The following is a 57,671-nucleotide window of genomic DNA, read 5'->3' as shown; positions in this document are numbered from 1 at the left end:
AGAACAATGTGCCATTGCCATGCAGGTTCGCGCTAAAGAAACCAAGCTAAATTTCACTCAAACGGAACTGTTAGCACTAACCGGCGATATGAATAAGCTGCTTGATGGATTACAAGGTTTTCCGATGAAGTATTTTCGTAAACCGATTAGTGGACTGACATTTGAGTTTGCCAACCAACACAATAACGGCACTATCATTATGGCAACCATTGACGGTGTAGAATCGACAGTGGATCAGAAATACACACTGACACAGGCCAAAATCAATCAACTGCAACATCTTTCATTTAATCAGCAACCCACTGTCGTCAGTCCATTCGTCATGAAATAATGTCGGACTGTCATTCGAGCTAGATAAGTTCTACTCGAATAATTAGGCTAAACGTTTTTGTAAAACCAATTGATGTAATAATAAAGGCGTTGATATCAACGCCTTTAGTTTATCTGTTAACAGGTGAATGCCATTATTATGGCGTAAACGTCGCGACTACATCGATTCGATTACTGATATCTAAATCAATATGACCATTATTACTGATATCAACAAAATCAAAAGCAGGTAAATCTGCATCAGCAATATCACCCGTGTTCACAACATCTGAATTTCGTTGCAATGAAACAAAATCAAACTGCTCGCGGTCAACACCTTGCGATGGTGCGGTATTTTGCATTGCGGTAAAAATAGTTTCAATGCGACCAGGATATTGTTTATCCCAAAGCTGTAACATATCTTTAATCGCACCTCGTTTTAAATTTTCTTGCGAGCCACATAAGTTGCAAGGAATGATAGGAAACGATTTCAATGTCGAATATTCTTCAATGTCTTTTTCACGGCAATAGGCCAACGGACGAATAACCATATTGGCACCGTCATCAGATAACAGTTTAGGTGGCATAGATTTTTGTTTGCCGGCATAAAACATATTTAAAAATAAGGTTTCAATAATGTCGTCACGGTGATGACCTAGTGCAATTTTTGTTGCCCCTATGTGTTGGGCGAAACCATAAAGCGTACCACGACGCAAACGAGAACACAGTGAACATGTCGTTTTGCCTTCAGGTATCTTTTCTTTGACAATAGAATAGGTATCTTTTTCAAGAATATGGTAAGCGACACCTAACTCATCTAAGTATGCTGGCAACACATGTTCAGGAAAGCCAGGTTGTTTTTGATCTAAGTTAACAGCGACAATTTCAAATTTAATTGGCGCGCGTCGTTGAAGATTTAATAAAATATCCAGCATAGTGTAGCTGTCTTTGCCACCGGAAAGGCAACACATAACGCGATCACCATCTTCGATCATATTATAATCCGCAATCGCTGAACCGACTTCATGTCGTAAACGTTTTTGCAGCTTATTTATACGAGTTATATAATTTTCAGAGATTGTATCAACTTCAGACATAAAAAATGCGCCCAGTAACTAAGTGTTTCAGGGCGCGTATTATTCCAGCATTCGAGGTCAGGGTAAAGAAGTTAACCTCTTCTAATGGAGACTAATCTTCTAAAGGTGATTTATATCCATCAGGTTTAATCGCCAACAAATCACAATTAATACTGTCGATGACATGTTCAGCCGTATTACCAATTAATGTAGCAGAAAAACCTGTGCGGCCAACTGTACCAAGTACAACTAATTCAGCATCTAATTTGGTCGAGATTTCAGGAATAACATCTTCAGGTAATCCTTCTTCAACATGGCAGTTTTCTAATGGAATATTATAAGCTTGAGCTAAATACTGTACTCGTTGCTCATGCTGCATCCGCACAGTATTGTTATACACACTGGCATCAAAGTCGGGGAGTTCGATAGCGAGATTTACTGGCGTACCAGGATACCCATTAACTAAGTGCACACTTGCAGAGAATTTTTTGGCTAAATCGAGAGCGTGATTAATGATTTTACCGTTAAGAGTTTGATGATCTTCATCTTCGGTAGCAACGTTGACCGCACAGACAATTTTGCCTGCAACTGGCCAATCATGTTCTTTGACTAACAACACCGGGACAGGAGACTTACGCATTAAATGCCAATCTGTAGGGGTAAAAATGACCGCTTTTAATTTATGATGTTCATGTGTGCTTTTAACAATCAAATCATAATGACCTTTTATCGCATGATTTATTACACTTTCGAAAGGGCGGTTATGCCAAACAACTTCAGTATTAATATTAATATTATGCTTATCAAAACCACTAATGGCGTTTTCTAACCAGGCAACACGCTGATCGATGACACCTTGTCGCATAGCTTCACGTTCTTGGCTAGATAAAATAGAGGTCATTTCATATGAGAAATCAAAAATAGATAAAAATGCAGTTATCTCTGCCTGACTTTTTGACGCTAACTCAACAGCACGTGCCAATGCGGGTTGATGATCCGTTGTAGGATTAATCACCACTAATATCTTTTTATAATCCTTCATATAACCTCCAAGCTGTTATGTTTTTATTGATATTATCTATTGATAGTATTACCGTTTACTAATATTTAAACATTGAGATAGATCATACTAATTTAATTTAAGTGGCGATGCGAGCATTTCCAGCAAGGCTACTTAACGCGGAATGATCAATAATAGAAATGTACTTACCTTTGACTTCAATTAAGCCTGACTTTTGGAACCGGCCCAATAAACGGCTAATCGTTTCAACCGTTAACCCCAAATAATTACCGATATCACCGCGAGTCATCGAAAGTCTAAATTCATGGGGCGAGAACCCCCGTTTACCGAAGCGATTAGCAAGATTATTGATAAATGCGGCCAAACGTTCTTCGGCATTTTTCTTGGAAAGCAGGAGGATCATTTCTTGATCACTCATAATTTCATTACTCATCAATCGCATAATTTGCTGGCGCAGTTTAGGCATAGATCCAGATAAATCATCTAAGGTATCGTAGGGGATTTCACAGACCATTGAGGTTTCTAAGGCTTGGGCAAAACTCTGGTGACGTTGGGCATGAATACCATCAAAACCAATGACGTCACCCGCAAGATGAAAACCAGTAATTTGTTCATCACCTTGTTCTGTAATGGTATAGCTTTTAATCGTACCGGAACGGATCGCATACAATGACTTAAGTACGTCACCGGATTTGAAGATAAGATCACCTTTTTGAATGGGTTTTTTACGTTCAATAATATTATCGAGTTTATCAAGCTCTTCATTATTTAACGTAAAGGGTATACACAGGGCTTCCATACTGCAATCGTGGCAATGAATGGCGCAACCGCTAGTAGATGGACGAGTTTTAATGAAATCTGAAGGCATACCCATTCTCAATTTATGAAGACATCACCATGTTATACCATTCCGCATTAATAAGGTACTCCTCAACATGAGAGTTGCACTTGCTAAATGAAGTGAATGGACGGTGTAATAGTTACACGTTTACGGTTAAGCAAAAGTCCAATATAACTTACCTCTTTTGAACGCTCCTTAGACGCTAGTGCATATTGTAACAACTTAGTGAATAAATGCTTTAAATATTTAACATTTTGCTAATACCTATTGATTATAAAGGGTATTTATAGCTTAACGACAATATGTAACTCAGTTATCGTTACCAACTAGTTTAGTTGATTAAAAGCAATATAAAGAGTCTGCAATCCAAATAATACTAATAAGCCGCCGCTGAATAATCTCACTGCACGTTTTTGTACCCATTGAGCCAAGGTTTTTGCCGCTAATCCTGCAGCAAATAAAGCAGGTAGCGTACCCAAACCAAAAGCCAACATAATCAAGCCGCCTTGTAATGCGCTACCTGACGCGACGGACCAAGTTAACGTACTGTACACCAGACCGCAAGGTAACCAGCCCCAAACCATGCCGGCTAGCACTGCTTGCATTGGATGAGTAATCGGCATTATTTTACGTGTAAGCGGCTGTATATAACGCCAAAGGAGTTTACCTACTTTTTCAATGTGCACAATACCAAACCATATCTGAGCGATATACAGCCCAGTGAGTATCATCATGGTCCCAGCGATAATGCGCAGAACAATTAAATAGTTATCGGCATCGAATAAATGGCCTAAAGCAGACACGCTACCACCGACGATGGCTCCTGCAACGGTATAGCTAAAAATTCGGCCCAGATTATAACTAAATAGAAACGTTAGTTGTGTCGCTAAGCGGTTCTGGCCATGGGTGGGTATATTTGCAGAAAAAGCCCCAATCAACCCGCCACACATTCCAAAGCAATGGGCTGCGCCCATTAAACCAACAATAAACGCGCCACCGAGGTTATATTCAATCACGGTTTTGACTCTGGTTTATCATCGAGAGTATCCGAACCAACGAGTTCAGCACTGGTAGAATTGGTAGGATGACTATTAGTGCTGTCGTTAACGTTAGTATTGGCTTTTATATCGTCTTCATCAAATAAAATGGATACACTTTGTCTATCTAAATCATCAAATTGCTCAGACTTTACCGCCCAAAAGAAGATAGACACTGCAATTAATACAAATAGCATCGCAATGGGGATTAAGACGTAAATGATACTCATAATTTTATCCTAAGAAGCCGTAAACTGTTGCTCACCACGATCAGTGAACTCACGGACATGCCAATAGCTGCAATATATGGGGCAACATGCCCAGTCACTGCTAATGGCAAAATTACCATGTTATAAGCAAAAGCCCATAACAAATTTTGATGAATAATTCGCTGTGCTTGCTTAGCAACATAAATGGCATCATTAAAGCGTGATAAGTGATCGCCCAGTAAAATTAAGTCGGCACTGTTTTTGGCTATAGCGCTACCGCTGCCCATAGCTACCGACAAATTTGCTCCGGCTAATACTGGCGCGTCATTAATACCGTCGCCAAACATGGCCACATTGGCTTTTTGTTGTAATCGATTAACTAATGCTAACTTACCTTGAGGTGATAAACCTGAATGCACATCTGAAATACCTATTTTGTTTGCTAAAAACTCAACATGACCCGAACTATCACCACTGGCTATACTCAGTTTTATATTGGCCGCTTTTAACGCATTGACAGTTGCTAAACTGTCGATACGTAACTGGTCTAGCATCTCAATTTTTGCAACCAATTTATTATCGATAGACAGAAAAATCCACTGACTTTCTAATGCTTGTGGCGACACTTGATTGCAGTCTGGGGTAACAAATTGTGCCGTTCCAATACAGACTTGTTGTTGATTAATACAGGCTCGAATACCTAATCCAATATGATGGTCAACATGTTCAACAATGTGCTTGTTATCATAAAAGGGCTTAAATGCTAACGCGATAGGATGTAAAGAACCTTGTTCGGTGGCTGCCGCTAACGATAACACTTGCTCTGATGAATATTGTCCAAAGGTTTGCACTTCACCAATGGATAAATAGCCGCATGTTAAGGTTCCGGTCTTATCAAACACCACATGATCGATTTTAGTGAGTTTTTCAAAAATCCCAGTCTTTCTCGGAATAACACCCAACTTAGTAAAAATAGCCGTGGCGCAAGTCACTGCTGTCGGCGTAGCAAGGGCGAGGGCGCAGGGACACGTCGCCACTAATACCGACAAGGTAATCCAAAAGGCATCATCGGGAGAAATCGATAACCAAACCAAATAGGTTATTGCTGCTATCGATAATATTGATGCGGAAAAGTAACGCGCTAAACGGTCGGCCACTAAAGCGATGGCCGGTTTGTTGTTTGACGCAAGCTCTTGCAGGCGAATAATTTCAGCTACCAGTTGATCTTGTCCTAGCGCAGTGACGCGAACTTGAAGAGGTTGTTCGATATTAATCGTTCCCGCATAAACTTTATCAGCAAGGTGTTTGCTTATTGGCATTTGTTCACCGGTAAGCATGGCCTCATTGACACTTGATTGCCCTAAAACCACCTCGGCGTCTGCCGCAATGACTTCACCCGGTTTTACCAAGATAATATCGCCAATGATTAATTGTTTAGCGGCAATTTCAGTGGCATCACCATTACGCAGTAAATGCGCAGTGAGCGGCACAAGCTTATGAAGATTACTTGAACTGACCGATGCTTTTTGCCGAGCGGATTGTTCAAAATAACGGCCCAGCAATAAGAAAAAGGTAAACATAGACACAGATTCAAAATACACTTCGCCATTGCCCTGAATCGTCGCCACACAACTGGCAACATAAGCGCCTAAAATAGCGATAGAGACCGATACATCCATATTAAGCTTGCCACTTAATAGGCTGCGAAGTGCACTGAAATAAAACGGTTGCGCAGAATACAGCACCACAGGTGCGGCAAACATTAAACTGACCCAACGAAAATAATCACGGAACTCAACATCTAAGCCGGTGAAATATCCCGTGTATAAGGCGAGGGCAAACATCATCACCTGCATGGTGGCAAACCCTGCGAGCCCTAGACGGAGTAAGAATTTACGGCTGTCCACTTTTGATTGTTTTTCTTGTTCATCAACCTGATAAGGTGCAGCTTGGTAGCCAACTTTACTGATGATCTGCAGAATTTCGCTGAGTTGAATAATATGACTGTCCCAACTGACTAACGCCCGTTGAGTCGTAGAATTGACTAACACATTAGTAATACCGGCAACGGGCTTAAGTTTGTGTTCAATTAGCCACGCACAAGCTGCGCAAGTAATACCGTCAATTGACAGGGATGTTGAATCAATAGCGCCTTGCTTATGGACAAAATCTTGCTGTACTTCAGGTAAATCATAAGCACTATATTGGGATAATTGTTCAGGCACCAGTGCTGTTTGACGCTGACCTGGTTCACTTCTAAATTGATAATAGCTGCTTAAGCCTGCATCCATAATGGCTTGCGAAACCGCTTGGCAACCAGGGCAACACATAGGTTGTTGTTGCCCTTGAATTAATGTGGTGTATTGTTCACCTGTGGTGACAGGCTCATTACAATGAAAACAAGATGTCATCTCTTTATATCAACTTCATTAAACATATAATCATTCAAATACGTAGTGGGTGTGGTATTAATTTAGCCAATATTCAACATCATCTTTAATATCAATGCGTTGTTGTATACGCCATTTACCATCAAATCCTTCTATACGCACTTCCCATGGGCCTGTGATCGCATCTGATAACGGTATGTGATAAACGTAATTAGCATCGGCTGTGGCGTTTAAATTGAAATCATTTTCTTCTATCGTAGGATGATAAAACCGCACTTTGAGCGCGGCGCGGTATTGCGGACCGCCGTGTTGAGTGATTTGTAATTCTTTATCCGCGACCGTAACCAAAAACTTCATCCCAATTTGTTGGGCGTATTTTATCTTACGCAAATCCATGTTTATGGCTTTGCCTTTTTTATAATAATCTTCGGCAACCAGAGAGTCAGAATTATCCAAAGCAATCTTTAAGGTCGTTAAACTAGCAATAACCGCACACATAGGTAACACGATTAAAAACCAAGGCCAAAATTGCTTATACCAAGGGAGTTCTGTAGACATGATACATCCTAAAATGGTGGAAATGATTCTGGGGTATTTTACCCCGTAATGGCTTAATAATCACTTAAAAAAAAGGCCTCGATTATGTCGAGGCCTTGTTGTTACTTATATGTAACTATTTGTTTGATAGACTATAAACATAAGCAGTAATGACATGGACTTTCTCTTCACCAAGAATGTCTTTCCATGCTGGCATAACACCTGCACGGCCATTAATGATAGATTCAGCAATCACACCACGGCTGCCGCCGTATAACCAAATATTATCAGTCAGATTAGGTGAACCCATGAACTTGTTGCCTTTTGCATCCATGCCATGGCATGCAAAACAACCTTTCATAAATGAACCTTGGCCTTGAGCTGCTAGCGCTTCATCATGTTCACGCCCAGACAGTTTTACCACGTATTCAGCTAGACCTTTAATCTCGCTGTCTTCGATAGGTAAACCACCTTTAGGCGGCATCATACCGTTACGACCGTTCATCAGAGTGGTCTTTATCGTGGCAAGTTCACCACCATATAACCAATCACCGTCGGTAAGGTTAGGGAAGCCCTTAGAACCGCGAGCGTCAGAACCATGGCACTGTGCACAGTTTTGTAAAAACAAACGACCGCCCACTTTTAATGCTTCAGGATCTTTCACTAACTCTTCTAACGGTGTCGCTAAATAAGCATCAAAAATCGGACCGTATTTTTCATCAGCATGAGCGACTTCGCGGTCATACTGAGATAAACGGTTTTCATCTTTTGCTGCTTCAAGGGCCGCAGCTGAGTCTGCTTTAAGTCCTTTATCAGTACCAATGCTTTGATTAGAACTTGTCCAACCAAACAGACCTTTATAGTTACCTAGGCCTGGATACAGAGCTAAATAGATCACACCGAATACGATGGTTAAATAGAACATATACGCCCACCACTTAGGTAGTGGGTTGTTCAGTTCTTCAATACCATCAAAACTGTGGCCCATTGATTCGCCTTCTTCTACACCGGTGTAATTTTTATTAACCACCTTAAGAAGAATAAAACAACCAGCAATGACCACAATCGTCAGTACAGTAATCCAAATGCTCCAGAAGTTACTCATAATCATGACTTCTGATCTCCCGAATCTTTTGACATCTTCGCAAGTTCATCTTCTGTGAATACTAAGTTAGCTGCTTCATCAAACTTTGACTTGCTGTGCTTACTGTATGCCCACAAAAAAATACCCACAAAGGTCACCATAACAACTATGGTCAAAATGCCTTGAAAAGTACCGTAATCCATAATTGCCTCCTATTTGAGTGCGTGACCCAAAGATTGCAAATAAGCGATTAGCGCCTGCATTTCAGTCTTACCTTCAACTGCTTTTTGAGCGCCAGCAACTTCTTCGTCAGTGTAAAGATCATTACCTTTATAACCGCCTTTATGCAGGTTACGTAGAATAGTCATCTTGTCACCAGTCAATACGCCGTCGAGCTTGTTTTCGGCTAACCAAGGAAAACCAGGCATATTCGACTGTGGCACAACGTCACGAGGGTTAAGTAAATGTACTTCATGCCACATATCACTGTAACGTCCACCTACACGTGCTAAATCGGGACCAGTACGCTTAGATCCCCATTGGAATGGGTGATCCCAGACAGACTCGCCAGCAACAGAATAGTGACCATAACGTTCTGTTTCAGCACGTAAAGGGCGGATCATTTGGCTGTGGCAGTTGTAACAACCTTCACGAACATAAATGTCACGACCTTCAATCTGTAACGCAGTATACGGAATTAGACCCTCAACTGGTTCAGTGGTGTCTTTTTGAAATATCAGCGGGGTAATCTGCACTAAACCACCAAAACTAATGGCGATGACCGTGAAGATAGCAAGCAGACCGACATTCTTTTCAATTAATTCATGATTAAATTTCATCGAATCTGCTCCTTAAGCTTCTGCAATAGCAGGTAATGAATCTTTAGACGCTCTAACGGTACGAATAACGTTATAGGCCATAATGAACATACCGGTTAAGAAGAAACAACCACCAATAAAGCGTACAAAATAGAATGGGTACGAGGCTTCTAAACTCTCAACGAAACTGTAAGTCAGTGTTCCATCAGCGTTGACTGCGCGCCACATCAGACCCTGCATAACGCCCGAAATCCACATACTAACGATATACAAGACAGTACCGATAGTGGCTAACCAGAAATGTACGTTAATGAGCTTCATGCTGTACATACGGCCGTGGCCAAATAACACTGGAATTAAGTGGTATAAAGAACCAATAGACACCATTGCCACCCAGCCTAGCGCGCCAGAGTGAACGTGACCAATAGTCCAGTCGGTATAATGAGATAGCGCATTGACCGTTTTAATTGCCATCATTGGGCCTTCGAAGGTAGACATACCGTAGAAAGACAATGAAACCACTAAGAAACGTAATACTGGGTCTGTACGAAGCTTATGCCACGCACCAGACAAGGTCATAATACCGTTAATCATACCGCCCCAAGATGGCGCAAATAAAATTAATGACATTACCATGCCTAATGACTGAGTCCAGTCAGGAAGGGCAGTGTAATGTAAGTGGTGAGGACCGGCCCAAATGTATAACGCGATCAATGCCCAAAAATGAACAATTGATAAACGGTAAGAATAAACTGGGCGACCAGCTTGCTTAGGCACGAAGTAATACATCATCCCCAAGAAACCAGCAGTAAGTAAGAAGCCTACCGCATTATGACCATACCACCACTGAACCATCGCATCGACTGCACCAGAGTACAGAGAGTAAGACTTAAATAAGCTTACGGGTACCGCCATTGAGTTGACAATGTGAAGTACTGCAACAGTAATGATAAAGGCACCAAAGAACCAGTTCGCCACATAAATGTGGGATGTCGTTCGTTTAGCGATTGTGCCGAAGAAAACAATTGCATAGCTAACCCAGATAATCGTAATTGCGATATCAATAGGCCATTCTAATTCTGCATACTCTTTACCTTGGGTAAACCCCATTGGTAGAGTGATTGCAGCTGCAATAATAACGGCTTGCCAACCCCAGAAGGTAAATGCGGCTAATTTAGGCGCAAATAGACGGACTTGACAAGTGCGTTGCACAACATAGTAGGATGTAGCGAAAAGAGCTGATGTTCCGAATGCGAAAATCACCGCATTGGTATGTAATGGTCGTAAACGACTATACGTTAACCAAGGTGTTTCGAAGTTCAGTTGTGGCCAGATTAACTGAGCCGCAATCAATACACCTACTGACATACCAACGATTCCCCACAAAACTGTGGTTAGTGCGAATTGGCGGACAATGGTGTAGTTGTAATCAGCGCCTGTAGACTGGGAATGGTTCATCATAATGCTTCCACGGCTTATTACTTATACTTTTAATATTAGTAAAGCGAGCTTTACCTGTTAGATTAACAACTGGTCATAAATTGAGCCATTTAAGACTGTTTTTAATGCCATTTGTCAAGGTGTTACCTCATGACGTCTCTTTCTATCACGAAGCGGAGTAATGATACTTGAGCTACGTCAAAAAAGATACTTCACAACCGGAATCAAAATTGATCTAGATCAATCTATGAAAGATAATGTTACTAACTCAACCATGAAGGTTAAAAAAACATGCATAAATTTATCCAAATTATCATTTTCAATTTTTTCTTAATGTTTTTAATAGCCTGTGACAGACCACAAACGCAAGAACAACAAGATTTACCAATTGATGAAACGTTATGTGAATTTTCAGAGGGAGAATGTTACCAAGAAGTAGCAGGCTTGCAAGTCGGTTTACTGATCGACCCCGTCGATACTCCCAGTGAAAAACCATTAATAGTTACGTTAAAGAGTAGTCAAGCGATCACTAATGTTTCTATGAGAATAGAAGGGCGCGATATGTTCATGGGTGTCATACCTGTTACATTGTCCGAAATACAGAACAATTTCTATCAAGGTTCATTGATTTTTGGTTCCTGTAGCAGTAATTATATGGTCTGGACAGTGATGGTATCCTTTGACTACCAACAACAACCACGCACATTAATGTATGACTTTTTAGCGGATAACGATAAATAATTATTGCTTAGTCAAGGTTATCAAATACCAACAATGATGCATTACAGGCTAGGGCACAGGTTATAGGGAATCAATATTTGCATACCTATAGCCTTAAATATCCAAGCCGGTCCACCATATGCAGAGTGTTTTCTATCAAATCATCATAAACCGAAGCTAAATAGCACTCCAAGTGTAAACAATGTCTTACTGCACAAACTCATGTAGGGCATCAAACAGCCGGTTCATTTCCTTATAAATCATGATCCATAACACAGAAGCGGTGTTCTTCACTAATAACTAATTGATAATCATTCTCATTAATGTATTATCAAGTAACACCACTTAATTGAATGAAATGAATAGGGCATAGCTAAAAGAGAAGAGGGTTGGGTATCAATGCAAGTCATCCATCCGCTGCGAGTATAGCGATAAATGTCAATCTACATGGGGAAAAAGGAGCACACATGAACAGAGTCAATGTGTCTATCGATACAGAAAAAGTTGCCCAGTTAATCAAAGCAGGTCATTTATGCGCTGCAGAATTACAGTGCTTAGACCGAACCAGTAAACAAACTATTTGGCAATTATGCCTGTGGAGCTGTCAAAAACGGTTTACTTGTCATAATAATCAATGCCAACAACCGTCGTGTAAGCCATCAAACGCGATTGAGCATTGTATGCAGCAGTTAATCACAGACGAAGATATTGCAGAGTCCACATATTCGTATATTGAAAACTCGTATCCAAAAATGACCACGATTGATGCCGATAAATAACATTATCGGCATCAGCCAAAAAATAGTACAATAAGGCAATATAATCAATAACCTATATTTGTTCATATGGCCAATAAACTACTTGAAGAACTGCCACCGGTATTGCCACTATTTGACGCTGCAGAATTTGTATTACAAGGTAATGCCTACATAAACCAATACATTACCAAAATATCTATTAATAAAGTGGCTGATGCTGGGCTCATTATTGAGCACTGTGCGGATTGGTTGTTTGAACAAAAGCACTCTGAAAACAACTACAAAGCCTACCGCAGCGAATTAACCACGTATCTGCATTGGTGTTTTGACGTCGTCGCATTATCGCCAATCGCGGTGACGCGCAAAGACATTGCCAAGTACGTCGATTACTGCCAATCGCCACCACAGGCACTTATAGGTTACTTCAATGTGGCACAATTCAAACTCGACAAAGCCACTGGTGAGCGAGCGCCAAACTCACAATGGCGGCCATTTGTTGGTAAAAAACAACTCGGGAAATGTCTGCCATATCAACTAAGTGATAATGCACTCAAGACTAAAATTGCTATATTATCATCATTTTATGGGTACTTAATTAGTGAAGAATACACCGAGCGTAACCCAGCGCAATTATGGTTAAAGCACAGTCGATTTGCCATAACGCGTAAGTTCACCATCAATGAAGACAACAACCATCATGCATTCACCGAGTTGCAATGGTCCTATGTTATCAGTACTGTCAGCCAACTAGCCAAGGCCCAGCCAGAGCAACATCAGCGCAGTTTGTTGCTAATAACACTAATATATAGCTGCTATTTACGCATATCAGAAATCAGTGCTCGTGCAGGTTATGCACCTATAATGAGCCAATTCAGACAAGATCCACATTCTGGCATCTGGTATTTCCACGTACCATTTTCTAAAAGCGGTAAAGCCCGAAATATTGCCATTTCAAAAGTATTACTCGCTGGATTAGTGGATTATCGACGTTTTCTGCACCTCAGTGATTTACCCAGCATCAACGATCAACATCCTATATTCGTGCGCCACAAAGCCGCAGCTCATGGACGAGAATCAGGCGTCATCAACGCCAATCTTGGTATTAGACAAATACGCGACGAAATAGACAAGCTGATTACCTTAGCCGCAGATAATGCAGCCAAAGATGGTTTCGAGCATGACAGTCAACTGATGCGAACACTCAGTGCTCATAATATTCGCCATACCGGGATCACGCACGATATCAATATCAACCGTCGACCATTATCACATGTCCAGGCCGACGCCGGCCATGAGAGCATCGACACCACATCACAGTATTTGCACACCACACAAACTGAACGACACCAAAGTGCATTCAACAAACCATTAAGTCATCTTGCTGAGATTGAATAATCGACTGGCATTACTAAACAAAACCAAAAGCATGCAATCTCAGCACGATACTAAATAGCCAATTTGGTTAAAATAAACGCTTAAGGCCGTATATAAACATTTTACGGTTTAATGCAATGATGATGACCAAGCCTCAAATGCGCAGTCTCGAACAGCGTATTTAACAAAGGCACATGTATGCGTACAATGTATATTATGTTAAATAGAGTATATGTGTATTGTTACTTAATACCTGTATGCGTGTGCTTTCTCATTTCAAATGGTTTTTGTCTCACTTCGTGGATCTGGCCTTTTAGTATTTATAATCAAATAGTTATATTGAAGCCAACGATTTGACCGCACAACTTTGGTGCAAAAAATACATCAGAGCGCTTTTTATGTCAGTTTTAACCACCTGACTTTTTAAAATCCTGTGGTATGTTTTTTTGATGTATTTTTCTCAGTTGGTGATATTGATAACTGACGTGTGGTATTCCTTTAACAAAGCCTACAAATGCATACCAGCCCTCCTGCTAATCACTCTTTATTCGTTCTGATTTGAGACTGATTGAAGACAATTGCCATGATTATAAAGCGCCAATAACTGTTTCAAACTGTTGTTCACCATCTAGTTGAATTTGTATTAAATATTCTGGCTTAGCGCCAATCGTCCACATTCCTTGTTTAAGGATCATATTATTTCCTTTAATTCCATATGTTTATCCGTGAAAAACACGCTTTATGCGCAGGCAATCTTGATTGCCATAATGTCTCCCAACTTGCATAAGGACTCTTTGGCTACTGATGAAAATTCTGAACCAGGTGATAATAACTCCTTTAATTTTTTAAGCTCTTCCTCTGCTTTGGTCCTTGCGGCCACACTGCCATTCTCATTAGCCGTTTTAAGTTCTCTTTGATAACTATAAAATAATGCCCGACAGGTTTGCCAAGTGTCGCTTCTTCTCGAGTTTAGAACCCTCTCATTAAGAAAATACTTGTCAATGGTAAAGTTAACTCGGTTTAAATCTACTTCCCCAATGTCATCTTGAGCTAATGGAGCACCATCATCATTAAAACTCAATAGCAATACATCTGATTCCTTAAGAGGATCAAGAAACAAAGGTGTTTCATCTTGCCAGGCTTGGTCATGAAAGGAAGCTCTAAAGCGCTCATCTATGATTGGGAAAAATGTGCTTTTCTTTCTATTAGGACGGCTTTTACAAAGACGGTAATTAGAAAGTTCGAAAGCGAGCCAATAATATCCAGGATGTGTCGGATGTCTCAAACCATCATGGAACTTGGTCGCCTTTTTGGGTCTAAAGTGCTCTACTTCTTGATAGTCACCACCAAACTTTGTTTCTGTATACCAGCACTTATCATGGTTTAGTGAAGACAACCACTCTACAAGTGCCACGTCACGCCAGTGTGCCTTATACTTGTCAATAAGTTGGTGCTTCTCCTCTAAAGAAGGCGTAGCTAAGATTTCATCTCTTATTTCTTCAGCTCTAGTTACCCATGCTTGAATATTCGCTGGTAACACATCAGGTACGTTGACTTTAATCATTGCCCGCCTCTTCATCTATCACTTTTTGAAGAAGCTCATCAGATAATGTTTGTAACACTTTATAGTCATCAGCTGATAGTTCAGGCCTTCTAAACTTCGGATTACGGCTAATAGCTTTTGCGAAGTTTGAAAAGTAAGGGTTAGGATGTGCTTGAGAAAAGCCGATAGCATCCAACTCGCTATTAATTCTCAATAATGATTCAGAAACGTCTTCCCCAGCCCTCTGTGAAGATAGCAGTCTATTTCTAAGATCTATCTTATGCTGGATCTCTTTATCAAGACTTGTTCGAATACCATACAAATCAGATTGTATTATTGCTTCAACACCTAAATTAATTGGATCTTCATCAGGTATATTTGAGCGTTTCCCTTCATCATTCTCAGTTAAGACACGAATTTGGGCAGCTCGCAGAGATGTAAGCATCAATGGATCGTGAGTAGTTAAAATTATTTGGCTAGAATCCCACGCTGACTTACTCGAACCATCAATCTTGTGGTCAAGAATACTTTTTATTTGATCAAAATAATCTAACTTCCAGCGAGGGTTTAAATGAGTATCGGGTTCATCTAAAAGAAATAAGGACTCATCATCTCTAGTAAACTTCATTAATCCAAGCACCGTCATCAGTTGACGCTCACCTTCAGATAATTTATCGAATGTTAATTCTTGACCATTTTTAAGTGTGACCGTTACAGTTACATTCTCAAGAATATCAGCTATATAGGTGCTCTCAATATTCTTGAAAAAAGATGCAGTATCTGGGTATTCGGAAGCTAATGACTTTAAAGTTGTTTCATTTTGAATAAACATATAAAGACGTTCTTGTTGCTCAGAACGGCCTCTAAAATCAATGTTCTTCCTTTCTTTATTATCTATTGGAGCTATTGAGTGGTTCCATAGATTATTCAAAAAACCTTGTACCACACCTCTTGAATACCAAAAACGAGAATCCCCCTCAGCCAGCATAATATCGTTAGGTTTATTTTTAAACCAATATGGTTTCTTCAAGCAAAATAAAACTGATTCCAATTTCTCAATATCAAGTTTATCTAATAATTTCTTACAAGAAGGGTCATCATCAACTAAGAAAGCTAATAATACAAAAAAACTGTGAACATCTCGGCAATAAAAAAAACGACGCAATAATGTGTCATCACCTTCGGTAAGACGCTTATAAAAATGAGTTTGATGTTTTACAAATAACTCTTCTACTCGCCAATTTGTACCAGAGTAATATGCAAACACATTTAAGGGTAAATATTCATTTGCATTATTCTTAAGAAAAGTAAAACTTTTCTTTGTCCCGTCAACATTGACTAAGCTATTCGCAGAGTTGTCTACATCATATCTAACCTCAAGTTCATGGCCTCGACACTCATATATCAAGGCGTAAGAGAAGTTTGTATTATCTGCCCCGCCTAGATCTAGCATCCTAAAAATTGAGATAATAGCTTCAATTAAGTTTGACTTACCGACTCCATTTTGCCCAATGATTGTCGTTATAGGCGAATCAGCATCAAAGGTCGTTTTAAAATCAACAAAGCCTTTGTAATTATCTAATGTTAGTTCCTTTAACTTCATGATATACCTTTACAAAAATTCTGCTTTCGAGGGCAAATCTATAAAACCTAAATCTATCTCAGTTTTTAATTGTTTATAAAATTGCGGTAATTCTAATCCTGATTTTGACCAAACACTCTTCGCATCAGTGTCATCTAATGTCGAAATTATTTTGGCAAGAATAGCATCCGGTTGGCCATTAAACTTAGAAGTAGTTGTGAGATTTGTTCTAATTTCCATAGGTACTTTTTCCCGTATCCCTTTTTTGTTATCAGTAACTTTTCCAGTTACCTGTTCTAAGATTGCGTCGGTGAGGTGGAGTTGGGTGGTTTTGGCATCAGTTAAACGAGCTTTGAGTTGGTCGCACAGCGCCATTAGCTCATCGACTTTAGCGACGATGCGGTATTGTTCGTTCAATGGCGGTAATGGAACCCTCATTCCTCGAATTACATTCAAATGAAGGTGTTTAACAGCTACACCTCGAATATGTTCATCGGTCATTTGATGACATGCATTTTGAAGAGCCAGCCGAAAATAACCAGGAATTAATAGTGTTTGACTAAATTTGATTAAGGCTAGCGATTCGAAAAGGCTAAAGTCATCATTATCATCAACAATTACAACAGTCCCAATCGATCCACTTTTTGAAACAAGTAAGTCACCAAGTTCAGGCTTACACCTAGTGATTAACTGAATATGTTCATCATGAGAAATGAATTTACAGTCGGAAAAACTTAATTTTCCGGTTGAAATGTCCTTTGCTGAAACAAACCTGATGCCACTATCTGTATATGTTGGGGTCTTATGGGTTCCATCTGTAACCACAAATGCAATATCACCTATTCTGGGTTCAGTCCAAGTACTCGGGATTTGCTGATTAGACTTTGAGTTAAACTCTTTGAATACTACTTGTCGATTCTTTAACGTGCCATTCGCGATTAGCATTTCTTTTTCGGAGGCTATTTTTTTTACAAGTTCAGACGATGGTTCATCACTTAGCTCTTGAGGAACAAGCTTGCCCAACACAGCGAATTGCAGGATGGTTTGTTTTAGTATGTCAATGCTAGCGCTGGTGGTGAATAGCGTGTCGAAGTGTTCGGCTATGCGTAGCCAGGCCTTTTCAAAACTCTTTGCCAAAGATGGCTCAGGGCTGCTTGCATCACTATTGTCAAAAGCTGGTTCTAGGCTGTCAGCTAAAGTGTTGCTCGCATTCGTCGTAGCTTGCTGGGCTGTATTAGGCAGTAGCAGTGCATTGAGCAAGGTTTCGACTAAGGTTTGGTGTGCCGAAATACTGGCTTCGGTTTGCGTTTCAAGGGCATCACATAAGCTCATCAACTCATCGACTTTAGCAACGATTCGATGTTGCTCTTCGAGTGGGGGTAAAGGTATTAATAACTCACTAAATTTCGCTAAAGAAATGCCACCAATAATGCCTGTCATTGCTTTACTAAACTGTGCATAAAAAGCTGGTGTCAGGTAATTGGATAGTATGAACTTCGGATCAATTTCATCATACGCATATAACGCAAATAACTTATTACCAAAACAAACATCCTGGGTAGCTAAACCGCACTTTTTACCAGCACTTCCCCCCTCCGCACATATCAATACGCTCTCTTTTTTAGCCACTTTAAATTTTGGTTCATCAAATGGGATTAACACTCCATTTTCATAGTCAAGATCGTTAAAACCATAATTGACATCTTTAGTTGCTATGAAAGGCAATCCATTTTTGAGCCCAGTATATTTCGTTTCTTTTAACTTAGCATTTATGCTATTTCCATTAAATATTTCACCTATAAAGCCAAGTCTGGAAAAATCCCAGCCTTGTGGCAATTCAAATGGCTTTTCCTCTTCAGCAATCTCTGGCAAAGGCTTTTGTTTTTTAAGCTTACCTTCTTTCACCAATTGGGCTTTTTCAGCAGCTATACGTTCAAGTAATACTGACGCTGGCTCATCATTTGGATCTTGCGGCACTAACTTACCGCGCACGGCGAGCTCTAAAATCAGTTCACGTAGCTTTTTAATGCCGTATAACGAAAACTTGCTCGATGTGCCACGGCCTGCTGACGACTTTTGCTCAATGGCCGAGGTCCAAATATCAATGTGGTCTGTTATTAATTGCTCAGAGCTAAGGCTTTCTGCGTTTACGTTTGCTTTCAACTCAAGAGATTTAGCCATTACTTATCACCTACACGCTTTGTTGAAGATGATGGTGCGAGTGCGGCGGCGAGAATGTCTTTTAACTGATCGCGTATCGCTTGAATATCCGCTTGTTGCTTGGCGTAATCAGACAATAATTCTTGCGGTTCATGGCTGATAACCTCGCCGACATGGGGATTTTTAATGTCGAGGTTGTAGTTACGGGCAATGATGTCATCGATTGACACTTTCCAGGCTTGCTCGTTTTCAATCCGCGCTGCAAAACCATCAGCTTCGTTGCCCCACCAAGCAAGTTCAGTTTCGAACTCTTCAAACTTCATTGGTTTAGTTTTGTTGTAGTTTTTAACCCCTGCTGGGTAGGGATGCTCGTAAAACCACACGTCTTTGGTCGGCGTGCCTTTGGTGAAAAACAGGATGTTGGTTTTAATGCCAGTATATGGGTTAAACACCCCATTAGGTAAACGCACTATGGTGTGCAGATTACATTCATCCATTAACATCTTTTTGATTTTGGTTTTTACGCCTTCGCCAAACAATGTGCCGTCTGGCAATACCACTGCGGCGCGCCCTTTCGTTGCCAGCACCTCAATAATTAATTGCAGGAATAAGTCGGCGGTTTCACGGGTTTGAAACTCGCTGGGGAAGTTCTTTTCAATACCGTCTTCTTCGGTGCCGCCAAAGGGAGGATTGGTGATGATGACATCAATTTCTTCATCCCAACTTGAAAGCGGCTTGTTCAGCGTATTGCCGTGTTTGATTTGTACCGGTACTTCAATACCGTGTAGCATCATGTTAGTGGTACAGAGTAAATGCGGCAGCTGCTTTTTTTCAACGCCATGGATTTGCTGTTGCAAGGTTTGGTGGTCATCACTGGTTTTAACATAGTTGGCTTTAACATGGTCAAATGCGCACGCTAAAAAGCCGCCTGTGCCGCAGGCGGGATCCATGATGGATTCGCCAAGTTGTGGGTTAGCTACCGCAACAATAAACTTAGTAATCGCTCTCGGGGTGTAAAATTCGCCTGCATTACCCGCACTTTGTAAGTCTTTTAAAATTTGCTCGTACAAGTCACCAAACAGATGGCGCTCGTTTGAGTCGGTAAAATCAATTTCGTTAAGCTTGTTGATCACCTGGCGCAGTAGCGTGCCGTTTTTCATGTAGTTAAATGCATCTGAAAAAGCCGCTTTTACCACAAAACCACGTGGGTTTTTATCGATTGGTGCGATTAAGTTTTTAAGCTGAGGAAATAGCTCATCATTAACAAACTCAAGCAGTTCGTCGCCTGTAATGCCTTCGTTGTCAGCTGCCCAGTTGCGCCATAAAAACTCAGCAGGAATTGGTTCGCGATAATCGTCCAGTTCAAGCTCTAACTCTTCTTCTTGTGCATCAAACACTTTAAGAAAGAGTAACCAAGACATTTGCCCTAATCGCTGAGCATCACCGTCAACGCCAGCATCTTTACGCATAATATCTTGGATGGATTTAATTGCTGAACTGATAGACATAAACTGATTCTCAAAACAAAAATATTGCGTTGATAGTAGCAAAATCATTATGTTAATACACTGATATAAATCCTTAATTATCTAGAATGCCAAACAAAATACTGTTTGCTGAACCTGATAAGTCTAATATTAGAATTTAAATGGTTAATATTTATCTAACTCTGTTGAAATTGGTTATGCAAAATGTGTTTATTTATGGTTAAATATGTTTTATTACAACTAATTAGCAAGGATGAATATTAGTGGTGTCCCATGATTATTGAATGTCCCCATTGCAGCGAAGATAATAAAATTGAATATGCTGAAAATATACGCTGTAAAAAATGCGAGAAAGATTACAAAGGTTATGAGTTTTCCAAACGAAAAATGATAACAGGAACTGCCCTCGCGCTTTTAACCTATATTGGTGTTCATACCTATCGCGACGAGTCGAAAGGCTACGGTGATCGTTACCCGATTGCTGTTGAATATGCTTTGTTGGACAGCTGTATTAATGGAAGTAAAAATTCTATTTCTCAAAACCGTTATCTGAGCAAGCGTGATGTTTGTTTATGTGCTCTTAAAGGAGCGCAAGAAGATTATCCCTACTCTGATTATAAAGATGATGTGAAAGGATTCGTTCCTGTTTTTCGTCAGTATGTTAACAGCTGTCGATAATTTCATACGTAAAAAGCGGTCACCTTCAGGGACCGCTTTAGCCAAATTTAACATTAAATCGTTTTATTTACTCTTTGGAACGTTACCTCGTCCATTACCAGAAGGTTTACCCGTCGTGCTTGGGTAATTGGGATTGTTACTTGGACGTGGTGTTGCTGGTGCTTTTGAGGTTGGTGTTGATTTACTCAAGGTAGTCTCCTTATTTGCCTGACTTTTGGTTAGTTTCTGAGGCGCGCTGCGCTCGGGGTGCAAAAGTACCTTTTTCGATTTTGCCACCATTTTTAATTGCTTCAGAAGACTGAATACGAGCAGCGGCTTCTGGTGTCATTGGAGTTTTACTTTTAGTCATGTTTAATTCCTTTTTACTGATTAATTTAATTAGTGTCTTCGCTAAGACAGGCACAGAATGACATAGAGGGTGGGGACTTATGGGGACAGAAATAAAACAGAAACAAATAAAAGAGTTACTGCAAAAGCTAAACCTTAGTATTAACAATTTTGCAGGCTTAGTTTATGAAGCTCTTTATGATGACAATAATGATGAAGCAGAGAAAAAGCTTGCAGAGAACATTAAGAAACAGTTACAGCGAAAAACAACCAAAGAGGAAGTGTTAGATTCATACCTTGATATATTGGTTGAACTACCCAGTTATCAAGGCCTCAACCTTGATAAAGTTCGCAGCCAATATGTTGGTCATAGCTGCTTAAATGATGACATTACAATGAGTCTCAGGTCGCTATCAGCTGAACTAGACAACTAGCTTAACAACTATTCTAACGACCAATTTTACTAGCTAGTCGGTGGACAACATCCTTTTGTAATTTCTACTAGGCTGATTGCTGATGTATTTGATAAATCTGCGCTTCTAGGTCACTAATGGCCTGCTCGTATTCTTGCTTGCCGCCAAAGCCTTTTTTTACGATTTCACTCAAATTACCGTACTCGGTAAATGGTGCGATTTTGAGCACTTGCATGTTTTCAATTTCTTGCACGCCGACATCGGCATATTTTACCAGTAAATTTTGCAGTACCGCTTGTGCAGTATCGGAATATTTAGTGAAGTAATTGCGCTTTTGCACGTTATTTACCCGTTCGGCACGCGTGAGTGGCGGCTGGTCGTAAACCACATGGCAAATCATATCAAAGGGGTCCATGTCTTTGCCGACTTCATCTTCTAGTGCCGACCAAATAATACCTTCGAGCGCGAGCTCATCGATAATGGCTTGTTTACGATCGGACTCGTTCCAACGCTTAACAAATTCATCCAGTGAGCTGAATTGTTTCGCCATGGTTTTGCGGGTGTAATCTTTAAATGATTCGGTGACTAACTTGCCGTCACAGTCGTAATACTGCACTCGCTCAGCCACTTTGCTGACGGTGACGCCAGACACGCGATACTTGTTTATTTTACGGGTTTCGCCATCGTCCCACTCATCATCCCATTTATCATTACCTAGGCCATCACCTTGAGGATCATTGATGGTGTCAGTTTGATTGGTATCATCTTCATCATCTGGATGTTCGCCTTGAATATCCGTACCATCAACACCAGTAAATTCTTCAGCATCAATATCAATATTCTCATCTTCGATATCTTCGGGGGTTACTTTGATGATTTTTTCTGGTGTACCGTCAAAGCGTTCATCGGCAAACAGTTCTGTGGCTTTTTTAAAATCTAAAATGGTAAACCAAAGTTTACCGTATCTGTCGTCAATACGGGTGCCGCGGCCAATAATCTGTTTAAACTTGGTCATCGACTGAATGTTTTGATCTAACACCACTAACTTACAGGTTTTGGCGTCTACGCCTGTGGACATCAACTCTGATGTGGTGGCGATTACCGGATAGGCTTTCTTAGGATTGATGAAATTATCTAGCTGGGCTTTACCCAGTTCATCATCACCGGTGATTTTCATCACATACTTTTCATTCTTGGCCATTTGCTCTGGGTTTAGATTGGCAATAGCACGGCGCATGCGATCTGCGTGGTCTATATCGTTACAAAACACGATAGTTTTGGCCATCGGGTCGGTGCGTTTTAGGTAGTTGGTAATAGTTTCGGCCACTAATTGGGTGCGCTCATCAATGACCATAGTGCGGTCGAAGTCTTTTTGATTATAAATTCTGTCTTCAATCACTTCACCGTTGTTATCGATCTGGCCTTTTGTGGGCCGCCAACCTTGTAAATCGACATCAATATCGACTCGCACGACTTTATAAGGTGCTAAAAAACCATCTTCAATGCCTTCTTTGAGTGAGTAGGTATAAGCAGGCTCGCCAAAGTAGTCGGAGTTTGATACTTGGTCTGTCTCTTTAGGGGTGGCGGTAAGACCAACTTGGGCGGCGCTGCTGAAATATTCTAAAATTTCACGCCAGGCGCTGTCTTCTGAAGCGCTACCGCGATGGCACTCGTCGATAATGATTAGGTCGAAAAAGTCTGGGTCGACTTGTTTAAAGGCTTTTTGGCTTTCTTCTGGGCCTGTTAATGCTTGGTATAAGGCTAAATGAATTTCAAATGCAGGATCAACCGTGCGCCCAGTGATTTTGGTCATAGAAGTGCCAAAGGGCTGAAAATCATTAATGCGGGTTTGGTCTACCAAAATGTTGCGGTCGGCTAAAAACAAGATGCGTTTCTTGGCGCGAGACTTCCATAAACGCCAGATGATTTGAAATGCGGTGTAGGTTTTACCCGTACCGGTCGCCATCACGAGTAGCACTCGGTTTTTACCCGATGAAATGGCTTCAATGGTTTTATTAATGGCTTGCAGTTGATAATAACGAGGGTGCTTACCCGTGCCATCATCATGATATTCTTGATTGATAATGGGTAACTGGGTTTGGGTATAACCTTTCCACACGCAGTACTTAGTCCAAAGTTGTTGTGGTGATGGAAAGTCTTCTAAGCGGATCTCTGATTCAAGTTGGTTTTCTTCAGGTGTTCCTAACTTGGTTTTATCATGGAAGATAAAGCCATCGCCATTTGAAGCAAAGATGAAGGGAACATCAAGCAAGCGCGCATAATCTAGCCCTTGCTGCATGCCTTTTCCCACTTCGTGCTTATTGGCTTTAGCTTCGATAACAGCAAGCGGCATACTGGGTTTGTGATACAGCACAATATCAGCCGACTTAACCGTTTTACGCACACCCAATTGACCACGCACAATGACTTTACCGTCACGCAATTTCACTTCTTGGCGAATTTGGGTCATATCATCCCACCCAGCACTTTTGATAGCTGGCATGATGTATTTATAGATGATATCAGTTTCGGTAAGCTTGGCTTTATTGATACTCATACGAGATCTAGATCCTTCTAGCGCGATTGAAAACGGCAATAACGTTGATTTTGCCACAAAAGCTTTCATTTACCAATAATTACATACAGATACATAAAAAATTGTAAATAAATCACCCATTTTTTTGCAGTAACATCACCCCTTTCTATTTGAGTTGCGATCACCTTTTATCATTTTCACAACGAGCAAATTCAACAGAATGATTTAACCAATGAGCACTCGATGGTCAATCCATCAGTAATATGGTCGATTTAATACAGCAGAAAAGCTTGATATCAATCAAGCCTAAAGTGATGTTATGGGGTTTAAAGTTAGCGTTTAGGAAAACAACCAACGCTGCAGTTGGATGCGCCTTGTCGTCGTTTTCGGTCCAAATGTTCGCAATATTCTGTTAATGCAGGCAAAGCCCCTACCGCACCTTTGAATAATACCCCAAACTCTGTGGTGATTTTTAACCAGTTCTCGGTGGGAATGTTTAGTCTATTAAGAATAGCTTGGCTGCTTGAACTAATGGCACCGCGCTTATCTTCTCGAATGATATGTCCTGTATCTTCAACAAGCATTATGTAGTCTTTGACACTGAACATTAAACCATTAGGCATGTTTACTCGCTCACTCCCCACAAAAGACAATAATTCTGCTGGTTGTTCACCTTTTATCGCTGAGTTAATGCGGCGTTGAATGCTGGTATAATCTGACGTTTCTGGTGTGCTGGCCATTTTGGCGCGGATAGGCCTTTCTATTAATAAATAATGGTCAACATAAGCCATACAAGCTAAGACTGCGGCTTCATCTAATAATGCTTGGCTATTTATAAAAGAAAAGGTAAACCGCCCTTCCCACAAATTCATCGGGAATGGATTTGAACAGCTTTAGCTGGCCCAAAGGGTGAGCGCCATGGATGGCGGCGAATAAAATCTGCCAGTGCACTTATCTTCTTTATTGGCCATTCGATCAATCGGCTCACTCAAGGAGCGCATAAACCAACTGATATCAACCAAGCGTTGTCGGTATTGGGTTATACAATCATTCACTGTTTTACGTTCAAATGCGTTTAGGTCTTCACCTTTAACAAACTTCTGCGTCAGTAATGTCCCTTTAAAGCCTTTGTGCCATTGCATAATCACGTCTATATCTGACCAGTGTTTCACTTTATCTGCATCGACTTTAACGACTACATGCAAGTGATTGCTCCCTGCTTATTAACAAGAATGCATAGACACATATATCAATGGCAAAGATGGTCGCCAGATCAAGAATACGGATATCAACCCACTCGCGCCGATGTTCAAAATTCTCGCCTGTTGAATTGTCGATGCCACACAGAAAGGCTTTACGCACCACACGCACGCGAGCAACAGTGACAACTTTCTATATACAGGGAGAAGGCGTGGCATCCCAACTAACAATGGTTTGTCTTGGTCTGGCCATCTTCAATTACCATTTTGAAAGGGTAAATAAAGCGTAAATTATTGTTTTTTTATTTAGCCAACTATCTTGGGTGGCGATGTTATTTGGCGGATTATCTTAATAATTCTTCAATGGAAACGTTTTTGAGCAAGACAGCCACCAATAAAATCAAAGAATTATCTTAACGAACTACTCTAATTGTCTAAAAAACGTTCGCGATCTCGCCCTGCTAGCCAAAGTTACCACGACACCCATATTTATGGTCACAAATAACGATAAAATAACTATGGGTGTCATCATTACTATTCTAATTATTTTTCTAGTTGCTGTTCTCGTTGCTGTTATCATAGTGGCTTTTTTTAACCATTCCGGTATCTTTGCCACTGTCTATGTCAGTTATTCTATGTCAGTTATTGAATGATAATTCTTGGATCCGAACCATTATCGCAGCCTTGCATCACCACTTGATAATCAAAAGATTGGCCAACGGTTAACGATTCTTTCACCTTGCACTTACGCTTGTTTTTTTTAAAATTTTTGCCACAATTGTCTTTTAAAGGTGAATCACCAGAAAATTTAAGTTTAAAGTCTGAATCAACTTCATTGTCTAATTTCCAAGTAATAAAATCCCCTTTCTTTGTGCATATACAGCCAGCTTCACTAGCACATTGATCGGCATCACAGCCACTGCCACCGTTTACCGAAGCTGATACGGCACATTCATTAACGGTTAACGCTATCTGTTTGTCAGCCCCAAACGAATTCCCAGACAGCATAATTGCAATACCGAAAATAATAGTGACTAAGCTTTTTAAGTAGTTTCTTGTATAATTCATGACCAATTTCATATTAATTTTCCTTCTTTTTCTAGAGTACTAGTTGAATAAATAGATATAAATTGAATATCTCGAGCAAGTATTTTTCTTGGATAACCTAGTGTCAATGCAGTATTAATCAGTGTTTGTGCCAATGATTTTTGACCACAATTAAGCGCTACAATTGCGGTGTCGTAATAAATATAAGGATCGTTACTTTGTGACGTCCGTAGTGTTTCAATACTGTTTAGGGCACTATCACATTGTAATAATTCGGATTGGTAACGTGCTAATGATGCTTGCATGGTTTCTTGATTGGGATTTACTTTTAATTGTTCTTTGGCAAGACCAAGCGCTTTAGTATATGACAATCTTGCATTTTTTATATCTCCAGAAAATTTTTGCGCATCGGCTAAATTCCCCCATAGCGTAGGATCAAACGGCGTTAATTTGGTGGCCAGTAAATAATTTTTAGTCGCGAGGGTAAATTGCTTTTGGAAAAAAAATGCCGTGCCTAAATTTGAATAAGTAATGGCATTTGGGCTAATGCTTAATGAATGTTGCCATGCATCACTCGCCTTATCTAACTCATCATTAAGATAGTATGAAGAACCTAAATTACTAAATCCTTTTTCAAAATCTGGCTTCAATAAAGTGACTTTGGTATATTGTTCACTCGCCTGTGCAAAATGACCAATACTAAATAAAAAGTGACCATATATTTGATAATTTTTCCAATATCCTGGCTCAAGTTGAATCGCCTTAGCAAAGAGTAAATCAGCTTGCTTTATATCACCTTGGGTATGCTTATTTTGAGCGATACCTGTTATCGCGGGTAAGTTTTTATCGTTTAACGTCAATGCTTGTTGATAAAACTGGTCAGAAATAGCGTATTGTCCGCTAATGCGATTTAAGTTTCCTAATGCGATGTAAGCTTCTTCTTTTAATTGTGAAACTTGGGTTAAGGCGCTACAGATCCTCTTTGCCGATTGAAATGACGCTACATTTTTTGAAAGTGCATATTGTTCAAGATAGGTTTGGCACAAGCCTGCATTGGCTAAAGAAAAGTTTGAATCTAATTCAAGCGCATTTAAAAAATGAATTTCAGCCGCTGCGGTTGTTTCCAGCGTAGGGATATTAGCCAGTTGGCCACGTCCTTGAATATAACTGTCGTAAGCTTTAAAATCGTCCGTGCTTATTAATGTTTCAACATTTGTAGTAGAAGATTTTGCAATAAGATCCAATGCATTAAATACTTTACGATAAAGCTCCTTTTGTACATGCAATAAATTATCCGGTGCACCTTTAATTAACGATGCCCAAACTTGAAGAGCCGTTTCGGTATCGGTAATGTTAAGCATAACTATTATTTCTTCATTATTTGCAACGACTTGTCCATCTAGTAAATATTTAGCCCCTAACTTTTCGGCATATTGTTTAATTGTGCTACTAACAGCTACCTCATTAATAGCCCGTTGAGATACCAAATTAAAATTCTTTTGATTTGATAAAGCGTTAATTACTTCACCTTGAAAAGTGGCTTTAAAATAATCGGGTACATTGGAGTGGCTATCAAATTTAAACGGAATGACAGCTAATAAATCATGTTGAAGAGTAACAGAAGGTGGTAAGCGGCTGTTGTTAGTCAAACCATTTTGTTCTAATTCTATAGAATCAATTAGATGCATAGATAAGAAGCCAACAAATGAAGACAATAAACCAATAAATATAAAATCAAAGAGCAGTTGTTTATAAAATAATTTTTTGCGTGGGCTGTTGTTATTTATATAAAATAGATTTTTCTTTATTTTTATTTCTTGTAACCAAGTATAAAGTAAGATGAGAGGAAATCCGATAACCAATAAGAGAACAACAATTTTCAGACCCCATTCAGGCACATTAAATATAGGAAATACCAGTGCAATAATTTGAATAATAACCCAAGTACTAATAGAAAATGCTACTGTTACTTTAAATAATCGCGAATTTTTCAATAATGCGACGGATAAATGCCAATTGTCATTGCTCAATTGAGGTGCAGGCACTTCATTCGAAGGCCATAAATTGGGATAAAGCACTTTATCATCGACACTTTTTACGGCGGCAATTAAACGATACCCTCTACGGTTTAGTGTTTGAATAAACTCAGGAGATTCTTTATGGTCATCCAATACATGTCTTAATTCACTAATGACATGTGATAAATTTCCCCGTTTGGTTACTTTTTCTCCCCAACCTATTTTCAACAATTGCTCAGTTGACAGTAATTTATTTTGATTACTGGCCATAAACAACAGAATTTCTAAGGCTTTAGGAGAGATATGACGTCGTTTGCCATTAAATATGGCGACATTATCATTAGGTATGATGACAATATCTCCGAGCATGAATCCTTTTAAAAGTTCAGCATTAATAGCGGCGTTATCACTTGCGCGTCTCTCTCCATATTCCATAAAAAAGGGCCTTATTCCTTATCTTACTCACGTCGCTAAGTGGGTGGAATACCATTCTTTTAGTTTGAGCTACATAGCTCTAACAGCAGAAGTCATCAATAACATTAGGTTGAATTTACCTAAATATCAAATGAGTGAATTGAACATGATTGATGATAATGTGCTTAACATCAAATTAGGTTCAAGCGGTAGGTCGTCTATTAAATGATGTATCACTTTGAATTGTTATGAATAAAAGGTCACTTCAAACAGCTCGTTTTCTCGAACTGTTATTTACACTATAAAGAGTCATATCTCAGGTGTTCGGGTTTGTTCAACACTTGGGATAAGGACGCCATAGTCGTTTGTTAGTGGCTAACTTTGTTTACGCCAACCGAATGCAAGTAACCAAACCATCAATACGAGTTCTCCTAGCGCAAAGAGAATTAACCAGCCCCAATCGACATCTGGAGCAAAGTATTTGTCTAAATACATACCAATATAAGACATGCCGGCTAGCCCCACTGGAATACTAAGCCAGCTTGGAGTAACGGTAGAACGCCATAACAAAATACTGAGCATACCTAGGTGAACCCCAAACAACATCAGCGCCATCGACTCCATCGACTTAGCCGCTGACAGGTGGGCAAAAACCATCGTTTGGATATCTGATTCGCTGAATAAATTTGATATCGACAGACTCACAGCCAAGTCGTAGGCTAGAATACTCGAAGATAGACCAACGAAAGCAAGCGCAGTGTAAATAAGCCGAGACCACGCAACCAACTGTGAAAGCGCTCTTTGATCTTTACGCAAATACCAAAATAAAGCCCATGCGACAATAATATCCATCACATAAGTAACAAATAACAAGAATGTGCCAATTAGAAATGGAGTTCCATTGGATTGCAAGCCATTGACTGTTGCAGCGATATCACCTTTGACAACGCTTTGCGACATGAAATAGAAATTTGCTATGGGTGCTGCGAAAACCATTACCAACAGACCTAGCCCAGCGATTATGGCTGAGTTTCTTTGCGTTAGACCATTAGAAAAATCCTGTGCAGAATCATTGTCCATCAAGTTAATCCTTTAATTCATTGATAAGAGGTGCCATATCGGCTTCTAAAAATACATAGCCAGCCATTTTTTGAAGTAACAACATAACCCTTTCCTATTTGAGTCGCGATCACCTTGTATATTTTGCTCTACTGCCAATTCAACGGAACCATCATGGCTAAATTAAATCATTCAAATTGGTTGAGGTCTTCCCTTTTGACAAATTTATTAGTTAACAATGTGCCTTTAAAGCTTTTATGCCACTGCATAAGCACGTCTTTATCTGACCATTGTTTAGCCTTATCTGCATCAACTTTTATCACCACATGCAAATGGTCGCTCCCTGCTTATTAATAAGAATGCATAAGTGCAGATATCAATCGCAAAGATGGTAGCCAATTCAAGAATACGTAAATCAACCCACTCTCGGCGATGCTCAAAATTTTCGCCTGTTGAGTTATCAATGCCGCACAGAAAAGCCTTACGCACTTCACGCGAGCAACAATGATAACTTTCTATATACAGTGAGAAGGTGTGTCATCTAAGCTAATGATTGTTTATCTGGGTATGGCCAACTTCAATTACCATTTTGAAAGGGTAAATAAAGCGTAGATTATTGTTTGTTATTTAGCCAACCATCTTGGATGGCCATGTTAATTTATGTCTGAACAATATGATGGGGCTATAGCTCAGCTAGGTGAGCGCTTCGCTGGCAGCGAAGAGGTCTGCGGTTCGATCCCGCATAGCTCCACCAATTTAAAATATAGAACTTAGTATTTAGCTAATGGCTAATGGCTAAATACTTCCGACTAACAACTCCCCATCCAAGCATCACTACAATATAAATAAAACCATTAAATAATAGCAATCATTGAACTTATTTAATAAGCTTAATTTTTAAGCAATCAAATTGACTTATAAGGCTTACTCATGAACACATTTTCACTGCCACGCTCCCTACTTATTGTTTCATTATTATTGCTTCTTTCTGCTTGTAACGATGCAGCCATAACACAGGTTGCAGCTCCGGCACCACATGTTGTTGTTGAGATAATAAAAGAGATCGATATTGTGCCAGAAATGGCTTTTATAGGTAGAACAGAAGCAACTGAAGATGTATCGCTCCGTGCGCAAGTTGAAGGTGTTTTATTAAAGCGTCATTTTACTGGTGGTGATGATGTAGAAGCAGGTGATCTTTTATTCGAAATTGACGCTACCCCTTATAATACAGAAGTAAATCAACAAAAAGCATCTTTAAAACATGCGCAGTCAGCTTACAAAATTGCTAAAAACCGTTGGCAACGTGGTCAAAAATTAATTAACACGGGGGCAATTTCAGAGTTGGACATAGATGAATTAACAGCCAGTATGAATCAAACAGAGTCAGATGTAGCGATTAAACAAGCCTATCTCGATAATGCTTTATTAAACCTTTCTTATACAAAAATAATGGCACCTATTTCAGGCCGAATTAGTCGCTCAAAAGTGAGCACTGGGGACTTAATCACTGCAAATAATTTAGAGTTAGCGACATTAGTACAACTCGACCCTATTTGGGTTAACTTTCAAATTCCTGAAAAAACATTAACTAAAGCGCGTAAAGAGTTTACCGATGGACTCACTGTAGACACAGATGACTTGACGGCGACAATTAACTTGTCAGATACACTGGACTACCCTCATACAGGGAAAATTGACTTCATTGATAACCGTATTGATCAAAGCACAGGTACATTAGCTATTAGAGCGATATTTATTAACCCCAAGGCATCCTTATTACCAGGGCAATATACTAAATTGTCACTCGCAATGCCCCACGAAGAAAAAATTGTTGTGATTTCACAATCAGCCGTACAAGAAGAGCAACAAGGACGTTTTGTATTAGTGGTTAACGAAGAAAACAAAATTGAAAAACGCATGGTTAAACTAGGTGCTCGTTATGATGTTCGTTGGGAAGTGATAAATGGGTTAAAACTCGGTGAAAAAATAGTCGTTGAAGGGTTACAAAAAGTGCGTGTCGGTATTGTAGTTGAAACAACAGAGCAGACTGAAACTCCTTTCGCTTCAAAAAATGAAAAATAGGTTACCACTATGATCAGTACATTCTTTATTCATCGACCTAAATTTGCTTTTGTTATTTCAATTGTATTAACGCTTGCAGGTTTATTATCTATTCCCGTTTTATCTGTCGCCGAATTCCCTGAAATTGCACCTCCACAGGTGAGTGTTACGACAAGTTACCGGGGCGCAAGTGCTGAAACAGTAAAATCTACCGTTGCTCAAGCAATCGAGTCATCAGTAAACGGTGTAGAGGATATGTTATACATGTCTTCAAGTAGTGCAAATGATGGTAGTTATTCACTTAGTATTACCTTTGCTGTAGGAACTGATGCTGATATGGCTCAGGTGAACGTGCAAAACCGTGTTACCTCAGTGATGGCAAAACTGCCTGCAGAAGTGCAACAATCAGGCGTGTCTGTAAAGAAAAAATCACCGAATATGTTATTAGTGGTTAATTTAAACTCACCTAATGAAACCTTCGACTCTCTGTTTTTAAGCAATTATGCCAATATCAATATTAAAGATTCTTTAGCCCGTCAGCCAGGCGTATCAGAAGTACAAATTATTGGTGCGATGGATTATGCAATGCGTATCTGGCTTGATCCGAATAAAATGTCTACCTTAAATGTCACCACAGAAGATGTGATTGCATCTATACGAGAACAAAATATTCAAGTCGCAGCAGGTCGTGTTGGTGCGTCCCCCTCCTCTAAAGATCAAAGTTTTCAATATACTTTGCAAACTAAAGGTCGCTTCCAAACTGCTGAAGAATTTTCAGAGATTATGATCCGTGCGAATCCTGACGGTTCGAAAGTTTATTTAAATGCAGTTGCTCGCATAGAATTAGGCTCAAGTAGCTACGATGCTGAAGGTAAGTTTAATAATAAACCCTCGGCCATTATTGCCGTATATCAATCTCCGGGGGCAAACGCGTTAGAGGTAGCAGAATCAATCAAAAAAGATCTTGAACGTTTATCTGTTAGCTTCCCAACGGATATTGAAAGTGTCATCGCTTATGATACGACCGAAGCCGTTAGCGCTTCTATTGGTGAAGTGATTGAAACATTATTAGTTGCGGTTGCGCTTGTTATTTTAATTGTATTCCTGTTTTTGCAAGATGTACGTTCAACTCTTATTCCCGCGATTGCAATTCCAGTTTCATTGATCGGTACCTTTGCCTTTATGCTTGCCATTGGCATGAGTATTAATACCATCTCACTGTTCGCTCTGGTGCTCGCAATTGGTATTGTGGTAGATGATGCAATCGTAGTGATAGAAAATGTAACGCGCTTAATGGAAGATGAAGGATTATCCCCCATAGATGCCACTGAAAAAGCAATGAAAGAGGTGACTGGGCCCATCATTGCGACAACATTAGTATTATTAGCTGTTTTTGCCCCAACAGCAGTAATGCCAGGTATTACAGGGCAAATGTATGCTCAATTCTCTATTACTATCTGTATTTCAGTGCTTATCTCGTCAGTCAATGCATTGACCTTAAGCCCTGCATTAGCGGCAACATTATTACGCAAACCCAAAAAACATACAAAAGGCTTTCATTTTCAGTTTAACAAGTTCTTTAATAAATTAACCGAACGCTATACTGCGATAGTCAGTCTATTAGTACGCCGATTATTACTCGTCGGCATCGGCTTTGTGATACTAATGGGTGCATTATTCGTACTTGCCGGTAATACGCCTTCAGGCTTTATCCCCATCGAAGATAAAAAATCATTTATGGTAGATATTCAGCTACCTGATGGTGCTTCACTTAACCGTACAGAAGATGTTATAGATGAATTAGTGACGATTGCGAGCGATGAGCCAGGTGTAGCTGATGTTATTCATGTGAGTGGTTTTAGTATTTTAACGGGCTCAGTTGCATCTAATGGTGGTTTGCTCATTATTACCCTTGAAGATTGGGATGAACGTAGTGATAAAAGCATGCATCAGAATCAAATCATCGCACGCTTACAAGGGAAATTTAATACATTACCTTCTGCAAAAGTAATGGCCTTTGCCCTGCCCTCTGTCCCTGGTTTAGGTGCTACCAGTGGGCTTTCATTTGTATTGCAAGATACGCAAGGAAGAACTCCAGAACAATTATCACAAGTGATGGGATCCTTTATATTAAATCTCAATAGTTTACCTGAAGTTGCCTTTTCATTTAGTAACTTTCGATCTAATGTGCCTCAGATGTATCTGGATATTAACCGTAAAAAGGCAAAAGATTTAGGCATCGAATTGAGCGTTATCTTTAATACCTTACAAACCCAACTGGGTGGCTATTATGTGAATGATTTTAATCGCTTTGGTAAAGTGTTTAGTGTCATGGTGCAAGCGGATAATGAGTTCAGAGACAGCGAAACAGATATTAATAGCTACTATGTGCGCACAAAAAACAATGAGATGGTGCCACTCAGCACGTTAGTTGAAATAACACCGATTCTTGGACCCGAATCCGTTAAACAGTACAATTTATTTAGCTCAACAGATATCAATATTTTCCCCACACAAGGATACAGTACCGGTGAAGCGATAGCGGCAGTCGAACGTGCTGTGAATACATTACCCTCTGGTTACAGTTATGAATGGACTGGACAAACGTTCCAAGAGCTACAAGCGGGAAATTTAGCGCCATATATTTTTGCTTTAGCTTTTGTATTTACGTATCTATTCCTAGTCGCACAATATGAGAGTTGGACCATTCCATTAGCGGTAATGCTTTCTGTTCCCCTCGCTATGTTAGGTGCTTTTATTTACCTTAACATTATGGGTTATGAGCTTAATTTGTATGCTCAAATCGGTTTAGTGTTATTAATTGGTCTCGCCAGTAAGAGTGCTATCTTGATAGTAGAGTTTGCTAAAGAATTACAAGAAGGTGGCAAGCCAACGCTGGAAGCCGCTGTTGAAGCGGGTCGTTTGCGTTTCCGTGCTGTACTGATGACTGGGCTATCTTTTGTATTAGGTGTTGTACCACTTGTTCTTGCAACAGGCGCAGGTGCTGAAAGCCGAAAATCATTAGGTTATGCTGTATTAGGGGGCATGGTTGCATCAGTAATACTCGCAACCATACTGGTACCTATCTTCTACGCGATGATGCAAAAGATGCGTGAATCATTTAAAGCGCCAAAAGATAAAACTGCACGGATAGAAGATGATAAATAAAAGTGCGATAAAAGCTGAGAGGCTGAATGCGGAGGATAAGTAGAATAAACGTCATTTTTCATTAGATCTGAAATATACTTTAGTTGATAATTTCAACTTTTTCTTCATATTTGTTTTGTATTTACTTAACTTTCATCTTAATGAAGCTACGAAAGTCAGACATTTCTCCCATGTACTCACCGGTTTCATAAAATGTGAGGTAAAGGGCAACTGCGGCCCACTGTTGGGCAAACCAGCTCTGAATATTGCTTTTGTTTATGATTAACTTATGTTTATTCAAATAGACTTGCCTGAGGAGGTGCTCTACTTACCGTAAGAATGATTTTGACAATTTCGTCATTTTTTTATTCAGATGACTTAGTCTCTTTGTTATCACTGCTGGATCTTCAATGCTTAATTATCTTAACCACACCGCCATATTGATGACAGGTTTCAATATCTATCCCATAGCAAATACATGCCACCCATTTTTTGAAGTAACAACATAACCCCTTTCTATTTGAGTTGCGATCACCTTGTATAATTTTCTCTACGAGCAATTCAACGGAACAATCATAGGTGGCTAAATTAAATCCTATTAGTTATACATATTAGTGTGCATGCCTATCTTTTCCCTCTGGTTTCAAGGCTGGAAATTTATGCGTTGCAAATACGGCATGACAACTAGCGCACGACTCATTCATTTCAGAAAAATAAAAATTTATTAGTTCTGGCTTTTTACTTTGTGCGGCATGTTCAAGCATTCCTGCTAAATAATGAAACCGCTGATCTTTTTCAATAAATTCAGGTGGCAATACTGAATGTAGTTCTTTTACTTGGCTTTCTGTTAGGCTTTGTTTCAATATATAACTATTCTTTATTTTCTGTGCCGTAGTTTCTATTTCGCTCCAGTTTCCAGAAATGTATGCAGGGATGATAGACATCATTCCACCCTGTAATGCTTTCATTTCTTCAGATAATAGTTTGCGCAAATCAGGAGAAAGCGCCTCCACACCAGAAGCCTTTTCGTGTTCTTCATGCTTATGTACATCTTCTGCATAACTCATTGTTGGTAATAGGATAGCCAAGAGTGCGATGCTAATAAAAGTTTTCATATAAGTCTCTGTTTAAGTTGATTGTATAGACACCTTAATAACAGGCTGGGTGGCTGAATTAGATCCCCTAAATCCCTCGCGACTTTCGTTTCGCTCGGGTCTCGGGGTTTTTCGCCGAATGAGTGTAATTGAGCTATTTAGTTCTATTGGCTTCAAAACGGCTATTTTTCAACAAAAGCTCTCTCAACAACGTAGTCTCCTTGCACTCCCTTTTTAGGACTTTCCTTAAAGCCTTTTTCATCAAGCATGGTACAAGTGTCTTCTAACATGGAAGGACTACCGCACAACATTATTCGATCAAATTCAGGGTCGAGCTCGGCTATCCCAATATCTGTATATAATTTCCCCGAATTAATTAAATCAGTAATTCGTCCTTGATTTTTATAGGGTTCACGAGTGACACACGGATAGTAGATGAGTTGTTCAGTTATCATCTCACCAAGATATTCATGATTAGGAAGATCTGTTGTTAATATGTCATGGTATGCCAATTCATTGGTATACCTTACGCCATGGAACAAAATAATTTTTTCAAAACGTTCATAGGTTTCAGGATCTTTAATAATACTTAAAAACGGGGCTAGCCCTGTACCAGTACCAATCAAGAGTAAATTTCTACCGTCTTTTAAATCATCAATAACCAGTGTTCCTGTTGGCTTACTACCAATAATAACTTCATCTCCAATAGCTAAATGTTGTAATTTTGATGTAAAAGCACCCCCCTCGACTTTAATACTGAAAAACTCTAAGTAATCTTCATGGTTTGCGCTAGCAAGACTATAGGCTCGCAGGATTGGTTTAGCCTCTTTCTGCGCTAAGCCAATGATGACATATTCCCCATTTCTAAATCGAAGGCCTTGACTACGCGTTGTCTTGAAAGAAAATAATGTATCGTTCCAATGAACGACATCTGTGACTTTTTCGGGGTTGAATTTTCTATTCATGTTTTTCCTGTACATTTTAATAATTAATTTACCTGTGGGATACAGGTATACATGGCAGATTGAAAGTACGAATGGCCCTCTGCCGCTGCGTAAAACCAAGCTCTTTGGGGATGACACAACTCTGTTGAAAAACACCGGCAGGGAAAAGATCTCATTTAACCGCAAAATGGTGCTTATTTGAATCCAGTATTACCCTAGAGAATGCTGTGGACTGCTGTTCAATAAAGCACCCAGCGTCTAAGTTGGTAGTCCTTCTTTTTTGACGTTTATTTCCCTATGGCGTACAAGGATTTTGGCGGCTATAGTGAAAAACGCCTTACCCACACGGCTTTTTTTTTACCTTATATAAGACCTTACGCTTTATTACCTAATATGGTTTAAAATACGGGCTAAGTAATATGACTAACATGATATCCATTTATCATTCCTAGTTATTTGTTATTTAAAGTTTGCTTTAGCTATACTTCTTGGCTAAGTGTAAAATCTTTTTGACCATGGCGCGTAAACCATTACCACGCTGCGCACTTAAGTGACTGAATAAATCAATTTCGGTGAAGAACGCTTCGATATCAACACCGGTAATATCCTGAGGTGTTCTTTTATTAAATACACTAAGAACAATAGCCGCTAATCCTTTAACAATTTGAGCTTCACTGTCGACAGCCATCAAAAGGATGTTATTTATTTCATCGTATTCGCATACTAGCCATACCTGACTTTGGCAACCGACGATAAAATTCTCATCGGTTCTAAACGCTACTGGCATGCTGGGAAGTTCCTTACCAAGGTCGATGATATAATGGTAACGTTCTTCCCAGTCATCAAAAAAATGTAGGGCCTCTTTGATGTCTTCAGATTTGATTTCACTACCAAAAGGGCTTTCTGGTAAACCGATAATAGACAGTGTGCTCATCAAAATAACCCCATTTCTAATTGCGCCTCTTCCGTCATCATTTCTCGACTCCAAGGCGGGTCAAGAACAAGGTCCACTAAGACAGTATTGACATTAGGCACTAGCCCAACTTTGTATTTGAGATCCTCGATCAATACCGGTCCCATGCCGCAGCCTGGCGCGGTTAACGTCATGGTAATCACTACGGTGTTGGCTTCTATCTTACAATGGTATATCAAACCCAAATCAACAATGCTTACAGGTATTTCTGGATCGTAAACAGCAGATAACGCCTTCCATACATTACTTTCAAGCACCGTTTGATTGCCTGACTTTTCATCTGAGAGTTCAAATTCTAAGACGATGGGTTTAAACCCAAGTGCATCGCCATCGGTACCATCGATGCGAGCCATATTGCCGTTAACCAAAACGGTATAGGCTCCTCCTAAAGATTGGGTCAGAGTGACAAAAGTATCTTTTTTTATTGTAATAGAGGTTCCGACTGGTACTAATCGTGCTGGACAGTCTCTATTCACTACAATTATCTTTTTTTCCATAATATTATTCAGTATTCGTCAATGTTTTTGAATGGATCATTAAACTGAAAAGCTTTCTCCACAACCGCACTCAGCTGAACTTTTTGGGTTGTTGAACTTAATGACTTTGTTCAATCCCTCCGTGACACAATCAATTTCAGTCCCGTTTACATAAGGTAAGGCTTCTTGGGTGACGTACAGTTTGAGCTTATCGTTGATAACAATAAACCCCTCTTCAGTAATGGGATTGTCAATAAAATCCAACACATATCTAAAACCATTGCAGCCACTTTTTTTCACTGAAAAACACAGACCAAAAGCGTTTTTATTAAGGATTTCTTTCTCCAGGTAACTACGAGCATTGTCACTTAAGGTAACACTGGTTTTATTTGGTTCAAATTTCATTACTGTCATAATAAGATTCCCTTGTTATCGTCATTATTTAGTTATAAGAAGGTTTTAACTTTAGTCAACGCTGCAAATAACATGGCCACTTCTTCTTCTGTGTTATAGAGAGAAAATGAAGCGCGTACCGTGCCTGAAATACCCAGCTCATTCATCAATGGCATAGTGCAATGATGTCCTGTTCGAACAGCTACGCCTTGTTGGTTGAGTAAAGTCCCCACATCACTTGGATGCGAATCCCCCATGAGAAAAGAGAAAATAGCCGTTTTATTTTCTGCCGTACCATAGAGGTGAATATCATCCATACTCTGTGCTAACGCTAAGCAATAATTCATTAATCGCTTTTCGTGTAACATGGCCCCGACTCGATCAATGCTATTAAGGTAATCTATTGCCGCTGCAAGTCCGACAGCCCCCGCTATATTTGGTGTACCCGCTTCAAATTTATAGGGCAACTCATTCCATGTAGCCTGTTCAAAAGTCACCGATTTAATCATCTCGCCCCCCATTTGAAATGGGGGGAGTTGTTCAAGACGATCCTCTTTCCCGTACAATACGCCTATACCCGTTGGACCAAATAACTTATGCCCTGAGAAGGCATAAAAATCGCAATCGAGTTGCTGCACATCGACAGGACAATGAGCAACGGCTTGGGCACCGTCTATCACAGTAATCGCATTGACTTGCTTAGCAAACCTCACGATTTCTTTTACCTGATTAATCGTGCCGAGTGCGTTGGAAACATGCGTCATGGCAACAATGGCGGTTTTTTTGTTAAGTAATTTTTTAAAAGTTGAAAAAATTAGCTCGCCTTTCTCATTAATTGGCACAACCATTAGTTTTGCACCGCTTCGTAGTGCCGCTATTTGCCAAGGTACAATGTTGGCATGGTGCTCCATTGCTGAAATAAGAATTTCATCACCCGGCTTCAAATGACTTTGTGCTAATCCACTTGCGATCATGTTAATCGCTTCGGTGGTCCCTTTTGTCCAAATTATTTCGTGACTGTGCTTGGCATTAATAAAGCCTTGTACGCTACTGCGTGCTTTCTCGAAAAGCTCAGTGGCATCATCGCTCAAGGTATGGGCACCTCGATGTACATTCGCGTTGCTATTACTATAAAATTGATTTGTAGCATCAATAACAATTTGTGGTTTTTGAGTTGTAGCGGCATTATCCAAATAAATTAACGGTCGACCTTTAATACTCTTATTTAATAAAGGAAAATCCTGACGGATCTTTACAATATCAAAGGTGTTATCTTCCACAACTGCCGATAAAGGAGACATTGGTTATTTCCCCCCGGGGTACTGTAATGATAAAAATAAGCTAGAAAAACGTTGTGTAATAAACGCTTGTACACTCGTTTCTGGAACCTTATCGACTATCTCAGCAATAAAGGCTAGGCTCAACAGTCGTTTCGCTTCGCTCCTTGAAATGCCTCTAGATTGTAAATAAAACAGCGCATCACTATCAATTTGACCTACCGTGGCACCATGTGAACATCTCACATCATCAGCATAGATCTCTAATTCAGGTTTAGTATTAATCGTTGCAAAATCTGACAGTAATAAATTTTTATTGCTTAGCTTGGCTACCGTTTTTTGAGCGTCTGGATGAATATGAATACGGCCATTGAACACGGCATTGGCTTCGTTATCGGCTAAACCTCGAAATATCTCGTTGCTGGTACAATTTGGTGCCATATGTTCCATGCAAGTATGGTTATCAATAGTTTGTTGGTTGCGACCGTAAAAACTGCCTCGAATATCCGCACTAGCATACTCCCCTACTAAAGCCACGGTAAGATCATTACGCTTTAGTTTAGAGGCTAGGCTAATTTGATACTGTTGATAAAGGCTATTACGACCTTGTTTAACGCGCTGACTACATAGACTAGTCACGCTCTCATCAAGTTGGATCCGGCTATGAGTAATATCTGCGTTGTCATTAACAAAGCATTCAATCACAGTATTAACCATTCCTGTATGTGTGACAGGGGTGTCCTCATGCTCGATTATTGTCGCTTTACTGCCCGTTTCAGCAATAATCAATACCCGCATCATATGCGTTTTTGGCTGTTCGCCTATCAATAAATTTACAATATAAAAAGACTTATCAACAAGGCAATGCTCAGGAATATGTATAAGCAAACCGTCTTCAAGTTGCTCGCTGTTTAGGCTTGAAAAATAGTCATGGTAATGGCTATGACTACTGTCTAGGTGATCAACAATGATTTGCTGCTGAGCTGTGCTAGCCTCGGAGAATAAAACACTATATGGGTTGCTATCATGTTGCGATAACTCACCCACGAATACTCCATTAACAAACACTAACCGATACGCATCAAAATCACTTATCAAAGACTGTGAAAGTACGTTATTGATCTCATGGGTATCTCTGATGTCATTGATACTTTTTGGATCGAACTCCCCTGTACTGTGTATGTCTGTTGGGTCACTCGCTAACAGTTGTTCAAGCTTCAGATATTTCCAATCTTCGGTTTTCTGCGTCGGGATTTGTAGATAGGTTAAGCGCTCGCTTGCCGCTGCACGGATGGGTTGTAACCAGGCATTTTTCTGGTGAATTGGAATGTTGGAAACACCCGTTGCTATTTGTGTTTGATTATTCATTGTTAAACCTCAATTGGATTAACGGGTTGCTCAGTTCCATTCTCTAACCAACCGTAGCCCTTTTGTTCTAATTCCAACGCCAACTCACTTCCGCCAGATTTAACGATCTGTCCCTCGGACAATACATGGACAAAGTCAGGCTGAACGTAATCTAATAATCGTTGGTAGTGAGTGATCACAATAAAGGAGCGATCGGGACTGCGTAAGGTATTGATACCATCAGCTACCACTTTGAGTGCATCGATATCTAAGCCTGAGTCGGTCTCATCAAGTATGCATAGCGTAGGCTCTAACATTAGCATCTGCATAATTTCATTGCGTTTTTTCTCTCCACCCGAAAAACCTTCATTGACTCCACGCTTAAGAAAAACAGTACTTAGGTCAACGAGCTTGCATTTTTCACGCGCCAGCTTCATAAACTCAACCGCACTTAGCAGTGGCTTGTTTTGATGTGTATAGAGGCATTCAAGGGATGTTTTTAAAAATTCGAGATTGCTGACTCCTGGGATTTCAACCGGATATTGAAAAGCAAGAAAAATACCTTCGCGGGCACGCTCTTCAGGCTTAAGTGCTAATAAATCTTTGCCTTCAAGCATCGCTGTTCCATCTGTCACTTCATAGCCATCACGACCTACTAGGACATTGGATAATGTACTCTTTCCGCTGCCATTAGGCCCCATAATTGCATGGACTTCACCCGGTTTAATCTCGATATTTAATCCTTTAAGGATCTCTTTGCCATCAACTTTGGCTTTTAAATTTATAATTTTTAGCATCTGTAACCTTTATCTATTTAAGTAACGTCTTTATTAACGTGATACAACGCCTGTTGTCAGGGTTGACCTACCTAGCGCGTTATCCAACCGAGCCTTCTAGGCTAACCTCTAACAGTTTTCCGGCTTCAACAGCAAACTCCATTGGCAGCTCTTTGAAAACGGATTTACAGAAGCCATTAACAATCATTGATACTGCTTTTTCAGGGTCGATACCGCGTTGCTGACACAGAAATAACTGATCGTCACTGACTTTTGAAGTCGTTGCTTCATGTTCAACTATCGCACTGGGATTTTTGCTGACAATATAAGGGAATGTATGAGCTGCACATTTATCACCAATTAACAGTGAATCACATTGGGTGAAATTACGTGCGCCATCTGCTTTGGGCGACATATGGACTAATCCACGATATGAGTTTGAGCCTTTGCCCGCTGAAATACCCTTTGAGATAATGGTGCTGCGAGTATTACGACCAAGATGGATCATCTTGGTTCCCGTATCAGCTTGTTGCGCGTGACGAGTTAAGGCAACGGAATAAAATTCACCGACACTATTATCACCCAGTAATATCACACTGGGGTACTTCCATGTAATGGCTGAACCCGTTTCTACCTGAGTCCAAGATATTTTCGCATCTGTGTGGCAGACACCCCGTTTGGTCACAAAATTATAGATCCCGCCTTTACCGTTTACATCGCCTGGATACCAGTTCTGAACGGTTGAATATTTGATTTGTGCGCCTTTTAACGCAACTAACTCAACGACGGCGCCATGAAGTTGGTTTTCATCTCGCGATGGGGCAGTACAGCCTTCAAGATAGCTAACATAGCTGCCCTCATCAGCAATAATTAAGGTACGCTCAAACTGGCCGGTATTCATTTCATTGATCCGAAAATAGGTCGACAACTCCATCGGACATCTAACTCCTTTTGGAATATAAACAAACGAGCCGTCACTAAATACTGCACAGTTTAATGCCGAATAAAAGTTATCGCTAATGGGCACAACAGAGCCCAAATATTTTTTAATTAATTCAGGATGTTCGATAATAGCTTCTGAAAGTGAACAGAAAATAACCCCAGATTCAGCCAGCTTTTCTTTAAAGGTGGTAATAATAGACACACTATCAAACACGATATCAACGGCAACACCAGCCAGTGCCGCTTGCTCATGCAATGGGATACCTAATTTTTCATAGGTACGCAACAATTCAGGGTCGACCTCATCCAAGCTTTTTGGTGCATCGTCTTGACTTTTCGGACTTGAATAGTAAGAAATAGCGTCGAAGTCAATTTCAGGATAATTGACCTGCGCCCATTCTGGGCGTTCCATCTTTAGCCATTGTTGATAGGCATTTAACCGCCATTCCAACATAAATGCGGGTTCATTTTTTTTGGCCGATATTTTCCTAATGACATTTTCATCTAATCCAGGATCAAACGTTTGCATTTCAATATCGGTTATAAAACCTGCGTCGTAACCGGAATTAATACGATCATCAATAACACTGCTATCGCTCATAGTGATCCACTCTCTTTTTATAGGTTTGCCAAGTAAATAGTGCCGAGTCACATACCAGATACCAGATACTAAACATCTTCATTTGGCACGGATCTTTCGCTAGCGGTCACATAGCCACTTTTATGTTCTAGATTGTATTCAAAGAGACTCTAGCACCATTAAGAATACTAAATTAGTAATGTTATTAATTTATATGACACGCAGTAACAATACAATACCAAATTAGTATTTATTATGCCTTTTTTGAAGATAAGGAACCCTACTTGATAGCATTACAATGAGAAGCGGTTTGATATATAGAGTAGAAGTAATGAGGTTTTTTTTGACTTTATGTTAGACAAGAATTTCCTGGCCCGTTAAATTTACTGAGCGAGGTATGGCATAAAAAATAATATCATTGGCGTAGACTATATATTATGATTATCACTGATTAAGACTATTATTTTCTTGCGGGAGTCTTTTATGATAAGAATTAGCCGCATGGCCGATTATGCGTTGTTGGTGGTATTCAAAATGTGTGGTCGCGAGGAGTTAATCACTCTAGATAACTTGTGCGAGTTAACTGCTTTGCCTCTGCCGACCTTGCGTAAATTGATGCGAGCGCTTACCCATAGCAAATTAGTGGAATCTGTTAGGGGGCCTCACGGTGGTTATAAACTTAGTAGTCAACCCGATCAAATATCAATTGCAGAAGTCATTGAAGCTATCGATGGACCGATTGCATTAACGGAATGTGTTAAGTTAGATGGCGGTGATTGTGAAATCGTAGACACATGTGGATTGAAAGGAAATTGGAATATCGTTAATCGTTTAATTTCAAATGCTTTGCATAACGTAAAACTTGATGCAATGGGAAAAGCGCCAATGGATGTCAAACGTCTGAAGTCAGCACTCATAACGATATCAGAGTGAACGCCCCCCAAAAAACTAGCAACGCTAGCCGATAGATAGCGCTTCGCTAGGACGTTACATCACCTGCCTGAGTGCCTAGCTGATCTCGCAAATGATTAGATAGGCAAACAGGATTAGGAATAAACGGTATTGCCTTGCTATTAAATTACACATAAACGAGGCATCATTACTGATGCTATTGAGACATTCATTAAAATATCAGCTTTTAGTGAATGAAGTAAATGCGTGTTTACTTCAATTAGTGCTGATTTCTAGGGGATGGCTGCAAAACCCCTATCAGGATAACTGAGCCAATTATCATCAAGACATTTATTTTCGTTTTGCAATCAATAGCGCCGCCAAAATCAATAGTGATCCGATGGCAAGCCTGACAAGTTCTTCTGGTGTTCCTCCCTTAGCTTCACCAAAAATAAACAAGGAGGCAAACATAGCCAGTGGCACTACCGCATTGTTAAAGACGCCTAATACTCCGACACTTGTTTGGGTTGCGCCTTTATTCCAAAGGAAGAAACCAAGCCCTGATGCTATGACTCCCATATACACTAAAACGAACCACTGCGTTGGTGTTGCGCTTAAAGGAATGGGTGGCTGCTGAGAAATCACCAGCGTAACAATGGTGGTAAAAGCGGCTGCACCTATAAACAAAAAGCCAAATACAGAGCTGTCGCTAATATGTGGTCTATCTAGCTTCCAATCTCGATAATAAATTTGCCCAAAAGCAAAAGCGATATTGGCTATTTGCATAAGGCCAAATCCTAACCAAATTTCGCTTGAGTCTATATCGCCTATTTTTATAATTGCGGCGCCAAAAATTGAAAGCATAGTGGCCAATAAATACCATGGGGTAAAACACCGCTGTCGAAGATCGTTGATAATAACGATATAAAGTGGTGTAAAAACGCTAAATAGCGCAACCAGATGGGATGGTATAAAACGAAAAGCGGAAAGATAGCAGGTGTACATTACCCCGTATTGAAGTGCGCCAAGCAGTATGAGCTGCCATTTTTCCTGCCCGTTTGTGTTGCGTCGTTTTATAAAGGGAAGAAAAACAATAAGCGCCAGTAATAGGCGCGTATCTGCTATTTGAAGTGGGTCAATACCTTTGAGCGTGTTGCCAATAAGACCAAAGGAAAAAGCCCAAATCAAGGTAGTGATCACTAGATAAACCATTAAAATCTCTAATATTTAATGTCAATTGATTCAATAGCTATTTGTAATAGTTAACTATCTACACGATTTGTATTTATTATATGTTGTCTATTATTCAAGTGCTACAGAGTAACGATCTGCCCCCAGTCAAAAAGTGGGGCCGATATAGATTACTTGAGACAAGGTTACCAGTTGTAAGCCGCACTAATAGTGTATTGTTCCCCTCGCCCAGGAGTTCCAGGTACCTCTTCAAATGATTCCCCCCAAAGATTGTCTGCTGCAAGCATGATATCCAGACCGTTAAACTGCGAAGGAGACATTTTTAACGTGAGGTGGGTGAATAAAGCATCATCGTCACCGTTTCGTAGAATATTTTCTTCTTGTTTACGCCACTCGTTATCAACACGGACTTCCACTATGTCGGTAGGTCGCCAAATAACACCTAAGGTTACTCGATGATCAGGGTAGTTCAATGCATAAAAGCTAGCATCAATATCCGTAGCACCATAATTTTCCGATTTATCAAGGAAGGTATAGCTGGTAATTATTTCTGCATTATCTAAACGTTTTACCGCAAGTAACTCTACACCTAGCGTATTTATATCGACCGGATTTGCTGAACGAGCAGAGGTTGAACTCAAGCTATAGGTCCAATCGGCTAAATCATCATCTTGTCGATAAAAAATAGCCGAATCAAGGCGCCAGGTTTCTCGGTCTAATGCCAGCCCTAATTCAATATTTTTAGTGGTTTCTCGCTCAAGATCATAGTTACTTCTAAATAGCCCACCGCTGTCACTCCCACCTATAGCGGTATAACCTGCCACTTGACTGGCTTCTGCATAAGAGAGATAAAGTGTTTGCGAGGTATCGTCAGCATTTATTGTATTCCAGGTTACATCACCAATAAGGGAGGCTTGTGAATCGTCCCGGTTAGTATCATCAAAAGCAGCGCCGAGACGAAAAGTTAACTGTTGATCATCTTGTAGAGACATTCGGTATTCAGGTAATACACTGAGTTTGTAATACTCACGCGAAGTAAAGTTATTTTCAAGCGTGGTTGATTCAATACTGTCTGTTATAAACTGGCTTGAGTAATTGAGGGCAAACGATGCTGTTTGTGCATGGCGCCCTGAAAGTGCTATTGATGTAACATCGGTTTCATGAAAGGCTTGAAATACATCAGGATTTTCGCGCGAAAAAACGTAATGGTCGGTGTTACGACGATTGTAAGCGGACATTTCAAATGTGCTGTCTCGTGAATAATGCTGTTTATGATTAAGCAATAATAGTCGCGTTTTGAGGTCTTCAGTTTCATTAACATTAAATGGCGTGTACATATTTGGCCAGCCAAAGAATTTTTCTTGAGAACCAAAAAATAGATCTGTCTGTGATGATGACCCAACTAACTGAATACGACCAGAGGCGCGTTGAAAATCATGGTCGCCATTCTCTATCGTACCGTCACTTTCAGAGCGAGAATATTCACCTTCAAAACCGATAGTCCAATCGGTAGAGTCAGCGAGTGCCATACTCACACCGCTGTGAACCCGTTGAAGAGTAAAGTTGTTATTACCTGCGCCAATAGAAGCACTACCTGCCGTATTTATGAGTGTCCAGTCGCGGGAAACTGTGCCTACCGAGCTGTTAACACCGAAAAGCGCATTATCTGCGCCAGTAAGTACCTTAGCGTTAGATAACATTTCCTGAGCAATCGGAATTTCGGCAAAGTAATGTCCCGTTTGCGGATCCAATAACGTCGCGCTGCCGACCCTAAAGCCAGTATTTTCGAAAATACCACCCCGAATCGTCACATCAGCTTGAGCTTCTGCCATATTGCGCGACTGTAGATCAACGCGCGGATCATATTCTAGATTTGAAACTGGCGAACCAAAAGTGCCTACAGGTTTAGTATTAGCCGTGGTTGAGCCCTGAACCGTAATTTTCTCAATATCTGTACTTACATCATTAGCATCGTCGGCTGCCGATGAAACAGACGATAGGCTAAATAACAAAGCGGACAAAGCAATTTGTACAACTCGAATCATGTTAATGTTCTCTATTTACACTGTTTGAACTATCTGTAAAAACGCTTATTTTCACTTCCCCTGCCCCCAATCATATGACCAAGTAACAGAAAAAGTCATTGCTCATCTTTGTGCTACACAGCAATGGGGTTAACGAATTGGAACAACCAAACGAAATATCGTAAGATAGGTTTCAGTTGAAAGCGATTGATCGATACGTTAATCGATACGTTAATCAATAGTGTATCTTAGCGGGTAAAATATTACACATGATAACTATTCTCAACTGATAATAATTTATCACTGAACACATAACAAACAGATCAATAACGGTCTACTTGCTATTACAGTAATCAATAGAATAACTCATAAAACTGAATTCATTTTTTATAAAGACCTAATATGAAAATACAACCAGATAATAAGATTGCTTACAACGAGCGAGAAATAATTTATTTTGCCGGCGGTTGTCTTTGGGGCGTGCAGGAATTTATGACGTACTTGCCAGGCATTTTTGCAACACAGGCAGGTCGAGCCAATGGCTTAACCGATACCACCCAGAGCAATTATGATGGCTATGCAGAGTGTGTAAAAGTGACCTTCTGCCCAAGCACAGTTAATGTTAATGAGCTTATCGGTTACTTTTTTGAAATTATTGATCCTTACAGCATCAATAAGCAAGGCGAGGATGTGGGAAAAAAATACCGCAGCGGAATATACAGTAAACACGCTAGTCACCTCGAGACTGCTATTGAGTATATTAGTCACCGTGACGATGCAGATAAGATTGTCGTTGAAATTTTGCCGTTGCTCAACTATGTAAAAAGCGATGAAGAACACCAACAAAGATTAACTCGGTTTCCAAATGATTATTGTCATATTCCTAAGAAGATATTACATAAATACAAGTAGGGTGAACATTGGCTTCAGAAACGATAACAAGCGAACGCGGCGCTCACGGATAAAGCGGTCTAGCTCCTAAGCCCCTTCGCTTGATATCGCTCTTACGTTTGATATCGCTCTTACGTTTGATATCGCTCTTACGTTTGATATCGCTCTTACGTTTGATATCGCTCGTCACCTAGCATCTAAGCTTTTCTTTTATAGAATCTAGCCGCGTAGCGTTCTAGCAGCGAAGCGCTCTAGGTTTTAGGAATAGTGATATTAACAAAGGCGTCAGCATGCTAAATATCTGGAGTCGTTTCATTCCCTCGGGCATACTTTACTTTAATTAACGTTAATTCGACGAGAAACACTATGACGCAAGACAATAAAAACACTAGCGACCAGATTAATCGTCGTAGTAAAAACATTACCGAAGGACCGACACGCGCGCCAAATCGTTCGATGTATTACGCTATGGGTTACCAAGCCGAAGACTTCAATAAACCCATGGTTGGTGTCGCCAACGGACACAGCACTATCACTCCGTGCAACAGTGGCCTGCAAAAGTTAGCCGATGCCGCAATCGCAGGTATTGAAGAAGCGGGTGGTAACGCCCAAGTTTTTGGCACCCCGACCATTTCAGATGGTATGGCCATGGGCACCGAGGGCATGAAGTATTCATTGATCAGCCGCGAAGTGATCTCTGACTGTATTGAAACCTGCGTACAGGGTCAGTGGATGGACGGCGTAATAGTTATTGGTGGTTGTGATAAAAATATGCCTGGCGGCCTAATGGGTATGCTGCGTGCCAACGTGCCTTCTATCTATGTGTATGGCGGCACCGTACTACCCGGGCATTATAAGGGTAAAGCACTCAATATCGTCAGTGTTTTCGAAGCCGTGGGTGAACATGCCGCGGGGAAAATGAGCGACGAGGACTTATTGCAAATTGAGCGCCGGGCCGTTCCAAGCACAGGTAGCTGCGGTGGTATGTACACCGCGAATACCATGTCGAGCTCATTTGAAGCCTTAGGTATTTCTCTGCCTTATTCATCAACTATGGCTAATCCCCATGACGAGAAAGTGGATTCCGCCAAAGAGTCTGCCAAGGTACTGATTGAAGCAATAAGGCAAAATATCAAACCGCGCGATATTGTTACCCGTAAATCGATTGAAAACGCGGTGGCGGTCATCATGGCCACGGGTGGCTCGACTAATGCCGTGCTGCACTTTTTAGCTATCGCCCATGCGGCTGAAGTGGAATGGACGATTGACGACTTTGAGCGAGTGCGCCAAAAGACACCCGTACTGTGCAACCTCAAACCTAGTGGAGAATACTTGGCTGTGGATCTGCACCAAGCCGGTGGGATCCCGCAGGTCATGAAAATATTATTGTCCGCAGGCCTACTGCATGGCGACTGTTTAACCATCACCGGTCAGAACATTGCAGAAGTACTGAAAGACGTGCCCGATGTGCCACGTGCCGATCAGGATGTGATCCGTCCGCTCAGCAACCCAATGTACCAGCAGGGCCACCTGGCCATTCTTAAGGGTAATTTGTCACCCGAAGGCTGTGTGGCCAAAATCACCGGCCTAAAAAATCCGGTAATGACTGGCCCTGCCCGGGTGTTCAACGATGAACAAACCGCTCTGGCTGCCATATTGGCGGGAAAAATAAACGCGGGTGACGTTATGGTATTGCGCTACCTAGGACCTAAAGGTGGCCCCGGGATGCCAGAAATGCTTGCACCTACAGGTGCATTAGTTGGTGCAGGTTTAGGTGAAAGCGTTGGCTTAATCACCGACGGTCGCTTTTCCGGTGGTACCTGGGGGATGGTAGTCGGACATGTGGCACCTGAAGCGGCCGCAGGGGGGAATATCGCGTTCATTCATGAAAACGACTCCATCACGATTGATGCTAAACAGTTGCTACTGCAACTGAACATCAGCGATGAGGAACTTTTTGAGCGTAAAAAAAGCTGGCAAGCGCCAATGCCACGTTACAACCGAGGAGTGCAAGCAAAGTTTGCTTTTAACGCTTCTAGCGCCAGTAAAGGTGCCGTACTCGATGACTTTTAAGCATGACGTTCTTTAGTGCATCATAAAGCCCTATGCAGCATTTTCTGCTTGGGCTTTTTTACAATCTTTTACATCGATCCTAAGACAACAATATGGCTGGAAATATCAGCCGCCGAAATAAGACATCGCCACTTTTTTGTTTGTTAGGGTTTCTTCTGTACCAAGTTCAAAATAGCGGATTCGTTAGTAGATTAACCTCATCCCTGAGGTCACAGATTAGTCATTTCAACACAGTGCTAGGCTTCGGGCTAAACACCCGACGCGCAAGCCGAGAAACGATGGTCTTCGTTGTTATAAGTTGTTGATTAAGCGTCACTAGATTTTCAACTTATTGCATCGAATCGCATCATTTATCGCCTTACTAATGCTTATATATTGTCTTTAATGAATACTTTTTATAACCCTTGATCCTTGGCCATTTGCATCGCGATTTGTGGTGCATTCCAAAGAGAAGGCAGCAATATGATCGATACAGGGACCGCGGTGATAATAATGAAGGATTGCAGCGCAGATATCCCCCCAGAACCAAGGGAAATCAAAATTAATGCTGTGACCCCCATCATGACACCCCAAAATATACGGATCATTGCATTGGGTTCTGTTTCACCACTGATGACGACACTGATGGTATAAGTCATCGAATCACCGGTGGTGACGATAAAAATAGTCGTCAATACTAAGAATAAAATCGAGATCACCGTCGGAAAAGGCAATTGTGATGTTACTGCCAGTAATGCACCGGGCAAGTTAAAACCTTCAAACGCGCCACTCACGCTGCCAGGATTGGCAATTTCAAATGCCAAGCCAGAGCCACCAACAACCGTAAACCAAAAACAGGTTACCAAGGGCGCAATAATGCTAGTCGTCGAGATGAGTTGGCGAAGACTTCTGCCACGAGAAATTCGCGCAATAAAAATTGCCATCATTGGGCTATAACCAACGAACCATCCCCAAAAGAAGACGGTCCATCCGCTTAACCAACTTTCATCACCTCTAAATGTCGCCATCGGAATGAAGTTATTAAGCAGACTACCCACCCCTTGGATATAACCATTAATAATAAAGTTTGTTGGACCAAAAATGAGAATATAAAGCATTAAAGCAGAGGCGAGGATCACATTATAACGACTCAATGTTTGCATGCCTCGATTCAAACCACTTAACGCCGATAAGGTATATAAGGCAATGGCAAACAAGATAATGATTAATTGTGTCGTAAAACCATCAGGAATATCAAACAGCGCATTTAATGCGTAACTAACCTGTAACCCAAGGAAACCAATAGGACCGATGGTGCCAGCGGCAACACCGATAATGCAGCAGGCATCAATCAATGCACCAGTATGGCCTTTCAGCGCTCGCTCACCAAGAACAGGATAAAGAAGGATCCTTGGTTTTAGCGGTAAACCTTTATCATAATGTAGATGCATCACCACAATAGCCGTTAAGCTACCGACGATAGCCCACGCGAGGAAGCCCCAATGCATAAAGGATTGCGATAATGCATTAACAGCAACTTGCTGAATATCTCCTGATGCGCCATACAAAGGCGGAGGACTAACAAAATGGGCTATAGGCTCAGCAGCAGCCCAAAAAACACCACCACCGGCAAGTAGCGTACAAAATATAATAGCCATCCAACGAAAGGTACCCATTTCAGGTTTAGCAATCCCACCTAAAATAACATTCCCAGTACGACCTGCAGCTAACGCTAGACTAATTAAAAAGGTAAGTAATAATAATACTTGCCAATAAGGGCCGAACACATTTACCGACCACGAAAAACCAGTATTGACCAAACTGGCTAACAGTTCACTGTCGAATAAAGCCAGTAAAACAAACAAGCAGATAAATCCACCACTATACCAAAAGGCTGGATTGCTTAAGGCCAATTTTTCCGCTGTAGAGCTCTTCTCTACTGAGCGGGGGGCCGAACGAGGATCGCATACATTACTGCTAGTTGCAGCTAACGAAGTCGTTATATCAGCCACTTTAAAGCTGTCCGTTAAATCAGTCATCTCTGACTCCAAAAGTTTTTTGCTACTAAAAGATTTTTGCCACTACTAGTACCTAGTACCAAAAAAAACGACAGAGACTATCAGCCTATATTTTTAAAATCAACCCTAACTAGGTTGTGAGCTTTCTTCGGAAGATCTTTTTCCTCGCTAGTTTAGGGTCAGCTAAAGCGATTTAAATTGTATCTTACGATTTTATCAAGGCAGAACATTGGCTTACTGCAACTCGTACCTTGCTAAGTACTCAATGAAAAGATAAACAGTGAAATGATTAAATGAAATTAACTTACAGTTCAGTTAGCTAAGTCCAACTTGAGCAGAAGATTTAATCGCGGCAATCTCAATTAAGCATAATAAATATGCCGTTTGAGCACTTTTTATTCTGCTGGTTATCAACTTTAGTGGGTGATTATTTATAGAATAAATTTTTCAGCGCTGTAAACCTTGCAGCCCATTCTTCTAGTCACTATCTCAATATGAGCTCGGCGATTATATGCGTCTTGCCATTGTTACTAAGCTCACTTTGTAGTGGCTAAGTAATACTCGCCGCTTTTTTAGACTCATGGTTGTAAATTGATTGAGATAGAAACTAGTCCCATTCATTACAGATGTCAGTTTATGGCAAATTGATATGAGGATATTGTTAATGGCTAGTTACTCTACATTGCTTTGGGGCTTTAATGAGTGAGATAAATATCCTAAGTTAATGAGTAACTTAATTGATCTTAATCTCAGTACCATTCGTAAGGATGGTATTGATAATAAAAATAACCCTTTAACAAGGTCAGTAAACTTTTAACATATTCATAGTGCCAGCATTCAGGCAATAACGGCGACGCTTATAGTTGCAGGTTTTGTTTTTGTGCCGGCGTCTGATGCTGACCACCATGGTATGAAATGCCATTGTTGATATAGCCGCTGACAATGATTGTTTAACAATGTTGTCGTAGCAGGCAAAGCGGGTTAACTTGTCGATACGCTATGAAATGTGGATGATAACGTGGTATTAAAAGACGAGGTAAAGGTATATATTTTGTAAGTGATTTATCTTTTGGACAAAACACCTTTACAAGCGCCCTTTTAAATTCGATGGTATTTCCATGTTCAAAGTCAGATGTTGGATCACCTCATTATTTAAAGGGTAAACCGTAAACAATGGAACTAGAAGCATTAGACCAGAGCCTTTTATTTGACTTTACACTATATTCAGTCAGTCTAAATATTAAATAAAAAAATTATTTTTAGGGAACAACACCATGTACATGATAGTTAAACATACCCATTTGACCATAATTGCGCTTACGTTTATCTTTTTCATCATTAACTTTGTGTTGACGATGAAAGGGTCTGACAAGGTTAATAATAAACTACTGAAGATTGGCCCACATATTTTATATACTCTGTTTATCTTCACCTTTATCTATCTGGTTGCCGTTAATCCACTTAAATTGTACCCCTTCGTAAATGGGTGGGCATCATCTAAATTAGGTGGTTTCGTACTCTATGTACTGTCTATTACCTTTGCGCTTAAGTGGGCTAAGTCAAATTTGTGGCGTATTGTGGGCTTAATTAGTGCAATATTTTGGTTCGTCATGAGTGCACGACTTGGTTTTGCCGATCATCTTAAAGTCAAAGGTATAAGCGAAGATACTAATGCTTATATTGAGTTAGGACAGTCCATGTTAACAGCGATTTGCTAGGCTATTTCAATTGAAGTGGTTAAGTAATGTTAACCACGGTTTGATAAAATAAGCACTGACTCGCTCGATCTTTATGTCATTCGATAGCTTTTTGTCACTGGCAAAAGATAGTCATTCACGCTGAGGCAAAAGCGCTCTAGGGAAGATGAATGGTTGATAGTCCTAGAGAGCAGTAAATCTATGAATAACTTCTTGATAAGTGTAAATTACTCTGCAAATTCCAAAAATGATTTTGCATAAATAGCCTTATCGTACCATTCTGGTTTTTCAGAGCAGAAAATTTTGTCTTGGGGGGCTATATCAGGGTTAGCATCTAAGCACCCTGCAGGCACAACTAAAGCTTTACCTGAACCAGAAAGGTCAGGTACTCCACATCCACACTCAGTACAAAACGCTTTCGATATAGAACGACCAGCAACATCAAAACGTTTAACTAATTCGAAACCACTCAACCATGTAATATTATCAGGTTGTGTGAATAAATTTGAAGCATGAGCACTGCCGGTTGTCTTTTGGCATTGTCTACAATAACAAAAGTGAAATTTATCGAAATTATTATTCATTTCGAAAGTAACTTTCCCGCATAAGCAACTACCTGTAATTTTTGACATTAGACTCCCTCCGTAACTGATTGCATTTAATACTTCAATACGGGATGTGAGTTTTTGCGTCACAGCCCATCTTGTTAGGTGCATATAATTGATGTGTTATATGACTATTTGATATTAGCTTTCATCTTTAACAAACTTTTGGGTTAACATTTTGCCTTTACCCCCTTCTGCATTGGACCATAACATTGTTATCTGACCCGCTTATCGTTATATCTACATCCACTTTCAAGACCATCAGCAAATGATGACTCTCTGCTCATTAACAAGAGTGCATAGGCACAAATATCAATAGCAAAAATGATAGCGAGTTCAAAAATTTGAGGACCAATCCATTTCATCGGTTGTTCACGTTTCCAACTGTATTGGCGTCTACCCGCACATGAAAACGGGGCTAACGACGCAGTGCAGCAGTGGCAACTTCCCATATACAGGGGAAGGTATCTCTTCTAAGCACAATTGTTGGTATAGGTCGGGTCATCACTCATTACCGCAAAATACACTTAACAAAATACGAGTGTTTAAATCATTGCCACAGATCTTAGATGGTCCTGTTTACGCAATATGCGCGCCCGATAGGGACCAAACGGACGCAATTGGTCTGGTCGCCGCGGTCGAGCTTCCATGTCAGCTGCCTGTTTGCGCCATTGCGCCACCGCGATCAGGATTTATCGTCAGCTTCCACATCGGCCTCGCGTTCAGCCTCGGCCTTTTCGGCGGCCCAAGCACCTGCTGCCTCCACCGCCACAAATGACGCGGTGGGCAGTACACCAAGATAGCTTTCGGTTTCGTCCACTGGGGTGACCGCGCGCTGCGTCATGCGGTAAAGCGCATAAAACGCGATAGCACAGAAGGTCGCGCCAAGCACCAGCCAGAATCCGTAGGGGCCAAGCCCTTGCATCGCCAAGCCAGTAACCAGTGGGCCTAAGATCGCGCCCAGTCCGAAGGTGAAAACTAACCCCCCGGAGGCCGCTGGCATATCTTCGGTCGAAAGAGAATCGTTAGCGTGGGCCAGTAACAAGGCATAGAGCGGCATTGCCACACCGCCAGCGAAGAAGGCGGACACCATCAAGGGCCACAGACCGCCGCTAGTGAGCCAACCCAATGCGCAAGATGCCGCGCCGAGAGAGGCTGCTCCGAAAATCAACTTACGCCGATCCATCTGGTCCGAAAGCCAGCCGATGGGATATTGCAATACCAAAGCCCCGGAGAACAGCATCGCGATGAACAGCGCTATCTGTGTCGCCGTGAGCCCTATCTGAGTGCCGAAAACCGCGCCCATACCCGTTTGCGTCGCGAAGGCGCTGCCAAGCAAAAATATCCCGACGGTGCCGAGCGGCGAGCCGGTGTAAAGGTCACGCAAAGGCATAGGACGGACAACTTCGACAACTGGGACCGGGGTGGCGGAAAGCAGGATTGGCGCAAAGGAGATCGAAACGAGAATCGAGGCACACATAAACAGCACTGAGGTCCCGGCATCGCCTAACGTCAGCAGGCCCTGTGCGCCGATGATACCCAGCGTCTGCGCGATCATATAAGCCGACAGCACCTTGCCGCGCGTCTCATTGGTGGCAGCGTTGTTCAGCCAACTCTCGGCAGTGACATAGATACCCGACATGCAAATGCCCAAGAGCAGTCGCAGCACAGTCCAAGCCCAAGGTTCGGTCAGCAACGGAAAGGCGATCAGCCCCGCCGACATAAAGCTGCCAAGCGCCGCGAAGACGCGCACATGCCCTACCCGTTTGATCATCAGCGGAGATAAGCGCGCGCCCAACAGAAAACCCATAAAATAGCCCGATGTAACGATGGCCAGTTCAGCAGTCGAAAAACCCTCAATCCCGCCGCGCAGGCCGATAAGGGTGAAATGCATGCCGTTGCCGAGCATGATGAACACAATGCAGAGTAAAAGGGGCCAGACCCTGAACAACACTTTAATCATGAAACCTCCTTTCGCGCCCTGTTGATTTTTTGTGCAGCCTGCGGCTTTGCCGCGTCCAACTGCATGCGTTTGTTATTTGAGCCGATAATTGCCATTGAAAGTTCAAATCCAGATGGTTTTGTGCGCAGCTGTGAAGATAAAGCTTGATTAGCCATTGAAAAGGAATGCCTTTGTCGCCCCCTGTGTCAGGATTGTTGTCACCCCTTAAAATCATCCAATAATTAAATAGAGGGGGCGGTCAATGAGAGCTCA

General features: G+C 40.7%; 48 protein-coding genes, 1 tRNA gene and 1 pseudogene (1 of these 50 running past the window's edge). 13 read left to right on the top strand and 37 right to left on the bottom strand.

Annotation, left to right across the window (positions count from 1 at the left end; all coding sequences use genetic code 11):
- Nucleotides 1-331, top strand: partial view of a DUF2987 domain-containing protein gene (locus AAEY93_RS14790; protein ID WP_124014156.1) — the 3' portion only. Its footprint begins 323 nt before the window's first position; the window shows 331 of its 654 coding nt (coding positions 324-654); the start codon falls outside the window, past its left edge; the stop codon is at nucleotides 329-331.
- Nucleotides 332-467: 136 nt separating this feature from the next.
- Here AAEY93_RS14790 and ttcA read toward each other — a convergent pair whose 3' ends face one another.
- The 11 genes from ttcA to ccoN all read right to left on the bottom strand — a co-directional run bounded on the left by ttcA (nucleotide 468) and on the right by ccoN (nucleotide 10,783).
- Entirely contained in the window at nucleotides 468-1,406 is a 939-nt protein-coding gene (gene ttcA / locus AAEY93_RS14785; protein WP_124014157.1) for a tRNA 2-thiocytidine(32) synthetase TtcA, read from the bottom strand.
- A gap of 91 nt (nucleotides 1,407-1,497) precedes the next feature.
- Nucleotides 1,498-2,427, bottom strand: a complete 930-nt coding sequence (gene uspE / locus AAEY93_RS14780; RefSeq protein WP_124014158.1) for a universal stress protein UspE — start codon at nucleotides 2,425-2,427, stop codon at nucleotides 1,498-1,500.
- A 97-nt stretch (nucleotides 2,428-2,524) separates the two neighbouring features.
- The gene (gene etrA / locus AAEY93_RS14775; RefSeq protein ID WP_101031416.1) at nucleotides 2,525-3,274 is read right to left on the bottom strand and encodes an electron transport transcriptional regulator EtrA; all 750 of its coding nucleotides are present in this window, start codon (nucleotides 3,272-3,274) and stop codon (nucleotides 2,525-2,527) included.
- A gap of 299 nt (nucleotides 3,275-3,573) precedes the next feature.
- Complete coding sequence (locus AAEY93_RS14770; RefSeq protein WP_101031418.1) at nucleotides 3,574-4,263, bottom strand: sulfite exporter TauE/SafE family protein; 690 nt, start codon at nucleotides 4,261-4,263, stop codon at nucleotides 3,574-3,576.
- Complete coding sequence (gene ccoS / locus AAEY93_RS14765) at nucleotides 4,260-4,514, bottom strand: cbb3-type cytochrome oxidase assembly protein CcoS (RefSeq protein WP_124014159.1); 255 nt, start codon at nucleotides 4,512-4,514, stop codon at nucleotides 4,260-4,262. The genes AAEY93_RS14770 and ccoS overlap by 4 nt, the downstream gene beginning before the upstream one ends.
- Complete coding sequence (locus AAEY93_RS14760) at nucleotides 4,511-6,904, bottom strand: heavy metal translocating P-type ATPase (protein ID WP_124014160.1); 2,394 nt, start codon at nucleotides 6,902-6,904, stop codon at nucleotides 4,511-4,513. Before AAEY93_RS14760 ends, ccoS begins: the two co-directional genes overlap by 4 nt.
- A gap of 57 nt (nucleotides 6,905-6,961) precedes the next feature.
- Nucleotides 6,962-7,441: a FixH family protein gene (locus AAEY93_RS14755; protein WP_101031424.1), complete on the bottom strand. Its 480-nt coding sequence runs from the start codon at nucleotides 7,439-7,441 to the stop codon at nucleotides 6,962-6,964.
- A 115-nt stretch (nucleotides 7,442-7,556) separates the two neighbouring features.
- On the bottom strand, nucleotides 7,557-8,525 hold the full coding sequence (gene ccoP, locus AAEY93_RS14750) for a cytochrome-c oxidase, cbb3-type subunit III (protein ID WP_101034667.1): 969 nt from the start codon (nucleotides 8,523-8,525) through the stop codon (nucleotides 7,557-7,559).
- A gap of 2 nt (nucleotides 8,526-8,527) precedes the next feature.
- The gene (locus AAEY93_RS14745; RefSeq protein WP_101031426.1) at nucleotides 8,528-8,707 is read right to left on the bottom strand and encodes a cbb3-type cytochrome oxidase subunit 3; all 180 of its coding nucleotides are present in this window, start codon (nucleotides 8,705-8,707) and stop codon (nucleotides 8,528-8,530) included.
- A 9-nt stretch (nucleotides 8,708-8,716) separates the two neighbouring features.
- Nucleotides 8,717-9,343 (bottom strand): cytochrome-c oxidase, cbb3-type subunit II, encoded by a 627-nt coding sequence (ccoO, locus tag AAEY93_RS14740; protein WP_101031428.1) that lies wholly within the window; start codon nucleotides 9,341-9,343, stop codon nucleotides 8,717-8,719.
- A gap of 12 nt (nucleotides 9,344-9,355) precedes the next feature.
- The gene (gene ccoN / locus AAEY93_RS14735) at nucleotides 9,356-10,783 is read right to left on the bottom strand and encodes a cytochrome-c oxidase, cbb3-type subunit I (protein WP_124014161.1); all 1,428 of its coding nucleotides are present in this window, start codon (nucleotides 10,781-10,783) and stop codon (nucleotides 9,356-9,358) included.
- A gap of 270 nt (nucleotides 10,784-11,053) precedes the next feature.
- Between ccoN and AAEY93_RS14730 the strand changes: the two genes are divergently transcribed.
- The 3 genes from AAEY93_RS14730 (at nucleotide 11,054) to AAEY93_RS14720 (ending at nucleotide 13,635) form a co-directional block, all read left to right on the top strand.
- Nucleotides 11,054-11,503 carry a hypothetical protein gene (locus AAEY93_RS14730; RefSeq protein ID WP_351077910.1) on the top strand — a complete coding sequence of 150 codons (450 nt, stop codon included), beginning with the start codon at nucleotides 11,054-11,056 and terminating at the stop codon, nucleotides 11,501-11,503.
- Between the two features lie 446 nt (nucleotides 11,504-11,949).
- Nucleotides 11,950-12,261, top strand: a complete 312-nt coding sequence (locus AAEY93_RS14725; protein WP_164839395.1) for a hypothetical protein — start codon at nucleotides 11,950-11,952, stop codon at nucleotides 12,259-12,261.
- 66 nt (nucleotides 12,262-12,327) lie between these two features.
- The gene (locus AAEY93_RS14720; protein ID WP_124014163.1) at nucleotides 12,328-13,635 is read left to right on the top strand and encodes a tyrosine-type recombinase/integrase; all 1,308 of its coding nucleotides are present in this window, start codon (nucleotides 12,328-12,330) and stop codon (nucleotides 13,633-13,635) included.
- 718 nt (nucleotides 13,636-14,353) lie between these two features.
- Here AAEY93_RS14720 and AAEY93_RS14715 read toward each other — a convergent pair.
- The 4 genes from AAEY93_RS14715 to AAEY93_RS14700 are packed head-to-tail and all read right to left on the bottom strand — an operon-like array spanning nucleotide 14,354 to nucleotide 20,407.
- On the bottom strand, nucleotides 14,354-15,178 hold the full coding sequence (locus AAEY93_RS14715) for a hypothetical protein (protein WP_351077905.1): 825 nt from the start codon (nucleotides 15,176-15,178) through the stop codon (nucleotides 14,354-14,356).
- Nucleotides 15,171-16,760 carry an AAA family ATPase gene (locus AAEY93_RS14710; RefSeq protein ID WP_351077902.1) on the bottom strand — a complete coding sequence of 530 codons (1,590 nt, stop codon included), beginning with the start codon at nucleotides 16,758-16,760 and terminating at the stop codon, nucleotides 15,171-15,173. The genes AAEY93_RS14715 and AAEY93_RS14710 overlap by 8 nt, the downstream gene beginning before the upstream one ends.
- Before the next feature lie 9 nt (nucleotides 16,761-16,769).
- A complete protein-coding gene (locus tag AAEY93_RS14705; protein ID WP_351077899.1) occupies nucleotides 16,770-18,920 on the bottom strand; it encodes a restriction endonuclease subunit S in 2,151 nt (716 codons plus the stop codon).
- Nucleotides 18,920-20,407 carry an N-6 DNA methylase gene (locus tag AAEY93_RS14700; protein WP_351077896.1) on the bottom strand — a complete coding sequence of 496 codons (1,488 nt, stop codon included), beginning with the start codon at nucleotides 20,405-20,407 and terminating at the stop codon, nucleotides 18,920-18,922. The genes AAEY93_RS14705 and AAEY93_RS14700 overlap by 1 nt, the downstream gene beginning before the upstream one ends.
- A 252-nt stretch (nucleotides 20,408-20,659) precedes the next feature.
- Between AAEY93_RS14700 and AAEY93_RS14695 the strand changes: the two genes are divergently transcribed.
- Nucleotides 20,660-21,064 carry a hypothetical protein gene (locus AAEY93_RS14695; protein ID WP_351077893.1) on the top strand — a complete coding sequence of 135 codons (405 nt, stop codon included), beginning with the start codon at nucleotides 20,660-20,662 and terminating at the stop codon, nucleotides 21,062-21,064.
- Between the two features lie 63 nt (nucleotides 21,065-21,127).
- Here AAEY93_RS14695 and AAEY93_RS14690 read toward each other — a convergent pair whose 3' ends face one another.
- Entirely contained in the window at nucleotides 21,128-21,253 is a 126-nt protein-coding gene (locus tag AAEY93_RS14690) for a hypothetical protein (RefSeq protein ID WP_259397000.1), read from the bottom strand.
- 10 nt (nucleotides 21,254-21,263) lie between these two features.
- Nucleotides 21,264-21,413 (bottom strand): hypothetical protein, encoded by a 150-nt coding sequence (locus AAEY93_RS14685; RefSeq protein ID WP_351077890.1) that lies wholly within the window; start codon nucleotides 21,411-21,413, stop codon nucleotides 21,264-21,266.
- A 79-nt stretch (nucleotides 21,414-21,492) separates the two neighbouring features.
- Here AAEY93_RS14685 and AAEY93_RS14680 point away from each other — a divergent pair, with 79 nt between their 5' ends.
- Nucleotides 21,493-21,825 carry a hypothetical protein gene (locus AAEY93_RS14680; protein ID WP_351077887.1) on the top strand — a complete coding sequence of 111 codons (333 nt, stop codon included), beginning with the start codon at nucleotides 21,493-21,495 and terminating at the stop codon, nucleotides 21,823-21,825.
- Nucleotides 21,826-21,892: 67 nt separating this feature from the next.
- Here AAEY93_RS14680 and hsdR read toward each other — a convergent pair whose 3' ends face one another.
- The 5 genes and pseudogenes from hsdR to AAEY93_RS14655 all read right to left on the bottom strand — a co-directional run bounded on the left by hsdR (nucleotide 21,893) and on the right by AAEY93_RS14655 (nucleotide 30,098).
- Nucleotides 21,893-24,361, bottom strand: a complete 2,469-nt coding sequence (gene hsdR / locus AAEY93_RS14675) for an EcoAI/FtnUII family type I restriction enzme subunit R (protein WP_351077884.1) — start codon at nucleotides 24,359-24,361, stop codon at nucleotides 21,893-21,895.
- Between the two features lie 311 nt (nucleotides 24,362-24,672).
- Nucleotides 24,673-25,792 (bottom strand): annotated as a pseudogene (locus AAEY93_RS14670) (transposase).
- Between the two features lie 389 nt (nucleotides 25,793-26,181).
- A complete protein-coding gene (locus AAEY93_RS14665; RefSeq protein WP_351077881.1) occupies nucleotides 26,182-26,619 on the bottom strand; it encodes a hypothetical protein in 438 nt (145 codons plus the stop codon).
- Nucleotides 26,616-29,039, bottom strand: a complete 2,424-nt coding sequence (locus tag AAEY93_RS14660) for a winged helix-turn-helix domain-containing protein (protein ID WP_351077878.1) — start codon at nucleotides 29,037-29,039, stop codon at nucleotides 26,616-26,618. The genes AAEY93_RS14665 and AAEY93_RS14660 overlap by 4 nt, the downstream gene beginning before the upstream one ends.
- Nucleotides 29,040-29,393: 354 nt before the next feature.
- On the bottom strand, nucleotides 29,394-30,098 hold the full coding sequence (locus AAEY93_RS14655) for a DUF4386 domain-containing protein (RefSeq protein WP_351077875.1): 705 nt from the start codon (nucleotides 30,096-30,098) through the stop codon (nucleotides 29,394-29,396).
- A gap of 657 nt (nucleotides 30,099-30,755) precedes the next feature.
- Between AAEY93_RS14655 and AAEY93_RS14650 the strand changes: the two genes are divergently transcribed.
- From AAEY93_RS14650 to AAEY93_RS14640, 3 genes are all read left to right on the top strand, one after another.
- Nucleotides 30,756-30,831, top strand: a tRNA-Ala gene (locus AAEY93_RS14650).
- A gap of 176 nt (nucleotides 30,832-31,007) precedes the next feature.
- Nucleotides 31,008-32,159, top strand: a complete 1,152-nt coding sequence (locus AAEY93_RS14645; RefSeq protein ID WP_351077872.1) for an efflux RND transporter periplasmic adaptor subunit — start codon at nucleotides 31,008-31,010, stop codon at nucleotides 32,157-32,159.
- Between the two features lie 9 nt (nucleotides 32,160-32,168).
- Nucleotides 32,169-35,306 (top strand): efflux RND transporter permease subunit, encoded by a 3,138-nt coding sequence (locus AAEY93_RS14640; RefSeq protein ID WP_351077869.1) that lies wholly within the window; start codon nucleotides 32,169-32,171, stop codon nucleotides 35,304-35,306.
- Between the two features lie 590 nt (nucleotides 35,307-35,896).
- On the opposite strand, the gene AAEY93_RS14635 is transcribed toward AAEY93_RS14640, so the two are convergent.
- The 9 genes from AAEY93_RS14635 to sufB form a co-directional block, all read right to left on the bottom strand.
- The gene (locus tag AAEY93_RS14635; protein WP_101031476.1) at nucleotides 35,897-36,400 is read right to left on the bottom strand and encodes a cytochrome c; all 504 of its coding nucleotides are present in this window, start codon (nucleotides 36,398-36,400) and stop codon (nucleotides 35,897-35,899) included.
- Between the two features lie 161 nt (nucleotides 36,401-36,561).
- Complete coding sequence (locus AAEY93_RS14630; protein WP_101031478.1) at nucleotides 36,562-37,344, bottom strand: ferredoxin--NADP reductase; 783 nt, start codon at nucleotides 37,342-37,344, stop codon at nucleotides 36,562-36,564.
- 454 nt (nucleotides 37,345-37,798) lie between these two features.
- Nucleotides 37,799-38,257, bottom strand: a complete 459-nt coding sequence (locus AAEY93_RS14625) for a SufE family protein (RefSeq protein ID WP_101031480.1) — start codon at nucleotides 38,255-38,257, stop codon at nucleotides 37,799-37,801.
- Nucleotides 38,257-38,793, bottom strand: coding sequence for a putative Fe-S cluster assembly protein SufT (sufT, locus tag AAEY93_RS14620; protein WP_101031482.1), 537 nt, complete (start codon nucleotides 38,791-38,793; stop codon nucleotides 38,257-38,259). Before sufT ends, AAEY93_RS14625 begins: the two co-directional genes overlap by 1 nt.
- A gap of 39 nt (nucleotides 38,794-38,832) precedes the next feature.
- The gene (locus tag AAEY93_RS14615; RefSeq protein ID WP_124013719.1) at nucleotides 38,833-39,186 is read right to left on the bottom strand and encodes a HesB/IscA family protein; all 354 of its coding nucleotides are present in this window, start codon (nucleotides 39,184-39,186) and stop codon (nucleotides 38,833-38,835) included.
- Nucleotides 39,187-39,218: 32 nt separating this feature from the next.
- On the bottom strand, nucleotides 39,219-40,466 hold the full coding sequence (locus tag AAEY93_RS14610; RefSeq protein WP_124013720.1) for an aminotransferase class V-fold PLP-dependent enzyme: 1,248 nt from the start codon (nucleotides 40,464-40,466) through the stop codon (nucleotides 39,219-39,221).
- A 3-nt stretch (nucleotides 40,467-40,469) separates the two neighbouring features.
- On the bottom strand, nucleotides 40,470-41,810 hold the full coding sequence (sufD, locus tag AAEY93_RS14605) for a Fe-S cluster assembly protein SufD (protein ID WP_124013721.1): 1,341 nt from the start codon (nucleotides 41,808-41,810) through the stop codon (nucleotides 40,470-40,472).
- Nucleotides 41,811-41,812: 2 nt separating this feature from the next.
- Nucleotides 41,813-42,586, bottom strand: a complete 774-nt coding sequence (gene sufC / locus AAEY93_RS14600; protein ID WP_124013722.1) for a Fe-S cluster assembly ATPase SufC — start codon at nucleotides 42,584-42,586, stop codon at nucleotides 41,813-41,815.
- A 79-nt stretch (nucleotides 42,587-42,665) separates the two neighbouring features.
- A complete protein-coding gene (sufB, locus tag AAEY93_RS14595) occupies nucleotides 42,666-44,108 on the bottom strand; it encodes a Fe-S cluster assembly protein SufB (RefSeq protein ID WP_101031492.1) in 1,443 nt (480 codons plus the stop codon).
- Nucleotides 44,109-44,570: 462 nt separating this feature from the next.
- Here sufB and AAEY93_RS14590 point away from each other — a divergent pair, with 462 nt between their 5' ends.
- Nucleotides 44,571-45,020 carry an SUF system Fe-S cluster assembly regulator gene (locus AAEY93_RS14590; protein WP_101031494.1) on the top strand — a complete coding sequence of 150 codons (450 nt, stop codon included), beginning with the start codon at nucleotides 44,571-44,573 and terminating at the stop codon, nucleotides 45,018-45,020.
- A gap of 309 nt (nucleotides 45,021-45,329) precedes the next feature.
- On the opposite strand, the gene AAEY93_RS14585 is transcribed toward AAEY93_RS14590, so the two are convergent.
- Both AAEY93_RS14585 and AAEY93_RS14580 read right to left on the bottom strand, forming a co-directional pair.
- Nucleotides 45,330-46,178 carry an EamA family transporter gene (locus AAEY93_RS14585; protein WP_233768518.1) on the bottom strand — a complete coding sequence of 283 codons (849 nt, stop codon included), beginning with the start codon at nucleotides 46,176-46,178 and terminating at the stop codon, nucleotides 45,330-45,332.
- Between the two features lie 176 nt (nucleotides 46,179-46,354).
- Nucleotides 46,355-48,214, bottom strand: a complete 1,860-nt coding sequence (locus tag AAEY93_RS14580) for a TonB-dependent receptor plug domain-containing protein (RefSeq protein ID WP_351077856.1) — start codon at nucleotides 48,212-48,214, stop codon at nucleotides 46,355-46,357.
- 381 nt (nucleotides 48,215-48,595) lie between these two features.
- Here AAEY93_RS14580 and AAEY93_RS14575 point away from each other — a divergent pair, with 381 nt between their 5' ends.
- Nucleotides 48,596-49,105, top strand: a complete 510-nt coding sequence (locus AAEY93_RS14575; protein WP_351077853.1) for a peptide-methionine (S)-S-oxide reductase — start codon at nucleotides 48,596-48,598, stop codon at nucleotides 49,103-49,105.
- Between the two features lie 345 nt (nucleotides 49,106-49,450).
- Nucleotides 49,451-51,157 carry a dihydroxy-acid dehydratase gene (gene ilvD / locus AAEY93_RS14570; RefSeq protein ID WP_351077850.1) on the top strand — a complete coding sequence of 569 codons (1,707 nt, stop codon included), beginning with the start codon at nucleotides 49,451-49,453 and terminating at the stop codon, nucleotides 51,155-51,157.
- Nucleotides 51,158-51,552: 395 nt separating this feature from the next.
- Here ilvD and AAEY93_RS14565 read toward each other — a convergent pair whose 3' ends face one another.
- On the bottom strand, nucleotides 51,553-53,175 hold the full coding sequence (locus AAEY93_RS14565) for a BCCT family transporter (protein WP_351077847.1): 1,623 nt from the start codon (nucleotides 53,173-53,175) through the stop codon (nucleotides 51,553-51,555).
- A 1,253-nt stretch (nucleotides 53,176-54,428) separates the two neighbouring features.
- Between AAEY93_RS14565 and AAEY93_RS14560 the strand changes: the two genes are divergently transcribed.
- On the top strand, nucleotides 54,429-54,872 hold the full coding sequence (locus tag AAEY93_RS14560) for a SirB2 family protein (protein WP_101031506.1): 444 nt from the start codon (nucleotides 54,429-54,431) through the stop codon (nucleotides 54,870-54,872).
- Nucleotides 54,873-55,078: 206 nt separating this feature from the next.
- Here AAEY93_RS14560 and AAEY93_RS14555 read toward each other — a convergent pair whose 3' ends face one another.
- The 3 genes from AAEY93_RS14555 to AAEY93_RS14545 form a co-directional block, all read right to left on the bottom strand.
- Nucleotides 55,079-55,483, bottom strand: a complete 405-nt coding sequence (locus AAEY93_RS14555) for a GFA family protein (protein WP_124013727.1) — start codon at nucleotides 55,481-55,483, stop codon at nucleotides 55,079-55,081.
- Between the two features lie 658 nt (nucleotides 55,484-56,141).
- Nucleotides 56,142-57,419, bottom strand: a complete 1,278-nt coding sequence (locus tag AAEY93_RS14550) for an MFS transporter (protein WP_351077842.1) — start codon at nucleotides 57,417-57,419, stop codon at nucleotides 56,142-56,144.
- On the bottom strand, nucleotides 57,416-57,574 hold the full coding sequence (locus AAEY93_RS14545) for a hypothetical protein (protein WP_164839479.1): 159 nt from the start codon (nucleotides 57,572-57,574) through the stop codon (nucleotides 57,416-57,418). Before AAEY93_RS14545 ends, AAEY93_RS14550 begins: the two co-directional genes overlap by 4 nt.
- Nucleotides 57,575-57,671 lie beyond the last annotated feature (97 nt).

This window comes from Shewanella sp. CAL98-MNA-CIBAN-0140, assembly GCF_040309905.1.
Classification (GTDB): domain Bacteria; phylum Pseudomonadota; class Gammaproteobacteria; order Enterobacterales; family Shewanellaceae; genus Shewanella; species Shewanella psychromarinicola.
The sequence above is the reverse complement of the archived record's forward strand: the minus strand, read 5'-3'. Positions and strand labels throughout refer to the sequence as shown.

Coding starts and splice junctions, on each gene's coding strand:
- AAEY93_RS14560 (WP_101031506.1), top strand. CDS start 54,429: ATGTACATGATAGTTAAACATACCCATTTGACCATAATTGCGCTTACG.
- sufC (WP_124013722.1), bottom strand. CDS start 42,586: ATGCTAAAAATTATAAATTTAAAAGCCAAAGTTGATGGCAAAGAGATC.
- sufD (WP_124013721.1), bottom strand. CDS start 41,810: ATGAATAATCAAACACAAATAGCAACGGGTGTTTCCAACATTCCAATT.
- AAEY93_RS14685 (WP_351077890.1), bottom strand. CDS start 21,413: ATGACTAAAAGTAAAACTCCAATGACACCAGAAGCCGCTGCTCGTATT.
- AAEY93_RS14590 (WP_101031494.1), top strand. CDS start 44,571: ATGATAAGAATTAGCCGCATGGCCGATTATGCGTTGTTGGTGGTATTC.
- AAEY93_RS14730 (WP_351077910.1), top strand. CDS start 11,054: ATGCATAAATTTATCCAAATTATCATTTTCAATTTTTTCTTAATGTTT.
- uspE (WP_124014158.1), bottom strand. CDS start 2,427: ATGAAGGATTATAAAAAGATATTAGTGGTGATTAATCCTACAACGGAT.
- AAEY93_RS14655 (WP_351077875.1), bottom strand. CDS start 30,098: ATGGACAATGATTCTGCACAGGATTTTTCTAATGGTCTAACGCAAAGA.
- ccoN (WP_124014161.1), bottom strand. CDS start 10,783: ATGATGAACCATTCCCAGTCTACAGGCGCTGATTACAACTACACCATT.
- AAEY93_RS14630 (WP_101031478.1), bottom strand. CDS start 37,344: ATGAATAGAAAATTCAACCCCGAAAAAGTCACAGATGTCGTTCATTGG.
- AAEY93_RS14760 (WP_124014160.1), bottom strand. CDS start 6,904: ATGACATCTTGTTTTCATTGTAATGAGCCTGTCACCACAGGTGAACAA.
- AAEY93_RS14745 (WP_101031426.1), bottom strand. CDS start 8,707: ATGGATTACGGTACTTTTCAAGGCATTTTGACCATAGTTGTTATGGTG.
- AAEY93_RS14700 (WP_351077896.1), bottom strand. CDS start 20,407: ATGTCTATCAGTTCAGCAATTAAATCCATCCAAGATATTATGCGTAAA.
- AAEY93_RS14715 (WP_351077905.1), bottom strand. CDS start 15,178: ATGATTAAAGTCAACGTACCTGATGTGTTACCAGCGAATATTCAAGCA.
- AAEY93_RS14580 (WP_351077856.1), bottom strand. CDS start 48,214: ATGATTCGAGTTGTACAAATTGCTTTGTCCGCTTTGTTATTTAGCCTA.
- AAEY93_RS14555 (WP_124013727.1), bottom strand. CDS start 55,483: ATGTCAAAAATTACAGGTAGTTGCTTATGCGGGAAAGTTACTTTCGAA.
- AAEY93_RS14705 (WP_351077899.1), bottom strand. CDS start 18,920: ATGGCTAAATCTCTTGAGTTGAAAGCAAACGTAAACGCAGAAAGCCTT.
- AAEY93_RS14550 (WP_351077842.1), bottom strand. CDS start 57,419: ATGATTAAAGTGTTGTTCAGGGTCTGGCCCCTTTTACTCTGCATTGTG.
- AAEY93_RS14565 (WP_351077847.1), bottom strand. CDS start 53,175: ATGACTGATTTAACGGACAGCTTTAAAGTGGCTGATATAACGACTTCG.
- AAEY93_RS14610 (WP_124013720.1), bottom strand. CDS start 40,466: ATGTCTCCTTTATCGGCAGTTGTGGAAGATAACACCTTTGATATTGTA.
- AAEY93_RS14720 (WP_124014163.1), top strand. CDS start 12,328: ATGGCCAATAAACTACTTGAAGAACTGCCACCGGTATTGCCACTATTT.
- AAEY93_RS14625 (WP_101031480.1), bottom strand. CDS start 38,257: ATGAGCACACTGTCTATTATCGGTTTACCAGAAAGCCCTTTTGGTAGT.
- ccoS (WP_124014159.1), bottom strand. CDS start 4,514: ATGAGTATCATTTACGTCTTAATCCCCATTGCGATGCTATTTGTATTA.
- AAEY93_RS14660 (WP_351077878.1), bottom strand. CDS start 29,039: ATGGAATATGGAGAGAGACGCGCAAGTGATAACGCCGCTATTAATGCT.
- ccoP (WP_101034667.1), bottom strand. CDS start 8,525: ATGAGTAACTTCTGGAGCATTTGGATTACTGTACTGACGATTGTGGTC.
- AAEY93_RS14640 (WP_351077869.1), top strand. CDS start 32,169: ATGATCAGTACATTCTTTATTCATCGACCTAAATTTGCTTTTGTTATT.
- ttcA (WP_124014157.1), bottom strand. CDS start 1,406: ATGTCTGAAGTTGATACAATCTCTGAAAATTATATAACTCGTATAAAT.
- AAEY93_RS14545 (WP_164839479.1), bottom strand. CDS start 57,574: ATGGCTAATCAAGCTTTATCTTCACAGCTGCGCACAAAACCATCTGGA.
- etrA (WP_101031416.1), bottom strand. CDS start 3,274: ATGCCTTCAGATTTCATTAAAACTCGTCCATCTACTAGCGGTTGCGCC.
- ilvD (WP_351077850.1), top strand. CDS start 49,451: ATGACGCAAGACAATAAAAACACTAGCGACCAGATTAATCGTCGTAGT.
- AAEY93_RS14665 (WP_351077881.1), bottom strand. CDS start 26,619: ATGAAATTGGTCATGAATTATACAAGAAACTACTTAAAAAGCTTAGTC.
- hsdR (WP_351077884.1), bottom strand. CDS start 24,361: ATGAGTATCAATAAAGCCAAGCTTACCGAAACTGATATCATCTATAAA.
- AAEY93_RS14635 (WP_101031476.1), bottom strand. CDS start 36,400: ATGAAAACTTTTATTAGCATCGCACTCTTGGCTATCCTATTACCAACA.
- AAEY93_RS14695 (WP_351077893.1), top strand. CDS start 20,660: ATGATTATTGAATGTCCCCATTGCAGCGAAGATAATAAAATTGAATAT.
- sufT (WP_101031482.1), bottom strand. CDS start 38,793: ATGGAAAAAAAGATAATTGTAGTGAATAGAGACTGTCCAGCACGATTA.
- AAEY93_RS14645 (WP_351077872.1), top strand. CDS start 31,008: ATGAACACATTTTCACTGCCACGCTCCCTACTTATTGTTTCATTATTA.
- sufB (WP_101031492.1), bottom strand. CDS start 44,108: ATGAGCGATAGCAGTGTTATTGATGATCGTATTAATTCCGGTTACGAC.
- AAEY93_RS14615 (WP_124013719.1), bottom strand. CDS start 39,186: ATGACAGTAATGAAATTTGAACCAAATAAAACCAGTGTTACCTTAAGT.
- AAEY93_RS14710 (WP_351077902.1), bottom strand. CDS start 16,760: ATGAAGTTAAAGGAACTAACATTAGATAATTACAAAGGCTTTGTTGAT.
- AAEY93_RS14680 (WP_351077887.1), top strand. CDS start 21,493: ATGGGGACAGAAATAAAACAGAAACAAATAAAAGAGTTACTGCAAAAG.
- AAEY93_RS14575 (WP_351077853.1), top strand. CDS start 48,596: ATGAAAATACAACCAGATAATAAGATTGCTTACAACGAGCGAGAAATA.
- ccoO (WP_101031428.1), bottom strand. CDS start 9,343: ATGAAATTTAATCATGAATTAATTGAAAAGAATGTCGGTCTGCTTGCT.
- AAEY93_RS14725 (WP_164839395.1), top strand. CDS start 11,950: ATGAACAGAGTCAATGTGTCTATCGATACAGAAAAAGTTGCCCAGTTA.
- AAEY93_RS14755 (WP_101031424.1), bottom strand. CDS start 7,441: ATGTCTACAGAACTCCCTTGGTATAAGCAATTTTGGCCTTGGTTTTTA.